This window comes from Pseudomonas paraeruginosa (genome assembly GCF_003025345.2).
GTDB classification, from domain to species: Bacteria; Pseudomonadota; Gammaproteobacteria; order Pseudomonadales; family Pseudomonadaceae; genus Pseudomonas; species Pseudomonas paraeruginosa.
In genome coordinates this window covers 3984756-4040916 of sequence record NZ_CP020560.1, presented here as the reverse complement: position 1 = coordinate 4040916, position 56161 = coordinate 3984756, and the positions used below count along the sequence as shown (strand labels likewise).

Annotated in this window: 51 protein-coding genes and 1 pseudogene (2 of these 52 only partly in view); 31 read left to right on the top strand and 21 right to left on the bottom strand. The window is 68.5% G+C overall.

The features are described from left to right. The 5 genes from B7D75_RS19105 to B7D75_RS19085 all read left to right on the top strand — a co-directional run. A protein-coding gene (locus tag B7D75_RS19105; RefSeq protein WP_058175159.1) for a sigma-54 interaction domain-containing protein crosses the window boundary here: on the top strand, positions 1–543 show its 3' end. It extends 858 nt beyond the left edge of the window; the window shows 543 of its 1401 coding nt (coding positions 859–1401); its start codon lies beyond the left edge, outside the window; the stop codon is at positions 541–543. A gap of 12 nt (positions 544–555) precedes the next feature. Next, positions 556–1326: an NAD-dependent deacylase gene (locus B7D75_RS19100; RefSeq protein ID WP_053817515.1), complete on the top strand. Its 771-nt coding sequence runs from the start codon at positions 556–558 to the stop codon at positions 1324–1326. 65 nt (positions 1327–1391) lie between these two features. Beyond that, the gene (locus B7D75_RS19095) at positions 1392–2009 is read left to right on the top strand and encodes a C40 family peptidase (RefSeq protein ID WP_023443045.1); all 618 of its coding nucleotides are present in this window, start codon (positions 1392–1394) and stop codon (positions 2007–2009) included. Between the two features lie 82 nt (positions 2010–2091). Continuing rightward, positions 2092–2625, top strand: a complete 534-nt coding sequence (locus tag B7D75_RS19090) for a C40 family peptidase (protein WP_034079568.1) — start codon at positions 2092–2094, stop codon at positions 2623–2625. Positions 2626–2639: 14 nt separating this feature from the next. Then, positions 2640–3302, top strand: coding sequence for an O-methyltransferase (locus tag B7D75_RS19085; protein ID WP_058175158.1), 663 nt, complete (start codon positions 2640–2642; stop codon positions 3300–3302). Positions 3303–3309: 7 nt separating this feature from the next. Here the strand turns inward: B7D75_RS19085 and B7D75_RS19080 are convergent, their stop codons facing one another. Then, entirely contained in the window at positions 3310–4224 is a 915-nt protein-coding gene (locus B7D75_RS19080) for a LysR family transcriptional regulator (RefSeq protein ID WP_058175157.1), read from the bottom strand. 300 nt (positions 4225–4524) lie between these two features. Here B7D75_RS19080 and ycaC point away from each other — a divergent pair, with 300 nt between their 5' ends. From ycaC to B7D75_RS19045, 7 genes are all read left to right on the top strand, one after another. Further along, positions 4525–5142, top strand: coding sequence for an isochorismate family cysteine hydrolase YcaC (gene ycaC, locus B7D75_RS19075; RefSeq protein ID WP_034079571.1), 618 nt, complete (start codon positions 4525–4527; stop codon positions 5140–5142). 142 nt (positions 5143–5284) lie between these two features. Next, positions 5285–5692 (top strand): OsmC family protein, encoded by a 408-nt coding sequence (locus tag B7D75_RS19070; RefSeq protein ID WP_034079572.1) that lies wholly within the window; start codon positions 5285–5287, stop codon positions 5690–5692. 27 nt (positions 5693–5719) lie between these two features. Next, entirely contained in the window at positions 5720–6280 is a 561-nt protein-coding gene (locus tag B7D75_RS19065) for an NAD(P)H-dependent FMN reductase (protein WP_034079574.1), read from the top strand. Positions 6281–6306: 26 nt separating this feature from the next. After that, entirely contained in the window at positions 6307–7254 is a 948-nt protein-coding gene (locus tag B7D75_RS19060; RefSeq protein ID WP_043101925.1) for a pirin family protein, read from the top strand. A gap of 157 nt (positions 7255–7411) precedes the next feature. After that, a complete protein-coding gene (locus B7D75_RS19055) occupies positions 7412–7885 on the top strand; it encodes an SRPBCC family protein (protein WP_033998814.1) in 474 nt (157 codons plus the stop codon). 2 nt (positions 7886–7887) lie between these two features. Beyond that, positions 7888–9729 (top strand): glutathione-regulated potassium-efflux system protein KefB, encoded by a 1842-nt coding sequence (gene kefB / locus B7D75_RS19050; RefSeq protein ID WP_003152168.1) that lies wholly within the window; start codon positions 7888–7890, stop codon positions 9727–9729. Positions 9730–9896: 167 nt separating this feature from the next. Next, a complete protein-coding gene (locus B7D75_RS19045; RefSeq protein WP_107114330.1) occupies positions 9897–11396 on the top strand; it encodes a flavin-containing monooxygenase in 1500 nt (499 codons plus the stop codon). A gap of 15 nt (positions 11397–11411) precedes the next feature. Here B7D75_RS19045 and B7D75_RS19040 read toward each other — a convergent pair whose 3' ends face one another. From B7D75_RS19040 to B7D75_RS19025, 4 genes are all read right to left on the bottom strand, one after another. Beyond that, positions 11412–12347 (bottom strand): DedA family protein/thiosulfate sulfurtransferase GlpE, encoded by a 936-nt coding sequence (locus tag B7D75_RS19040; protein ID WP_003152166.1) that lies wholly within the window; start codon positions 12345–12347, stop codon positions 11412–11414. Between the two features lie 142 nt (positions 12348–12489). After that, positions 12490–13188: a pirin family protein gene (locus tag B7D75_RS19035; RefSeq protein ID WP_033998817.1), complete on the bottom strand. Its 699-nt coding sequence runs from the start codon at positions 13186–13188 to the stop codon at positions 12490–12492. Between the two features lie 224 nt (positions 13189–13412). Continuing rightward, complete coding sequence (gene mltA, locus B7D75_RS19030; protein ID WP_034079577.1) at positions 13413–14573, bottom strand: murein transglycosylase A; 1161 nt, start codon at positions 14571–14573, stop codon at positions 13413–13415. A 95-nt stretch (positions 14574–14668) separates the two neighbouring features. Then, on the bottom strand, positions 14669–15562 hold the full coding sequence (locus tag B7D75_RS19025) for a LysR family transcriptional regulator (protein ID WP_043101929.1): 894 nt from the start codon (positions 15560–15562) through the stop codon (positions 14669–14671). 86 nt (positions 15563–15648) lie between these two features. On the opposite strand from B7D75_RS19025, the gene B7D75_RS19020 reads away from it, so the two are divergent. Both B7D75_RS19020 and B7D75_RS19015 read left to right on the top strand, forming a co-directional pair. Further along, on the top strand, positions 15649–16428 hold the full coding sequence (locus tag B7D75_RS19020; protein ID WP_107114329.1) for an NAD(P)H-dependent oxidoreductase: 780 nt from the start codon (positions 15649–15651) through the stop codon (positions 16426–16428). Positions 16429–16524: 96 nt separating this feature from the next. Then, a complete protein-coding gene (locus B7D75_RS19015; RefSeq protein ID WP_012076638.1) occupies positions 16525–17355 on the top strand; it encodes a hypothetical protein in 831 nt (276 codons plus the stop codon). 34 nt (positions 17356–17389) lie between these two features. Here the strand turns inward: B7D75_RS19015 and B7D75_RS19010 are convergent, their stop codons facing one another. Then, positions 17390–18001 carry an NAD(P)H-dependent oxidoreductase gene (locus tag B7D75_RS19010; protein ID WP_053814280.1) on the bottom strand — a complete coding sequence of 204 codons (612 nt, stop codon included), beginning with the start codon at positions 17999–18001 and terminating at the stop codon, positions 17390–17392. A gap of 94 nt (positions 18002–18095) precedes the next feature. Between B7D75_RS19010 and B7D75_RS19005 the strand changes: the two genes are divergently transcribed. Both B7D75_RS19005 and B7D75_RS19000 read left to right on the top strand, forming a co-directional pair. Further along, positions 18096–18704, top strand: coding sequence for a TetR/AcrR family transcriptional regulator (locus B7D75_RS19005; protein ID WP_034079580.1), 609 nt, complete (start codon positions 18096–18098; stop codon positions 18702–18704). Between the two features lie 38 nt (positions 18705–18742). Further along, positions 18743–19591 (top strand): aminoglycoside phosphotransferase family protein, encoded by an 849-nt coding sequence (locus tag B7D75_RS19000; RefSeq protein ID WP_079385032.1) that lies wholly within the window; start codon positions 18743–18745, stop codon positions 19589–19591. A 52-nt stretch (positions 19592–19643) separates the two neighbouring features. On the opposite strand, the gene B7D75_RS18995 is transcribed toward B7D75_RS19000, so the two are convergent. Together B7D75_RS18995 and B7D75_RS18990 are read right to left on the bottom strand one after the other, a co-directional pair. Further along, a complete protein-coding gene (locus B7D75_RS18995) occupies positions 19644–19976 on the bottom strand; it encodes a hypothetical protein (RefSeq protein ID WP_012076635.1) in 333 nt (110 codons plus the stop codon). A 114-nt stretch (positions 19977–20090) separates the two neighbouring features. Continuing rightward, positions 20091–20897: an AraC family transcriptional regulator gene (locus tag B7D75_RS18990; protein WP_058136169.1), complete on the bottom strand. Its 807-nt coding sequence runs from the start codon at positions 20895–20897 to the stop codon at positions 20091–20093. Between the two features lie 143 nt (positions 20898–21040). Here B7D75_RS18990 and B7D75_RS18985 point away from each other — a divergent pair, with 143 nt between their 5' ends. From B7D75_RS18985 to B7D75_RS18970, 4 genes are read left to right on the top strand one after another with little or no spacing between them, the layout of a single operon-like run. Continuing rightward, positions 21041–21229 carry a DUF1656 domain-containing protein gene (locus B7D75_RS18985; RefSeq protein ID WP_012076633.1) on the top strand — a complete coding sequence of 63 codons (189 nt, stop codon included), beginning with the start codon at positions 21041–21043 and terminating at the stop codon, positions 21227–21229. A 13-nt stretch (positions 21230–21242) separates the two neighbouring features. Continuing rightward, complete coding sequence (locus B7D75_RS18980; RefSeq protein WP_058129198.1) at positions 21243–22151, top strand: efflux RND transporter periplasmic adaptor subunit; 909 nt, start codon at positions 21243–21245, stop codon at positions 22149–22151. Continuing rightward, positions 22151–24169 (top strand): FUSC family protein, encoded by a 2019-nt coding sequence (locus B7D75_RS18975; RefSeq protein WP_107114328.1) that lies wholly within the window; start codon positions 22151–22153, stop codon positions 24167–24169. Before B7D75_RS18980 ends, B7D75_RS18975 begins: the two co-directional genes overlap by 1 nt. Next, entirely contained in the window at positions 24166–24414 is a 249-nt protein-coding gene (locus tag B7D75_RS18970) for a DUF2790 domain-containing protein (RefSeq protein WP_012076630.1), read from the top strand. The genes B7D75_RS18975 and B7D75_RS18970 overlap by 4 nt, the downstream gene beginning before the upstream one ends. A gap of 10 nt (positions 24415–24424) precedes the next feature. On the opposite strand, the gene B7D75_RS18965 is transcribed toward B7D75_RS18970, so the two are convergent. Beyond that, the gene (locus B7D75_RS18965; RefSeq protein ID WP_033998838.1) at positions 24425–24934 is read right to left on the bottom strand and encodes a thioredoxin family protein; all 510 of its coding nucleotides are present in this window, start codon (positions 24932–24934) and stop codon (positions 24425–24427) included. 366 nt (positions 24935–25300) lie between these two features. Between B7D75_RS18965 and B7D75_RS18960 the strand changes: the two genes are divergently transcribed. Continuing rightward, on the top strand, positions 25301–27073 hold the full coding sequence (locus B7D75_RS18960) for a S8/S53 family peptidase (RefSeq protein ID WP_043101948.1): 1773 nt from the start codon (positions 25301–25303) through the stop codon (positions 27071–27073). A gap of 15 nt (positions 27074–27088) precedes the next feature. Here the strand turns inward: B7D75_RS18960 and B7D75_RS18955 are convergent, their stop codons facing one another. After that, positions 27089–28804, bottom strand: coding sequence for an ATP-binding protein (locus tag B7D75_RS18955; RefSeq protein WP_107114327.1), 1716 nt, complete (start codon positions 28802–28804; stop codon positions 27089–27091). Between the two features lie 760 nt (positions 28805–29564). On the opposite strand from B7D75_RS18955, the gene B7D75_RS18950 reads away from it, so the two are divergent. From B7D75_RS18950 to B7D75_RS18915, 8 genes and pseudogenes are all read left to right on the top strand, one after another. Beyond that, a complete protein-coding gene (locus tag B7D75_RS18950; RefSeq protein ID WP_058136158.1) occupies positions 29565–30866 on the top strand; it encodes an MFS transporter in 1302 nt (433 codons plus the stop codon). A 49-nt stretch (positions 30867–30915) separates the two neighbouring features. Beyond that, positions 30916–32220: an OprD family outer membrane porin gene (locus B7D75_RS18945; RefSeq protein WP_034080026.1), complete on the top strand. Its 1305-nt coding sequence runs from the start codon at positions 30916–30918 to the stop codon at positions 32218–32220. Between the two features lie 874 nt (positions 32221–33094). Then, the gene (locus tag B7D75_RS18940) at positions 33095–34339 is read left to right on the top strand and encodes a hypothetical protein (RefSeq protein WP_033998848.1); all 1245 of its coding nucleotides are present in this window, start codon (positions 33095–33097) and stop codon (positions 34337–34339) included. An 86-nt stretch (positions 34340–34425) separates the two neighbouring features. Continuing rightward, complete coding sequence (gene aprD / locus B7D75_RS18935) at positions 34426–36207, top strand: alkaline protease secretion ATP-binding protein AprD (protein WP_053817504.1); 1782 nt, start codon at positions 34426–34428, stop codon at positions 36205–36207. Beyond that, a complete protein-coding gene (locus tag B7D75_RS18930; RefSeq protein WP_053814269.1) occupies positions 36204–37502 on the top strand; it encodes an HlyD family type I secretion periplasmic adaptor subunit in 1299 nt (432 codons plus the stop codon). The genes aprD and B7D75_RS18930 overlap by 4 nt, the downstream gene beginning before the upstream one ends. A 3-nt stretch (positions 37503–37505) precedes the next feature. Continuing rightward, positions 37506–38942, top strand: coding sequence for a TolC family outer membrane protein (locus B7D75_RS18925; protein ID WP_053814268.1), 1437 nt, complete (start codon positions 37506–37508; stop codon positions 38940–38942). A gap of 337 nt (positions 38943–39279) precedes the next feature. Beyond that, a pseudogene (gene aprA, locus B7D75_RS18920) lies at positions 39280–40718 on the top strand (serralysin family metalloprotease AprA). 252 nt (positions 40719–40970) lie between these two features. Next, positions 40971–41366: a protease inhibitor Inh/omp19 family protein gene (locus tag B7D75_RS18915; RefSeq protein ID WP_003150970.1), complete on the top strand. Its 396-nt coding sequence runs from the start codon at positions 40971–40973 to the stop codon at positions 41364–41366. Positions 41367–41542: 176 nt separating this feature from the next. Here B7D75_RS18915 and B7D75_RS18910 read toward each other — a convergent pair whose 3' ends face one another. Beyond that, entirely contained in the window at positions 41543–43168 is a 1626-nt protein-coding gene (locus B7D75_RS18910; protein WP_043101959.1) for a methyl-accepting chemotaxis protein, read from the bottom strand. A 248-nt stretch (positions 43169–43416) separates the two neighbouring features. Between B7D75_RS18910 and lhpD the strand changes: the two genes are divergently transcribed. Beyond that, positions 43417–44421 carry a bifunctional delta(1)-pyrroline-2-carboxylate/delta(1)-piperideine-2-carboxylate reductase gene (lhpD, locus tag B7D75_RS18905; protein WP_107114326.1) on the top strand — a complete coding sequence of 335 codons (1005 nt, stop codon included), beginning with the start codon at positions 43417–43419 and terminating at the stop codon, positions 44419–44421. Between the two features lie 113 nt (positions 44422–44534). Here lhpD and B7D75_RS18900 read toward each other — a convergent pair whose 3' ends face one another. The 10 genes from B7D75_RS18900 to B7D75_RS18855 form a co-directional block, all read right to left on the bottom strand. After that, a complete protein-coding gene (locus B7D75_RS18900) occupies positions 44535–46115 on the bottom strand; it encodes an aldehyde dehydrogenase (NADP(+)) (protein ID WP_107114325.1) in 1581 nt (526 codons plus the stop codon). A 66-nt stretch (positions 46116–46181) separates the two neighbouring features. After that, positions 46182–47099: a dihydrodipicolinate synthase family protein gene (locus B7D75_RS18895; protein WP_012076614.1), complete on the bottom strand. Its 918-nt coding sequence runs from the start codon at positions 47097–47099 to the stop codon at positions 46182–46184. Positions 47100–47249: 150 nt separating this feature from the next. Then, complete coding sequence (locus B7D75_RS18890; RefSeq protein WP_003157813.1) at positions 47250–48284, bottom strand: trans-3-hydroxy-L-proline dehydratase; 1035 nt, start codon at positions 48282–48284, stop codon at positions 47250–47252. Between the two features lie 24 nt (positions 48285–48308). Then, complete coding sequence (locus B7D75_RS18885) at positions 48309–49031, bottom strand: amino acid ABC transporter ATP-binding protein (protein ID WP_107114324.1); 723 nt, start codon at positions 49029–49031, stop codon at positions 48309–48311. After that, positions 49028–49672: an amino acid ABC transporter permease gene (locus B7D75_RS18880; RefSeq protein ID WP_058161939.1), complete on the bottom strand. Its 645-nt coding sequence runs from the start codon at positions 49670–49672 to the stop codon at positions 49028–49030. Before B7D75_RS18880 ends, B7D75_RS18885 begins: the two co-directional genes overlap by 4 nt. A 10-nt stretch (positions 49673–49682) precedes the next feature. Further along, the gene (locus tag B7D75_RS18875; protein WP_043101969.1) at positions 49683–50348 is read right to left on the bottom strand and encodes an amino acid ABC transporter permease; all 666 of its coding nucleotides are present in this window, start codon (positions 50346–50348) and stop codon (positions 49683–49685) included. After that, positions 50348–52090 (bottom strand): cis-3-hydroxy-L-proline dehydratase, encoded by a 1743-nt coding sequence (lhpI, locus tag B7D75_RS18870; RefSeq protein WP_107114323.1) that lies wholly within the window; start codon positions 52088–52090, stop codon positions 50348–50350. Before lhpI ends, B7D75_RS18875 begins: the two co-directional genes overlap by 1 nt. 58 nt (positions 52091–52148) lie before the next feature. Continuing rightward, positions 52149–52970, bottom strand: coding sequence for an ABC transporter substrate-binding protein (locus B7D75_RS18865; RefSeq protein WP_012076610.1), 822 nt, complete (start codon positions 52968–52970; stop codon positions 52149–52151). A gap of 256 nt (positions 52971–53226) precedes the next feature. Next, positions 53227–54024, bottom strand: coding sequence for an AraC family transcriptional regulator (locus B7D75_RS18860; protein WP_043101973.1), 798 nt, complete (start codon positions 54022–54024; stop codon positions 53227–53229). A gap of 42 nt (positions 54025–54066) precedes the next feature. Beyond that, entirely contained in the window at positions 54067–55509 is a 1443-nt protein-coding gene (locus B7D75_RS18855) for an MFS transporter (protein WP_043101976.1), read from the bottom strand. Positions 55510–55547: 38 nt separating this feature from the next. Between B7D75_RS18855 and B7D75_RS18850 the strand changes: the two genes are divergently transcribed. Further along, positions 55548–56161 carry the 5' portion of a helix-turn-helix transcriptional regulator gene (locus B7D75_RS18850; RefSeq protein WP_079262193.1) on the top strand. 331 nt of this gene lie beyond the right edge of the window, so the window shows 614 of its 945 coding nt (coding positions 1–614); the start codon lies at positions 55548–55550; its stop codon lies off the right edge, out of view.

The following is a 56161-nucleotide window of genomic DNA, read 5'->3' as shown; positions in this document are numbered from 1 at the left end:
CAGCCGCCGCGCCAGGCGATCGCCGAGGGACGCCTGCGCGAGGACCTCTATTACCGGCTGGACGTGGGCAGCCTGTGCATCCCGCCGCTGCGCGAGCGTCCCGGCGATGTCGAACTGCTGGCGCGGGCCTTCGTCCGGCGCGATGCGCGCAGCCTCAACCCGCGCGTCACCGCCCTTGGCGAGCGGGCATTGGCGCAATTGCTGGCCTGCGACTGGCCGGGCAACGTCCGGCAACTGGAAAACGTGATCCGCCGCAGCCTGCTGCTGCACGGGGAGGGCGGCGCACTGCTGGATGAGGTGGCGTTCGCCGACGACGGCGCCGAGGCCGTGGTCGCCGAGGCCGCGCGCGCGCTGAAGACCGCGGCGGTCGGAGGCCTGCGCGAGGCGCTGGCGCAACAGGAGCGCAACCTGATAGAAGACGCCATGCGCCAGGCACGCGGCAATCTCTCCCGGGCCGCCGCGCGGTTGCGGATACCGCGCACGACCCTGCTCGGCCGCATGCGCCGACTGGGTTTGTCGCCAGCCGCCAGCTCGCCAGCCTGACAGGAGCCGCCCATGGACAGCCACAACCCGATCGCCATCGTCGCCCGCGCCCTGCGGCATGCCGAGCGCATCCTGGTCATCACCGGCGCCGGCCTTTCCGCCGACTCGGGGATGCCGACCTACCGTGGCCTCGGCGGCCTCTACAACGGGCGCACGGAGGAGGGCCTGCCGATCGAGGCGGCACTCTCCGGGCCGATGCTGCGGCGTGATCCGGCGCTGTGCTGGAAGTACCTCGCGGAACTCGGCAAGGCTTGCCTGGCGGCGCGGCCCAACGCCGGCCACGAAGCCATCGCCGAGTTGCAGAAGCGCAAGCCGGAATGCTGGGTGCTGACCCAGAACATCGATGGCTTCCATCGCCAGGCCGGCTCGCCGGTCGAACGCCTGATCGAGATCCATGGCGAACTGGCGCCGCTCTACTGCCAGTCCTGCGGCGCCGAGAGCGGCGGCCTGGAAGAACATCTGCACGGCCGGCTGCCGCCGCGCTGCGCGGCCTGCGGTGGCGTGCTGCGGCCGCCGGTGGTGCTGTTCGAGGAAATGCTGCCGGAGGCGGCGATCGACGCCCTGTACCGCGAACTGCGCAAGGGCTTCGAGGCGGTGCTGGTGGTGGGGACCACCGCGAGCTTCCCCTACATCGTCGAGCCGGTGCTGCGCACGCGCCAGGCGGGAGGCTTCACCGCGGAGGTGAATCCCGGCACCACCGACCTCAGCGGGCGGGTCGATGTGAAAATGACAGGACGAGCCTTAGACATCATGCCGCAGGTGCTGAGTCACATTTATCGATAAAAAACTTGCATAGGTTTGATCGAGAGGGCAAATTAGCCCGCTAGTAAAACTAATGAGACACGGTCGTGCCCATGCTTAAACGCTTAGCACCCCTCGTGCCCATGAGTTTCGTTCTGTTGCTGGCCGCATGCGCCAGCCATTCGCCGGAGCCGCAGGTCGCCAAAGAGCCGGCCGCAGCCAAGAGCAGCATCGACGTCGAACGCGACGTGATCGCTTGGCAGAATGTTGAGGACGAAGGGGCGGACAATTCATCGGCTGGTACGCCTGCGCTGGCGTCCAGCATCCTCGAGCGCGCTTTCGAGCTGATCGGTACGCCGTACCGCTTCGGCGGCACGACGGCGAAAGGCTTCGATTGCAGCGGCTTCGTCGGCTACCTGTTCCGCGAGGAGGCCGGCATCAAGCTGCCGCGCTCCACCCGCGAACTCATCGATATGGACGTGCCGCTGGTCTCCAAGGACGAGTTGCAGCCCGGCGACCTGCTGTTCTTCAACAACCGTGGCCGTGGCCGCGTCAGCCACGCCGGCATCTACATCGGCGACGGCCAGTTCATCCATTCCGCCAGCCGTCGCAGCGGCGGGGTGCGGGTGGACAGCCTGGACTCCAGCTACTGGAGCCTGAGCTACATGGAAGCCAAGCGGGTGCTCGAGCCTGGCTACAAGGACACCCTGACCAGCAAGCGCTAAACTTAAAGTTTTACTTTAAGTATTGCGTTTAACTCTTTGTCGTAGCAAAGTGAAGGCATTCCGTACCAGGAAGGCTTTCACTATGCACGCACTGGCTCGATTCTCGCTCCTCGCCTTTGCTGCGCTGCTTACCGCCTGCGCCAGCAAAGCGCCGCCTCCCGCGCCCGCCAAACAGGTCGTGTTCCGTCCGGCGACGAATTTCTCCCCCGCCGCCGACGATGTATTGTTCCGCGCCCTCGGCCTGGTGGGTACGCCCTACCGCTGGGGCGGCAACACGCCCGATTCGGGCTTCGATTGCAGCGGCCTGATCAACTTCGTCTACCGCGACATGACCGGCATCCAGCTGCCGCGCTCGACCCGCGAGATGATCTCCATGCGCGCTCCCAGCGTGCCGGTGCAGGCCCTGCAGACCGGCGACCTGGTGTTCTTCGCCACCTCCGGCGGACGCACGGTCAGCCATGCCGGGATCTACGTCGGCGAGGGCCGCTTCGTGCACGCGCCACGCACCGGCGGCACGGTACGCCTGGACAGCCTGCAGAACAGCTACTGGCAGCGCGCCTACCTGGACGCCAAGCGCGTGCTGGTCGGCCCTTCGCCGCTGGCGCGGATGCCCTGAGGCGAGGAGGGCGCATGACCACCCGCACCCTCAACCTCGACGACAACCTGTACCGCTACCTGCTCGACGTCTCGCTGCGGGAAACCCCGCTGATGACCCGTCTGCGCGAGGAGACCGCGAGACTGCCCAACGCGCGTTGGCAGATCGCTCCCGAGCAAGGCCAGTTCATCGCCCTGCTGCTCACCCTGATCGGCGCTCGGCGGGCGCTGGAGGTCGGCACCTTCACCGGCTACAGCGCGCTGTGCATGGCCACCGCCCTGGGCGAACAGGGGCGCCTGACCTGCTGCGACCTGCCCGGCGACTACCATCTCACCGCGCGCCGCTACTGGCGCGAGGCCGCTGTCGAGGAGCGCATCGAACTGCGCCTCGGGCCCGCCCTGGAAACCCTGCGCGCGCTGCTCGACGAGGGCCAGGCCGGGCAATTCGACCTGGCCTTCATCGACGCCGACAAGGCCAACTATCCCGAATACCTGGAGGCCGCGCTGGCGCTGGTGCGCCCGGGTGGGCTGGTGCTCTTCGACAACGTCCTGTGGAGCGGCCGGGTGCTCGAAGCGCAACCCAGGAGCGCCGATACCCGCGGCATCCAGCGACTCAACCTGGCGCTGAAGAACGACGCGCGGGTGGACTACTCGCTGCTGCCGATCGGCGACGGGCTGAGCGTCTGCCGCAAGCGCTGAGCGACGCTCAGCGCACGCCCCACGGCGGCGTGTTGAGCGTCTGCTGGAGAAACTGGACGAACAGCCTGACCTTCGGCGACAGGGTCGCCGCTCGCGAATACATGGCGTAGATCAGGTCGTCCAGCGGCCGCTCCTCGGGCAGGGCCTCCACCAGGCGGCCGGCGGCGAGGTCCTCGGCGACGATGAACAGCGGCAGGATCGCCAGGCCCAGGCCGCGCACCGCGGCGTCGCGCATGGTCTGGCCGTTGTTGGTGTTGAAGCGTCCGCGCGGGGTGATCATCCGCGCCGGTTCGCCGGCCACCCGCGGTTCGAAGCTCCACAGCTGCGACGGGGTATTGTGGCTGTAGCCGATGCAGGGATGGCAGAGGATGTCCTCGAGGCGCTGCAGCGCGCCGTGCCGCTCCAGGTACTCCGGACTGCAGCACACCACCCGGCGGCTGGTGCCGAGCTGGCGGGCGATCAGCGAGCTGTCCTGCAGGCGGGTGATGCGGATCGCCAGGTCGTAGCCTTCCTTCTCGAAGTCGATGATCCGGTCGTCCAGCTGCAGCACCACCTCCAGGCGCGGGTTGCGTGCCATGAACTCCATCACCAGCGGGCCCAGCCAGAGCGTGCCGAAACTCATCGGCGCCATCACCCGCAGTTCCCCGCACAGGTCGTTCTCGCGCAGGGCCACGCTTTCCGCTGCGTTGTTCAGGTCCTGCACCGAAGCCTTGGCCGACTTGTAGAAGAAGCCGCCGGCCTCGGTCGGCTCGACGTTGCGCGTCGAGCGGTAGAGCAGGCGCACGCCCAGGTGGCGCTCGAGGTCGCTGACGCGTTTGCTGATCACGGACTTGGACAGGCTCATGCGTTCGGCGGCGGCGCTGATGCTGCCCAGCTCGACCACGTTGAGGAAGGCCTGTATGTCTTCAAGGCGCAGACTCATGGCTAATCTCGAAACAATCGGGAGGCAGACTGTCGCATGCGGGCGAACTCCTGGTAAGGGGCTGGCTGTGCCGGGCGCGCTGTGTCGAGAGCGGCAGGGCAAGCGTAGCGCGCCGGCAGGGGAGGATCGTTCGCCTTTGGAGAACACCGTTTTCTCGTTTTGCCGGGCGGTAAAACACCGCCGCCGCCACTACTCTTGATGGGCGGTCGGCACTGCCGAGGCCGCCCAAGCCTGCCTCGCCAGAGGCGCTTCGATTCATACCGCGCGGCGACGGACGCCGCCCGAGACCGGAGAAAAACCATGTCCTTCACCTACAAGCGACTCGACAAGAACGATGCAGCGGTCCTGTTCGTCGACCATCAGGCAGGCCTGCTCTCCCTGGTCCGCGACTTCAGCCCGGACGAATTCAAGAACAACGTCCTGGCGCTGGCCGACATCGCCAGGTTCTTCAACCTGCCGACCATCCTCACCACCAGTTTCGAAGACGGCCCCAACGGCCCTCTGGTGCCGGAACTCAAGGAAATGTTCCCGCAGGCGCCCTACATCGCCCGGCCGGGCAATATCAATGCCTGGGACAACGAGGACTTCGTCAAGGCGGTCAAGGCCACCGGCAAGAAGCAACTGATCATCGCCGGCGTGGTGACCGATGTCTGCGTGGCCTTCCCGACCCTGTCGGCGCTGGAAGAGGGCTACGACGTGTTCGTCGTCACCGACGCCTCGGGCACCTTCAACCCGGTGGTGCGCGATGCCGCCTGGGCACGCATGTCCGCCGCCGGCGCGCAACTGATGAACTGGTTCAGCGTCGGCTGCGAACTGCACCGTGACTGGCGCAACGATATCGAGGGCTTCGGCGCGATCCTCGGCGGCCATCTGCCGGCCTACGCCAACCTGATCCAGAGCTTCAGCGTGAAGAAGTAAGCCGACCGCGCCGGACCCGGACACAAGGCACTCCGAGCATCGGGTGCCTTGTGTCGTTTTCGCCGCGGGTGTTTTCATTCAGACGCCGCCTTTCGCCGGAACACGAGGTTTCGGCGCGCCTTGCCTCCACAGGAGAGAACCCATGGCAACCCAGGTCATCCACGCCTCCCTCGGCACCACCCCCTACCGCGTCAGCCTCAGCGACGACAGCCATCAGTGGCTCAGCGACGTGCCCGCCGCGCTGGGTGGCGGCGACAGCGGCCCCTCGCCGCACGAGATCCTGCTCTCGGCGCTCGGCGCCTGCACCGCGATCACCGTGGCAATGTACGCGCAGCGCAAGCAGTGGCCGCTGGAAGGCATCGACGTGCAGTTGAACATCGTCGAGGAGCGCACCAAGCCGGAACCGTTCACTCACATTCGCCGCGAGATCCGCCTGGACGGCGCGCTGGACGCGGAACAGCGCCAGCGCCTGCTGGAGATCGCCAATGCCTGTCCGATTCATCGTGTACTCTCCGGAGAGGTCAGCATCAGCAGCCAGCTGCGCGACTGAACCCGCACACACAGGAAGGAACAGCACATGAGCGACGACAGCATCAAGGTATTGGGCATTTCCGGCAGCCTGCGCAGCGGCTCCTACAACAGCGCCGCGTTGCAGGCGGCGATCGGTCTGGTCCCGGCGGGGATGAGCATCGAGCTGGCGGATATCTCCGCTATCCCGCTGTACAACGAGGACGTCTACGCGCTGGGCTTCCCGCCCGCGGTGGAGCGGTTCCGCGAGCAGATCCGCGAGGCGGACGCGCTGCTGTTCGCCACCCCCGAGTACAACTACTCGATGGCCGGGGTGCTGAAGAACGCCATCGACTGGGCCTCGCGGCCGCCGGAGCAGCCGTTCTCCGGCAAGCCTGCGGCGATCCTCGGCGCCAGCGCCGGGCGCTTCGGCACCGCGCGGGCGCAGTACCACCTGCGGCAGACCCTGGTGTTCCTCGACGTGCATCCGCTGAACAAGCCGGAGGTGATGATCTCGAGCGCGCAGAACGCCTTCGATGCCCAGGGCCGGCTGCTCGACGACAAGGCGCGTGAGCTGATTCAGCAGCAGTTGCAGGCCCTGCAGCTATGGGTACGGCGTCTGCGCGGTTGAATGCCTCGTCACCGGAGAGCCTGATCATGAGCAATACCGAAGAGCGTTGCGACCTGTCCTCCTCGCGGGACTGTCCGGAACGCCGCGAACACCTGCTGCAACGCGTCACCGCCCGCGCGGCGGAAATCGGCGGCGGGCTCACCGTCAGCCGGCTGATGCCGTCGCGCCAGCGGCGGATGATCGGCGCCTGGTGCTTCCTCGACCACGCCGGCCCCGCCGAATTCGAGCCCGGCGGCGGCCTGGCGGTGGGCCCGCATCCGCACATCGGCCTGCAGACCTTCACCTGGATGATCCAGGGCGAGGCGCTGCACCGCGACAGCCTGGGCAACGTCCAGGTGATCCGCCCGGGCCAGGTCAACCTGATGACCGCCGGCCACGGCATCGCCCATACCGAGGAGTCGCTGCCCGACGAGCGGCATGCCCACGCCGCGCAACTGTGGATCGCGCTGCCCTACGAACAGCGCGACATCGCCCCGGCCTTCGACCATCATCCCGACCTGCCGCGCTGGCAGGAGCAGGGCGTGACCCTCACCCTGCTGGCCGGCGCGCTGGCCGGCCGGCAGGCGCCGTGCCGGCTTTACTCGCCGCTGCTCGGCGCCGACCTGGCCTGCCACGACGCCTCGACCCTGCAACTGGCGCTCGACCCGCACTTCGAGTACGGCCTGTTGCCGCTGGAGGGGGGCCTGGAGGTGGGCGGCGAGCATTTCGCGGTGAACGAACTGGCCTACCTGGGCGATGGCCGCGATGGCCTGCGGCTGCAGCTCGATCCCGGCGCGCGGGTCCTGTTGCTGGGCGGAGCGCCGTTCGGCGCGGAAATCTTCATGTGGTGGAATTTCGTCGGCCACAGCAAGGCCGAGATCGCCCGCGCGCAGAAGGCCTGGGAGGAGGGGGATGCCCGCTTCGGCCGGCTCGATGCCCTGGAAGGCGCACGCTTGAGCGCTCCGCCGATTCCCTGGAAGATCGACGCCGAATGAGGACGATGTGCCGCCGGGCACTCCGGCGGCGTCCTCGAATGCCTGTCGGCGATGGTGCGGACCTGAGGTCTGGCGATTTGCCGGCAGCGGGAAAACTTTCTGCCCCCATCGCCGGTCAGAACTCGCCTATCGCATGCACGAACAGGAAGTGAGCCACATGCAATTCGAACACCTGGTCCAGGTCAATGACCGGACGCTTGTCGACCTGCCGGTCCTCGACCGGCTGCAACTCTGGGAAGGCCTGGTCTGCCGTGCGCGCGAGCCGCAGCATTTCGTCGTCGGCCTGGAGCGCTTCGAGATCCTCGCCGATGACGGCGACCGCCTGCACCGGCGCCTGTACCTGCCGGGCCTGGTGGTCGAGGACGAGGTGGTGCTGAAGGCGCCGGACACTGCCCACTACACCATCAAGCCGAGCGCCGAGGTGGCCGGCGGCAGCCTCGACATGACCATCGAGGAGCCGGAGCCCGGCTCGCTGTTCGTGCGTTTCGCCTACTGCACCCGCTACCTGCAGCCGCTGGGCGACGAACTGCCCTACGACGCCTTCGTCAGGCAGGCCTATATCGCCATGGATGTGGAAACCATCGCCACCATCCGCGACCGGTTCGGCGCCAGCGCCGCCAGCGGGAGTTGAGCGTGGAACACGGAAGCAGTTTTCTCCAGTCCGGCGTGGTCTTCCTGATCGCGGCGGTGTTCATGGTGCCGCTGGCCAAGCGCCTGCAACTGGGTGCGGTGCTCGGCTACCTGCTGGCCGGCGTGCTGATCGGTCCCAGCGTGCTGGGGCTGGTGGACAACCCGGAAAGCGTCGCGCAGATCTCGGAGATGGGCGTGGTGCTGCTGCTCTTCATCATCGGCCTGGAGCTGTCGCCGCGGCGCCTGTGGGTGATGCGCAAGTCGGTGTTCGGCGTCGGCCTGCTGCAGGTGCTGCTCACCGGCCTGGTGATCGGCACGGTGGCCCTGGTCGGCTTCGGCCAGCCGGTGAACAGCGCGGTGGTGCTCGGCCTGGGCCTGGCGCTGTCGTCCACCGCGTTCGGCCTGCAGATCCTCGCCGAGCGCAAGGAACTGACCCAACCTCATGGCCGCCTGGCGTTCGCCATCCTGCTGTTCCAGGACATCGCGGCGATCCCGCTGATCGCCATGATCCCGCTGCTCAGCGGCGCGCACAGCGACGCCGGCGGCAGCGAACTGACCCAGACCCTGAAGGTGGTCGGCAGCATCGCCGCGGTGGTGGTCGGCGGTCGCTACCTGCTGCGCCCGGTGTTCCGTATCGTCGCCCAGACCAAGCTGCAGGACATGTCCACCGCCACCGCGCTGCTGGTGGTGATGGGCACCGCGCTGCTGATGGAACTGGCCGGCGTGTCCATGGCCCTCGGCGCCTTCCTCGCCGGCCTGCTGCTGGCAGACTCGGAATACCGGCATGAGCTGGAAGCGCAGATCGAGCCGTTCAAGGGCCTGCTGCTCGGGCTGTTCTTCATCAGCGTCGGGATGAGCGCGGATGTCAGCCTGCTGCTCAAGTCGCCGTGGATGGTGCTCGGCCTGACCGTGCTGCTGATCGCCCTGAAGGCGCCGGTGCTGTATTTCGTCGGACGCATTTCCGGCGGCCTCGACAAGGCCTCGGCGCTGCGCCTGGGCGTGGTCCTGGCGGCCGGCGGCGAGTTCGCCTTCGTGGTGTTCAAGATGGCCCGCGACCAGGGCCTGTTCGAGAACGACCTGCACAACCTGCTGGTGCTCTCCATCACCCTGTCGATGGCCCTGACCCCGCTGCTGGTGCTCGGTCTCGCGCGGCTGCTGGCGAAGCAGCCGGAGGCGGTCAAGCCGCCGCCGGAAATGGAGCGCATCGACAACGACGACACCCCGCGCGTGGTGATCGCCGGGGTCGGCCGCATGGGCCAGATCGTCGCCCGGGTGCTGCGCGCCCAGCGCGTGCCGTTCATCGCCCTGGACACCTCGGTGGAGACCATCGAGCTGACCCGTACCCTGGGCGCCATCCCGATCTTCTACGGCGATCCGATGCGCCCGGAGATCCTCCGCGCCGCCCAGGTGGAGAAGGCCGAGTTCTTCGTCATCGCCACCGACGATCCGGAGACCAACATCGAGACCGCCAAGCGCGTGCGCAAGCTGTATCCGCACCTGAAGATCATCGCCCGCGCGCGCAACCGCCAGCACGTCCACCTGCTGCTGGACGCCGGGGTCGAGCCGGTGCGCGAGACCTTCTTCTCCAGCCTGGAGATGAGCCGCATGGTGCTCTGCGGCCTGGGCCTGAGCGAGGAGCAGGCCGACGCGCGGATCCGCCGCTTCCGTCGCCACGACGAAGAAGTGCTGGCCTCCCAGCACCTGTTCTACAACGATCGCGACGCGCTGATCAAAAGCGCCCGCGAGGCGCGGGTGGAACTGGAGACGCTGTTCCAGACCGACCAGCTGGAGGATCGCGGCGCGGTGCCGGCGGAGACGCCGGAGGGCGCCTCCCGCGCCTCCTAGCCGATCGCCCATGCCGGCGCGCCGGCATGGGTAATTCCCGCGCCAGGGTCCATACTTGCCGGGCAACGCAGTACGAAGGTTGGGATACCCCCGTGGCATCCCCTCTGTAGGGTGGAGGGCAGCAGCCCAGCAGAACGGCTGGACGCATCCGCCGATCGAGGAACCTTATGCCTGTCGAACACCTGGACGTACTCATCGTCGGCGCCGGCCTGTCCGGCATCGGCGCCGCCTGCCACCTGACGAAGCACTGCCCCGGCAAGCGCTTCGCCCTGCTCGAAGGGCGCGCGGCGATGGGCGGTACCTGGGACCTGTTCCGCTACCCCGGCATCCGCTCCGACTCGGACATGTTCACCCTCGGCTACAACTTCAAGCCGTGGAGCGATCCGAAGGCCATCGCCGACGGCCCGTCGATCCGCCGCTACATCGAGGACACCGCGCGCGAGAACGGCATCGACCGGAAGATCCGCTACCGCCATCGGCTGCTCAAGGCCGACTGGGATTCCGCCGCCGCGCGCTGGAACCTCGACGTGCAGCGCGACGACGAGCCCGAGCCGCTGCGCATGACCGCGCAGTTCCTGCTGATGTGCACCGGCTACTATCGCTACGAGGCCGGCTATACGCCGGAGTTCGCCGGTCGCGAGGACTTCGCCGGACGGATCGTCCATCCGCAGTTGTGGCCGGAAGACCTCGACTACAGCGGCAAGAAGGTGGTGGTGATCGGCAGCGGCGCGACCGCCGTCACCCTGGTGCCATCGATGACCGACAAGGCCGCCCATGTCACCATGCTGCAACGCTCGCCGTCCTATGTGATCACCCTGCCGCAGAAGGACGCGATCTCCAATTTCCTTCGCCGCTTCCTCCCGGAAACCTGGGTCTATCGCCAGGCGCGGGCGCGCAACGTGGCGATGCAGATGATCTTCTTCATGCTCGCCAAGGGCTTCCCCGGCCTGGTCCGCAAGGCCCTGCTCAAGCTGGCCAGCCTGCAACTGGGCAAGCAGTTCGACATGCGCCACTTCAGTCCCCGCTACAAGCCGTGGGACGAGCGGGTCTGCGCGGTGCCGGACGGCGACCTGTTCAAGGTGCTGCGCAAGGGCAAGGCCTCGGTGGTCACCGAGCACATCGACCGCTTCGTCGACAGGGGTATCCGCCTGAAGACCGGCGAAGTGCTGGAGGCGGACATCATCGTCACCGCCACCGGTCTCGACCTGGTGATGTTCGGCGGCGCCGAGATCGCGGTGGACGGCAAGCCGTTCCAGGTCAACCAGAGCATGGGCTACCGTGGCATCATGCTGCGCGACCTGCCGAACCTGGCGGCGGTGCTCGGCTACACCAACGCCAGCTGGACCCTCAAGGCCGACCTTTCCAGCGAGTACTTCTGCCGCCTGATCAACCACATGGACGCCATCGGCATGCGCCAGGTGACCGCCCGCGACACCAGCGGCGACGTGCGCGAGGAGCCGTTCCTCAACCTCAACTCCGGCTACATCCAGCGCGCCGCCGATCGCATGCCCAAGCAGGGCGACCGGATGCCCTGGAAGCTCTACCAGAACTATGTCCTCGACCTGGCGCTGCTGCGCTATGGCAAGGTCGAGGACGGCTACCTGGTGTTCTCCTCGCCGGCCTCGCAACGCCAGGGCGACGGCGCGGCGGTGCAGGCGCTGGGTTGAGTCCGGCGCCTCCGCTCAAGCCTCCGCCAGGGCCTGCCCGTGGGCCTTGTGCCAGGCGTCGAGGCCGCCGGCCAGCGCCCAGGTGCGCTTGAAGCCGGAGGCATTGAGACGCTCGGCGAGGATGGCGGCGGAGAGTTCGTGGGGACAGGCGCAGTAGATGACGATGCTGGCGTCCCTGAGGTCGCCGGGCAGTTCCTTCAGCGACACGTTGAGTTCCACCGGTATCGCGCCCGGTATGCCGCTCGGCTCGTCGTCGTGATGGGCGCGGACGTCGAGAATCACCGGCACCTGCCCCTGTTCGCGCAGGCTTTCCAGTTCCTCCACGCTGATTCGCGGAATCCGCCGGCTGCGCGACAGCAGGCGCTGGCGCTGCCAGAGCTTCCAGGCGATGAAGGCGGCGAAGGCGCCGGCGATCAGCAGCGCGCCGATGGCCGCGTAGTCGCTGAGCAAGGCCAGCAGGTGGTCCAGCGCATCGCTGAAGATCACTCCCAGCAGCAGCGCGGAACCGGCCCACAGCGCCGAACCGGCGGCGTCGTAGGCGAGGAAGCGGCGCAGGCGGGTGCGGGTCATGCCGGCCAGGGTGGTGGACAGTGCGCTGGCGCCGGGCAGGAACTTGGACATCAGCAGCGCCCGCGGGCCGACCCGCAGGTACATGTTCTGGCTCTGGCGGATGCAACTGTCCTGGGACAGCGAGACCTTGCAGATGCTGCGCAGGAGGAAGCCGCCGTAGCGGCGCCCGGCCAGGTACCAGGCGATGTCCGCCAGCAGGCAGGCGAGCACCACCACCAGCAGGACGACGCCCAGCGGCGCGCCGACACCCTGCATGGCCAGCGCGCCGGCGACGATCAGCGCCGGGTAGGCGGGAATCGGCAGGCCGGCCTGTTCGCAGAGCACATTGAGGAACAGCAGGAGCAGCCCGTGGTTCTCCAGCAGGGGTTGCAGTTCACGCATGGCGGAGCCTCTCGGATTCTTCTGCGGGTAGTGTGGGCGCGAAGCGTGAAGCTGGGAAGAACGAACGTGGCGGGGCCGCTGCTCCGTGGCCTCTGGCGAGACGAAAAAAGCCCCTCGCCCGCGAGGGCGAGGGGCTGGCGCGTCAGGCCACTTCCACCAGCAATACTTCGCTGTCTTCCAGGGCCGTCACCTTCAGCATCGGTTCGTCGCGTACCGCGAGACCATCGCGGGCCTCGGCGCGCACGCCGTTGACTTCGATGCTGCCGGAGGCCGGCACCAGGTAGGCGCGGCGGCCGTTCTCCAGGGCGTACTCGGCGCTCTGCCCGGCCTTCAGGGTCACCGCGGCGACCTCGGCGTCGGCGCGGATGTGCAGCGCCTCGGCGTCATTCGCATCGCCGCTGGCGAGAGTGACGAAGCGTCCATCGCGCTCGGCCTTCGGGAACGGCTTGGACCCCCAGCGTGGCTGGTCGCCACGGCGATCGGGGATGATCCAGATCTGGAAGATCCGGGTGGTCTCGGCCTCGAGGTTGTACTCCGAGTGGACGATGCCGGTGCCGGCGCTCATCACCTGCACGTCGCCGGCCTCGGTGCGACCCTTGTTGCCCAGGCTGTCCTGGTGGGTGATCGCGCCTTCGCGGACGTAAGTGATGATTTCCATGTCGCGGTGCGGGTGCGGGGGGAAACCGCTGCCGGCGGCGATCTCGTCATCGTTCCAGACCCGCAGGCGACCCCAGTCCTCGCGCTCCGGGTCGTAGTAGTCGGCGAAGGAAAAATGATGGCGCGCGTTCAGCCAGCCGTGGTTGGCATGGCCCAGACGGTCGAAGGGGCGACGTTCGATCATGATCGGATCTCCATTGGGCCCGGCGCCGCGCGTTTGGGGCGAGGGGCGGGCGGTTGATGGAAAAATGATCCGCTTTATTTATTTGATTAAAAAGCGCGAATATTTGCTTTTACTTATCTTGTTTGTTGATGATTTGGCAATGGATTCGCTCGCCTGGCTTGTCATGCCGGCCGCATCGACGCGACGCTGGCCGGCGGCGCGCTGGCGCCCCGGCCGCGCGTTCTTCAGGTGGCGGGCAGCGGCACGCCCCTGGGCCACAGCAGCCAGAGGCGACCGGGCTGCTTCATGTGGCCGGCGAGTTCGCCGGCGGCGTCGCCGGTACCCCAGAACAGATCGGCGCGGACCTCGCCGACGATCGCCCCGCCGGTATCCTGCGCCGCCACCGGACGGACTACCGGGCTGCCGTCATCGGGGCGGGTGGTGGACAGCCACATCAGGCTGCCCAGCGGGATCACCTTGCGGTCGATGGCCACGCTGTAGCCGTCGGTCAGCGGTACGTTCAGCGAGCCGCGCGGACCTTCGTCGCTGTCCGGGCGCTGGCTGAAGAACACGAAGCTGGGATTGCTCGCCAGCAACTCGGAAACCCGCTGCGGATTGGCCTCGGCCCAGTCGCGGATACGCTTCATGCTGATCTCCTCCTTCGGCACCAGGCCCTGCTCGACCAGCCAGCGGCCGACCGGCTTGTACGGGTGGCCGTTCTGGTCGCCGTAGCCGATGCGCAGTTGCCGGCCGTCTTCCAGCTGGATCCGTCCGGAGCCCTGGATCTGCAGGAACTGCAGGTCCATCGGGTCGCCCAGCCAGGCCAGCACCGGCGCACTGGAACCGTTGTCGCGGATCGTCGCGGCATCGTCGTAGGGTTTCAGCACCCGGCCTTCCAGACGCCCGCGCAGGCGCTTGCCCTTGAGCTCCGGGTAGACGCTTTCCAGCGAAACCACGATCAGGTCGTCCGGTACGCCGTAGACCGGTACCGGGGTCTTCTCGCCCTGGCTCAGGCTGCCGTGGTAGACCGGTTCGTAGTAGCCGGTGATCAGGCCCTGGTCGCCGTTGCCGGAGGACCTCAGGCTATAGACCTGCATCTGCTCGCGGAGGAACGCACGTACCGCCGCCGGATCATCGGCGACCGTCGTGGCGCTGGCACAGGGCGCGCCCCACACAGGGTCCCTGGCCAGCCGCGCGCAGGCCGAGCGCCAGGCGTTGAAGCCGGCGAGCAGGTCGGCGTCGCTGGTGGCCGGCAGGGCATCCCAGGGGACACTGTTGTAGGTGGTGGTTTCGGCGGGTTCGGGGGGCGGCTCTTTCTGGCTGCCGTCGTCGCATGCCGTCAGCAGGGCGGCGAAGGGGAGCGCGCAGAGCAGCAGGCGGCGCCAGGGATGGGACGGAAACTTCACGCCAAGGATTTCCCGGTGGTGGATCGAAGCCCGCTAGCTTGGGCAAAGCGCGACGGTGCGTCAAACCGCGGCGACGATCGAAGCGTATCGTTGCGTTACACCGATGCGGCGACCAGTTCGCGCAGCCAGCGATGGGCGGGATCACGATGCGAGCGTTCGTGCCAGAGCATGGCCAGGTCGTAGCCGGGCACCTCCAGTGGCGCCTCCACCACCCGTAGCGTGTCGCGGCCGCGTGCCAGCCGCGACGGCAGCATCGCCACCAGGTCGGTGCTCTCCAGCACCGCGCGGAGGAACAGGAAGTGCGGCACCGACAACGCTACCCGACGCTCCGCGCCGAGTTCGGCGAGCGCCTGGTCGGTGGGACCGAGGAAGCCGCCGCCGTCGGGCGAGACGATCACCTGGTCGAGGCGGCAGAACTGCTTCAGCGTCGGTCGCCGGCGCAGGCCCGGATGCCCGGCGCGCCCGGCCAGCACGTAGCGCTCGCTGAACAGCCGGCGACAGCGCAGCCCCGGCGGCGCCTCGTCGAGGGTGTGGAAGGCGAGGTCGATCTCGCCGCGCTCCGCCTGCCGGCTGACCTGCGCCGGCGCCAGTTCCAGCACCGCCAGCCGGCTGTCCGGCGCCTGCCCGCGCAGCGCGGCGAGGATCGGCAGGAGGACCGCCGACTCGGCGTAGTCGGTGGCCGCGACCCGCCAGGTATGCCGCGACTGCGCCGGATCGAACGGCGCGGCTGGCGCCACCGCCTGTTCCAGCGCCTCCAGGGCCAGGCGCAGCGGTTCGCGCAGCTCTTCCGCCCGCGCCGTCGGGCGCATCCCGCGCGGGCCGGGAAGCAGCAGCGGATCGTCGAAGATCGCCCGCAGCTTGGCCAGGTGCACGCTCACCGACGGCTGGGAGAAATTCAGGCGCTCCGCCGCGCGCGTCACGTTGTGTTCGGTGAGCAGCACGTCGAGGGTTACCAGCAGGTTCAGGTCCAGACGTCTGAGATTATTCATGGCTATACCTGGGATTTCGGATATTCATTTCAACTATATGCGGGGCTGGCCGATCCTGCGCTCACCTTTTTTTGCGGAGAGCCGCCATGAACGTACTGATCGTCTATGCCCATCCCGAACCACGCTCGCTCAACGGCGCGCTCAAGGATTTCGCGGTCGCCCGCCTCGAGGCGGCCGGTCATGCGGTGCAGGTCTCGGATCTCTACGCGATGGGCTGGAAGGCCGCGCTCGACGCCGCGGACAGCCTCGAACCCGCGACCGGCGAGCGCTTCGATCCGTCCCGCGACTCACTGCGTGCCTTCCAGAACGGCCGGCAGAGCGCCGATATCGCCGCCGAGCAGGACAAGCTGCGCCGGGCCGATGCGCTGATCCTGCAATTCCCGCTCTGGTGGTTCGGCATGCCGGCGATCCTCAAGGGCTGGATCGACCGCGTCTATGCCTGCGGTTTCGCCTACGGGGTCGGCGAGCACTCCGACAGCCACTGGGGCGACCGCTACGGCGAGGGACGGATGCAGGGCAAGCGGGCGATGCTGGTGGTCAGCGCCGGCGGCTGGGAGTCGCACTACGCCGCGCGCGGCATCAACGGGCCGATCGACGACCTGTTGTTCCCCATCCACCATGGCATCCTGCATTACCCCGGCTTCAACGTGTTGCCGCCGTTCGTCGTCTACCGCACCGGCCGGCTCGACGCCGGGCGCTTCGCCGCGCTCGGCGAGCAACTGGGGCAGCGCCTGGACGAACTGTGGCGGACCGCGCCGATTCCGTTCCGCCGGCAGAACGGTGGCGACTACGCGATTCCCGCGCTGACCCTGCGCGACGAGATCGCCCCGGGGCGGGTCGGCTTCGCCGCGCACCTGGCGGAGTAGTTCGCCCACCAACGGCCCTTCGCATATATGATGTCGCGCCGCCAGGAGCAGACGCTTCCGGGGGAGTGCATCGGACGCCGTTTCACAGGGAGACTCATGTCGATTCGTACATTTCTGCTGCTGGGCATGGTCGGCGCTTTGCTGGGGGGATGCCAGGCGGTTTCCCGGCCGCCGGCGCCGGAGTTCGTCCTTCTGGGCTCCGAGGAGGAGGTCAGGAGCGCCTGCGCAGCCATGGCCTGGCGGGGGATCACCTGCCGCGTCGATGGTGTGCTGCTGGAGGAGACCCAGTATCGAAAACTGATGATGCCGGTGGCGTCGCAGCTGTGGGACCAGAGCATGAAGGTGGTCGGCGTGCTCGACCTCACTACCCACGTAGCGTCCAGCGGGTTCCGCTACTTCAGCGCGACGGGCCACCAGGAGATCTACCGGCGCGACGAGCCGGATGCGGTGAGGCGGACCCAGGAGTTCGACCAGGCATTCTGGGGATACCTCGCCCAGTCGTTCCGGGTCGCCCGCGTACCGCCCGATGATCCGAGGGTCGCGCAGTTCATCGCGGCGTCCGAGCAGCGTGTTCGCCAGGAGCAGGAGCGTCTTCGCGAGCAACAGCGCCTGGAAGCCAGGAAGGCCATCGAGGAGGCCGAGCGGGCCCGCCTCGAGGCGGCGCGCCGGGCCTATGAGAAGACCGATGCCTACAAGGCCGAACGGGCCAGGGAGGCGATCCTGGATTGCCGGGCGACCATGGCCGCCGCCCGTGAGAGCATCGCCTGGGACAACCGGGTCGCTGACATCTCCGGCTACGAGAATCGCTGGATACGTCGCCGTGCCGCGGTGGATATCGTCCAGTGCCAGGACCTCATTCCGCAATACTGGCGGGAATACAAGCAGTACGGCGGCAAGGCCCGCTCGATCGGCGAGCTGGGGTACTGAGAGCGGGCGGTTGCCGCTGGTGGCCGAGCGGGTGCTAGGCGGAGACCGGGGTCTTACCGGACGTGGTGACGAACAGCGCCCGCCCGATCTCCCGGGCGTGCGCCAGGTGGCGTGCCGGATCGGAGGTTTCCGATTCCAGCAGCAGCTCGGAACGGACCACCCGGGCGCCGCAGTAATCGAAGATGCCATGGTCGATCTGCGTCCGCATCGCCGCCGCGTAACCGTGGCGCTCGAAGGTACCGGGGTCGGCGCCGCCGACCCCCACCAGCACCACGCGCAGGCGCTGCAGCTTCTTCCGCAGGTCGCCGCCGATGCTGTAGTCGAAGGCCCAGCCATTGGAGAACACCCGGTCGATCCAGCCCTTGAGCAGCGCCGGCATCGACCACCAGTAGACCGGATAGACCAGTACCAGGATATCTGCGCGGTCGAGGCGCGCCTGTTCGGCGAGGACGTCGGCCGGCGCCGCCGCCTGTCCGCGGTGCACGGCGTGGTCGGCCAGGCCGAAGCGCGGCTCGAAGCCTTCCGCGGCGAGATCGGCGATTTCCGCCGAATGGCCGCTCTGGAGGATGCCCTCGGCGATGCGCGCGGCGAGGGCGTGGGTGAGCGAACGGCGATCGTGATGGGCGACGACGACGAGGGCATGCATGGGACGGGTCTCCTGCGGGGAATTGCGGGAATGGGAGGGGATCGATATGCTGGAAACAAGTTACCTTTAGTAAGTTACTTTTAGTAGGTTGTGTATGTCAACGCATTCTCCCGAAGAACCGGCGCCGCGTCGGCGGCTGTCTCGCGACGAGCGCCAGCGCCAGCTCCTCGACGTGGCCTGGAAGCTGGTGCGCGAAGAAGGCACCGAGGCCCTGACTTTGGGCCGCCTTGCCGAGCAGGCCGGAGTGACCAAGCCGGTGGTCTACGATCACTTCGGCACCCGCGCCGGACTGCTCGCGGCGCTCTACCAGGACTACGACCTGCGCCAGACGGCGCTGATGGACGCCGCCCTGGAGGCCGGCGAGGCGACCTTGCGCGGCCGCGCCAAGGTCATCGCCTCGGCCTACGTCGACTGCGTGTTGCAACAGGGGCGGGAGATTCCCGGGGTGGTCGCGGCGCTCGCCAGTTCGCCGGAGCTGGAGCGGATCAAGCGCGACTACGAGGCGCTGTTCATGGACAAGTGCCGCGCCGTGCTGGAGCCCTTCGCCGGCGGCGGGCGGCTCTCGATCGCCGGCCTGCGGGCGATGATCGGCGCCGCCGAGGCGCTGTCGCACGCCGCCGCCACCGAGGAGATCAGCCCCGAGGAGGCGCGCCGGGAACTGCTCGTCGCCATCGTCGCGATGGTCGAGAGAAGTCGCCCATGAGCGAGCCGCCGGCCCTGGAGGAATACCGTCGCGCAATCCTGGCGCAGTGCCCGGAACTGACGGGCGCTTCCTTCGCCATCCTGGCTTCGGGCTGGCATTCCACGGCGGTGGAAGTGGATGGCCGCTGGGTCTTCAAGTTTCCCCGCGGCGCGGAGGCCGAGGCGGCGTTGCTGCGCGAAGCCGCGCTGCTGCGCCTGGTGCGGCCGGCGGTGCGCCTGCCGGTGCCGGCGCTGCGGGTATACGCCGGGCCGCCACGGTTTTCCCGGCACGCGAAGCTGCCGGGCGGCTTTCTTCTCGGCGAGCACTATCGGCGCCTGGATGAGCCCGCGCGGCAGGCCGTGGCCGAGGCGCTGGCTGGTTTCTACGCCGAGCTGCACCGCTTGGAGCCGGCCCGCATGCTGGCGGCCGGCGCCTTGCCGGTGGCGCCCTGGCAGGCCCCCGCGGCGATTCGCCAGCGGGCGCTGGTGGCGCTGCCTCGCGCCTGGCGCGAACGTGCCGGGGGGTTGCTGAGGGAGTACGCCGGGCTACCTGCCGACCCGCTGGGTTCCACCTACGGTTTCTTCGACGGGCACGGCTGGAACATGGCCTTCGATGCCGAGGCCGGGCGACTGAACGGGGTATACGACTTCGCCGATTCGGGGATCGGCCCGCTCCACCAGGAGTTCATCTACTCGAACTTCATCGATGCCGACCTGACCGAGCGCATCGTCGCGGCCTACGAAGCGGCCAGCGGGCGGCGCCTGGAGCGGCGGCGGATCGCGCTGCTGACGGTGGTGCACCGCCTGTCGGAGCTGGCCGAGCTGGCGGACGATCCGCGCCACCTGCCGGCGATGCGCGCCAGCGCCCTCGACGGTCTGGCGCTGGCGGAGCGGCAGGGACTGCTCTGAGGCCTTCCCGTCATAACCGCCGGGCGCGCGCGGTCGGCCACCGTGGGCCGGTTCAGAGATAGGCTTGCGCGCGGCGGCGGGAGCGCGGCATACGATTCTTCCCGGACAGTTCGTTGAGGCGCGTCTGCCAGGCGTCGCGCGCGGCGTCGCCGCCCTGCCGGCGGGCGGCGTGCTTGATCCTGGCATTGGCCCGGGGCGCCGCCGCAGCGGCGGTGGGAGCAACGGCGGCACTGGCCGGAGCGGCGTGTTCCTGGGCCTGGGTGAAGGCGTTGGTGCGCCGGCAGGTCTTGCAGGTGACCTGCCCGACCGCGCTCGAGCCGTTCACGTTGCTGTCGCCGCGACCGCAAGCTGCCTGGCCGGATTCGCTCAAGAAGTGCGTAACCATCTGATCCTCCTGGACAAAAAAGGGCGGCATTATTCCCAGAAGTGCTCCCGAGTGCCAGCCTTGGGAGAAGTGTCCTGACGAACAGCAAGGCGATCTGCCACGGCGCGCTGACGCTCAGTCCGGTGGCCGGCGCATGCTCTCGCGCACATAGCGGGCAGGGGAGTTGCCGAGGGCCTTGCGGAACATGCCGATGAACGAACTGACCGACTCGTAGCCCAGGGTTTCGGCGGTGCGCTGCACCGAGGCGCCGGCGGAGAGCTGCTGCAGGGCGATGATGATCTGCAGCTGCTGGCGCCATTGGCCGAAGGTCATGCCGGTTTCGCGGCGGACCAAGCGTGCCAGGGAGCGCTCGCTCATCGCCACCCGCACGGCCCAGTCGGCCATGCTGGCGCGGGCGTTCGGCCGCCGGGTCAGTTCGTCGGCGATCCGGCGCAGCCCGGGATGGTCCGGCAATGGCAGGTAGAGCTGTTCGGTGGGCGCCTGTTCCAGCAGTTCCAGGAGCACGCCGGCCAGGCGCGCGAGCGGGCCGGTGGGCGGGTAGTCCTGCGGCTGCTCGCTCAGGTGCAGGATCAGTTCGAGGATCAGCGGCGACAGGGCGAGGGTGCAGCAGTCGTCCGGCAGCCGCGCCGCGCCAGGCTCGACGAAGAGAAAGCAGACCTTGCCGTTGGCCGTGACCCGGTTGCTGTGCGCGATGCCGCCGGGGATCCACACGCCGAAACCGGACGGCACCATCCATAGCCCATCGGGCACGCTGCAGGTGATGCCGCCGCGGCAGGCCACCACCAGCTGGCCCTTGCGGTGGCGGTGCACCGGCACCTCGGTGTCGTTGTGCCGGGCTTCCAGTTGCAGGGCCAGCGCCGACTGGACGAGGGCGTCGGGATCGAAGCGCTCGGCGAGGTAAGTCTGCGATTCGCGGTTCACGGCGGTTTCCGGGGGGTTGTCCGAATTCGATTATTTTCTGGCTGAATGCTCGATATCTGCAAGTCGCCGCGCTTCGTAGCATGCGTCCATCAACCCGACAGGAGCGGCCGACCGCTCCGCGCCCTCGATGCCCTGGTGCCCGCATGCTCAGCGAAGTCTCGGTTTCCGGCCTCTACGTGCCGCCCCTGTTCATCTACCTGTGCCTGGCCATGCCGCTCTACCTGCTGCTGGAGCGCCTGGCGGCGCGCTGGTTGGAGCGTGCCTGGCATCCCGGCCTGCTGCGCTTTTTCCTGTCGTTCATCGTGCTCGCCGTGCTGGTGCTGAAGTTCTGACCCCGAGGTGCCCATGTTCATCGTTCGAATCTGCAAGGTCGCCGCGACCCTGGGTTGCGGCCTGGTCGCCCTGAGCCTGGCGTCGCTGCTGTGGAAAGCCTATGTGCTGGCGCCCTGGACCCGCGACGGGCGGGTCAGCGCCCAGGTGATCCGCATCGCCCCGGAGGTCTCCGGCACCCTCGACGCACTGTTCGTCGGCGACAACCAGCAGGTGTCGCGCGGCGATCCGCTGTATCGCATCGACCCGAGCAGCTATCGCCTCGCCGTGCGCCAGCGCCGGGCGGAGCTGGCCCAGGCGCGGGAAACCCTGCGCCAGCGCGACGAGGAATGGCGCCGCCGCGCGCAACTGGCCGGAGCGATGTCACGAGAGGCGATCGCCAACGCCGGACGCGCCTTGCGCATCGCCCGCGCCCAGGCCGACGCCGCCGGCGCCGCGCTCGACCAGGCGCTGCTCGACCTGCGCCGCAGCGACCTGCGCGCGCCGGTCGACGGCTACGTCACCCAGCTGCGCGTGCAGCCCGGCGACTACGCGACGGCGGGCGAGACCAATCTCTTCATCGTCGACCGCCACAGCTTCTGGGTCACCGGCTACTTCGAGGAAACCAAGCTGCGCAACGTGCGCCTCGGCGCGCCGGCGAGAATCCGGCTGATGGGCTTCGACCCGCTGCTGGAAGGGCATGTCGCGAGCATCGGCCGCGGTATCGCCGACCTCAACGAAAACCGTGCCGACAGCGGCCTGCCCCAGGTCAGCCCGACCTTCAGCTGGATTCGCCTGGCGCAGCGCGTGCCGGTGCGCATCGAGCTTGACCGGGTGCCGCCGGAAGTGGTCCTGGCCGCCGGCATGACCGGCAGCGTCGAGGTGCTGCAGCCGGGCAGCGAAGGGCGCTGGCGGCTGACCCGCTGGCTGCAGGAGTACCTCTGATGGCGGCGTCGGTCCTGCGCGCCCGTGGCTGGCACGCGGCGCTGCCGTTGCCCTGGGACGCGCACAGCCTGGGCTATGTGCTGCGCAGCATTGGCGCCGCGGCGCTGGCCCTCGGCCTGGGTCTCTACCTGCAGCTGGATGCGCCGTTCTCCGCGGCCTCCACCGTGCTCCTGCTGGTCAACCCGGTGCAGGGGGCGGTGGTCGGCAAGGGCTGGTGGCGAGCCGTGGGCACCCTGGCCGGCGCGCTGGCCGCCTTCGTCCTCAGCGCGCTGTTCGCGCAGAAGATGTTGCTGTTCGTCATCGCCCTGGGTTTCTGGCTCGGCCTCTGCGTCGGCGTCATGAGCCTGGTCCGGCACTTCTACGCCACCGCCGCGGTGGTGGCCGGCTATACCGTCTGCCTGGCGCTGGGGCCGGCGATGGTCGAGCCCGGGCTGGCCTTCGGGCATATCGTCACCCGCGCTTCGGCGGTGATCGTCGGGGTCTGCAGCCTGAGCCTGGTGACCGTGCTGTTCAGCCGCCGGACCATGCTCCAGCGCCTGCGCGACCGGCTCGGCAGGCTGTGCGCGGCGGCCCTGGAGCTCCTCGCCGCGCGTTGCGTCGGCGCTCTCGACGAGGCGCAGGAGAGCCGTTGGCGTGGCCTGGTCGGCGAGGTGTATGCGCTGGACGACCTGCTCGGCGTCGGGCGCGCCGAGTCACGCAGGTTGAACGCCGCGGTCGCGGCGATCCGGGGCGGCCTGGCGGCGCTGTTCGCCACGCTGATGGAGTTCCGCCTTGCCGGCGAGGCGGAGCGGGACCTGGCTCGGCCGCTGGCCGGCGAGCTGCGGGTCCTGGGCGCCGGGCTGGAGCGCGGCGAGGCGGATTTCGCCGGCGCCGCGCTGCGTATCGAGGCGTTGCGCGAGCGACTGGCGGCGAGCGCTCGGCGCCTGCCGGCGGAGGACTTGCGGGCCTGCCGCGAGGCGTTGCAGCTGGAGCGCCTGGGCGATCAACTGGCGGACCTGGGCGTGGCCCTGCGCGGTTTCGCCCGGCTCGATGGCCATCCCCCCGCCCACGAGCGCCCGGTGGCGTTCCATCGCCACTACCGCGAGGCCCTGCGCAACGGCACGCGGGCCTGGCTGGCGATGCTGATCGGCGCCGCCGCGTGGTTCCTCAGCGGCTGGGACCAGGGCCCGACCCTGCTCGCCGTGCTCGGCCCGTACTGCACGCTGCTGGCGGCTTCGGCGTTCCCCGCCGAGGGGACGCGCAACTTCATCCGCGGCACGCTCTACGCGATTCCCGCCGCGCTGTTCTGCAAGTTCCTGCTGCTACCGCTGGTCAACGGGTTCCCCTTGCTGGTGCTGTGCCTGGGCTTCTTCTGGTCGTTCGGCATCCAGGCCACCACCGTGCCCCGCCGGGCGCTGCAGGGGATTGCCTACCTGATCGCCTTCAATACGCTGGTCGCCACCGACAATGTCGCCCGGTTCGACTTCATCGACTTCGCCAACCAGTCCTGCGCCTGGGTGCTGGCGCTGTGCATCAGCCTGCTCGTGTACCGTCTGCTGCCGAAGGACCTGGCGCGGCATTCCACCGTGCTGCTCGATTACCTGCACCGCGAGACCCTGGCGCTGCTACGCGGTCGCCGGCGTTTCGACGCGCAGGCCTGGCAGTCCCGCCAGCAGCACCGTATCGCCCAGTTGGGCGCGTTGCACGGGGCGGACCACCCGCAGGCGCGCCAGGCGCTGCGCCAGGGCTTCCTGTCCCTGCAGCTAGGCCGCGAACTGCAGCGCCTGCGTGGCGCACGCTCGACCGCCGCGCCCGGCAGCGCCGAGGCGCTCGCCATCGCCGGCGGGCTCGCCGGCATCGCCGCCGCCCACCGCTTACCGGCCCGCGCCGCCCGTCACGCCCGGCGCGCGGCGAGGCGCCTGGCGAGCCTGGGAGCGCAACGTGACAGCTTGCTTTTCACCGACCTCGCCTGGTTGCTCCAGGCCTATGCGCAAGCCGCCTCGGCCGGCGGCGCGCCTTGCGAAGGAGAAACGCCATGAAGGCATCGTCCATCCTGGCAGCGCTGCTGCTGCTCGCCAGCCTGCCGGCGCCGGCCGCGGAACGCTTGCCGCCGGTCGAGCGCTACGCTTACCGGATGAGCCTGGACATCGCGCGGGTGCTCGCCGTCACGCCCCTGCCGGCGACCTGCGGGGTGGTCGCCCGGGTGATGCTCTACCGGGATCGCCAGGGGCGCCTGCATCGCCTGCAGTACCGGGCGCTCGGCGCGGGCTGTTCGCGGCACTGAGAAGGCCGCGTCAGTCGCCCGCGGCGGGGTTCTCGATGATCGCCAGGATCTCGTCGACGGTGCTGTCCAGGTAGTCGCCGGCCTTGTACGCCGGCAGCGCCTCGGGGCCGCCGGCGAGCACCGCCTGCGGTCGCTCGACGAAGCGGCCGAGCGGGTGGAACTCCTCGTCCAGTACCAGCACCAGCGGAATCGATACCCGCTCCAGGCCAAGGCGCTCGCGCAGGGCGTCCTCGGCGCGGCCCCTGGAGATGATCGCCAGTTCGAGATTCGGTTGCAGGCGCTGCATGAAGTCCAGCGCGGCGAGGTTGATCTGGCAGTCCGGGCACCACATCTCGCCGGCGGCCAGCAGGCGGTAGCGCTTGTCGATGCGCCGCAGGCGCTCGCGGCTGGCGTCCGACAGGGCGTCGGCTTCCAGTTTCTGGCGGATCCGCGCGACCGCGCCCTGTTCCGCGGCCAGGCCACGGCCGACGAAGGCGCTGAAGTCTTCTCCGATGTCGAACAGTTCCGCGTAAGAGACCATGGTCGTTTCACTCCAGTGGATCGGGACGGCCGGCGCGGCAGGCGCCGCCGCGTCGGGGGAGCCAGGGTAGCGCGTGCGCCGCGTTTCGGCGATAGCCCCGGCTGCCCGGGAGGGCCTGGCGCGGGCGTGGTCCCGGAGCGCTTCGCTCAGGCAGGCTTGTGACATGGCGTCCGTGGCCCCGATCGAGAGCGGGACGCTCCGTGCGCCGGGCGAAGAATCCCCGCGACGCGCCGCTCGACCGCCACGGCGCCACCATGGCACGCCATCCAGCGCCCGCGGGCTGGCCAAGGCCCGCTCGCTTCCAGCTGAACGAAGCGTTTCGCCAGGTGGTCGGAACAACAGTCCCCCGCTACGGAAGCCGAGCCCATGCCGCTGCATCGCGCCGTTTTCGCCGTCCTCCTCGCGTCTCTCGCCGGCCCTGCCGGCGCCGCCGAAACACCCTTGCGCCTGGAGCGTCTGGAACGCTGCGGCGACCTCCTGGCCAGCGAGTACCAGGACTGGTGCCTGCGGGTACGCGGCCTGGGCGCCGGCCTGCCGCGCCTGCTGCTGGACGGCCGCGAGCTGCCGGCGAGCGCCCTGCGCCGCGAGGGCGCCGGCCTGCGGCTGCGCCTGGAGCGCCAGGGACACGCCAGCGGCCCGCTCTGGCTGGAGGAGGGCGGCCGCGCCAGCAATCCGGTGTGGCTGACCCTGAACGGCAGCCATGTGCTCGCCGCAGGCCCCGACGAGGTGGCGAAGAACATGGATGGCCTGACCACCTACGTCGACCTGGTCAGCCTGCTGATCGAGGAAGACCGCGACGGTCGCCGCGAGGCCGAACGCCTGGCGGACAAGTACGGCGCGCGGGTGGTCGGCGCCATCCCGCCGCTGAACCTCTACCAGTTGCGCCTGCCGGCGCGCGACCTGGTCCAGCGCGACGCCCTGGTCCTGCGCATCGGCAGCGAAACCAGCGTGGACGCCGTGGTGGTGGAGGAGTCCGCGCCGGAAAAGGGCGAGGGGGCCGAGGCGGCGAGGCGCCCGGCGGACAAGCCGGACAGCGACTCCGACGAGTGGGCGGCGAACCGCTTCATGGATGCGGTGAACTACTACCAGCGTCGTGTCCGCGCGCGCCAGGTGCCGCTGGAAGTCCGCCCGGTGCGCATCGGGGTGATCGAGCGCGATGTCGACTTCGATGCCTCCGACTTCGCCGACTACCTCGGCGCCTGCAAGACGGGCGCGCCGCGCACCTGCCTCTACGCGCGTGACGCCGAGCGCCCCGACAACCACGGCTCGACGGTCGCCGGCATCCTCGCCGCGCGTTGGGAGCAGGGCGGCAACAGTGGCTTCCTGCGTGGGCTGGACCGCGCCAGCCAGGGCTTCGAAGTGATCGTCGAGCGCAATTCGGACGCTGGCATCACGGCCAGCATCGCCGCTTCGGTGAACCTGGTGGAGGACGGCGTGCGGGTGCTCAACTGGAGCTGGGGCATCCATCGCGTGGGCGCCCGCAACGTGGAGGGCGACGAAGTGGATTCGCTGGTGCGCTCGGGTATCGCCATGAGCGGCTACGAGGAGTTGCTGGAGGAGTTCTTCCTCTGGCTGCGCCAGGAGCACCCGGATGTGCTGGTGGTCAATTCCGCCGGCAACGGCTCGTCGTTTTCCGGCGCCGATGAATACCGCCTGCCATCCTCCTTCATCACCGAGCAATTGCTGGTGGTCGGCGGTCACCAGCGTGGCGAGCGCCCGGGCCTGGCGGTCGACGACCCGGCCTACGCGGTGAAGCGCAGCACCTCGAATGTCGACATGCGGGTAGACGTCACCGCCGCCGCCTGCACCCACGCCTCGACCCTGGAGGATGGCGCGCGCGGGGCGGTGCATTGCGGCACGTCCTATGCCACGCCGATGGTCGCCGGGACGGTCGCGGCCATGCTTTCCCTCAACCCGCGCCTGCGGCCCGAGGAGATCCGCATGCTGCTGCGGCGCAGCGCCATGACCATCGGTGGCGACCACGACTTCGAGCCGGCCGACGCCGAAGACCTCACCGCGCCGATCCTGCCTTCGGAGCGCGGCTACCGGCTGGACCACCGCGACGTCGGTCGTTCCGCGCGGCTGGACATGCAGAAGGCCCTCGACCTGGCGGTGCGCAGTCGCGAACGGGTGCGTTGAGGCGATGCCCCGGACTCAGCCGGAGGCCTCCAGCAAGCGGAGCAGGCGCTCGGCGAGCTGGTTGTGGCGGAACGGCTTGGTCAGCACCTCGAAGCCGTCGAGTTGCTCGGGAGTGAGGTTGGCGTAGCCGGTGACGATCAGCACCGGTAGTTGCGCGAAGCGCCGGCGCAGTTCGTGGGCCAGCTGGGCGCCGGTCTGGTCGGCCATCAGGTGGTCGGTGACCAGGATATCCGGCGCCAGGCCGTTGTCGACCTGCTCCAGGGCCTCCGCCGCCGAGGCCGCCTCGCTGACCTGGTAGCCGAGGTCGCCGAGCAGCAGGGCCGTGGTGTAGCGCACCATCCTGTCGTCGTCGACCAGCAGGACCCGGGTCGGCCGCGAGGCCTGCGGGGCGTCCGCAGCGGTTTCGACAGCGTCCTGCGCGCGCTCCGTGGTGATCGGCAGCCAGATACTCACCCGGGTACCCTTGCCGATCTCCGAGGCGATGCCCAGCCCGCCGCCGGACTGGGCCGCCAGGCCTTGCACCATCGACAGGCCGAGCCCGGTACCCTTGCCCACGTCCTTGGTCGAGAAGAACGGTTCCATGCAGCGCGCCAGCACCTCGCCGGGCATGCCGGCGCCGTTGTCGGCGACGTCCAGGCGCACATAGCGGCCGGCGGCCAGGCCATCGACCGTGCCCCCGACCACCTGGTCCGTCCGCGCGCCGATTTCCAGGCGGCCGCCTTCGCCCAGGGCGTCGCGCGCATTGACCGCGAGGTTGAGGATGGCCAGTTCGAGCTGCTGCGGGTCGACCACCACCGCCGGGAGACTCGCGGATACCTCGATGCGCACCGCGATGGACGGGCCGAGCGAACGCTCGATGAGGTCGCGCATGCCCTCGACCAGTTCGTGCAGGGCGGTGGCCTGTGGCTTGAGGGTCTGCCGGCGGGCGAAGGTGAGCAGCCGCCCGACCAGGTTGCGCGCGCGCTCGGCGGCCTGCAGGGCGCCGTCGATGAGTTCCCCGGAGCGATCGTCGTCGAGCCGGCGGCGAATCAGTTCCAGCGAGGCCATGATCGGCGTCAGCAGGTTGTTGAAGTCATGGGCGATGCCGCCGGTGAGCTGGCCGACCATCTCCATCTTGCGCGCTTCGTGGAGCTGCGCCAGGGCGCTCTCGCGCTGGGCGAGCATGCTTGCGACGCGCTCCTCCAGGCTTTCGTTGAGCTCGCGCATCCCGGCTTCGGCGCGGACCCGCTCGGTGGTCTCGGTGACGATACACAGCACGCCGCCGACCGAGCCGTCGGCTTCGCGCACCGCCGAGTAGGACACATCGAAATACACCGTCTCGCCACCCCCGTGGCGCTCGATGTAGAAGGCCCGGTCCCGCGCCGCGTAGGTCTCGCCGGTCTCGTACACCCCGCGCAGCAGCGGTTCGAGGTCGTCCCACAGCTCACGCCAGCTCTCGATCGCCGGCCGGCCGAGGGCGCGCGGATGCTTGTCGCCGATGCTCGGCGCATAGGCGTCGTTGTACAGCGCGATGAATTCTGCGCCCCAGAACAGCACGATCTGCGCCTTCGCCGGCAACAGCATGGCCAGCGCCGCCCGCAGGCTCGCCGGCCAGCCGTCCGGCGGACCCAGGGGCGAGGCGGCCGCGTCGAGCCTGCCCAGCAACTCGCCGACCGCGCCTCCGTGAGCCAGGAAGCGCGGGGCTTGGCGGTCGCTGTTCGGGGCTGGTTCGATCAGGAAAGGCTGGGTCATGTCGTCGGCGTCGTGTCCGTTGCTGGATGAAAAGGGCAGGGGCGGAACCCTTGACCATAGGAGGGCCACGGCTGCGCTTGCGTTCAATCCGCTTGGGGGACTGCGTTGCTCCGACGCGGGACAGGCTTCGGCTGGTCGCCAGGGTTGCACTGGATCGGACCGCGGTGTGGCGTGGCTTTCATTGCCGAGGGCGGCTTGGCTCGGTGGCATTTGGGCCGCTGTTTTTCTTTTTTTGAAAACAGTGGGATACGGAACGGGTGTTCCCCTCGTACTGAGGAAGAACCGGAACAGGACGGTTTGTTCGTGGGCATCTGCCGTGTTCTCCACGGAGGTAGGGATGAACCGTTCCCGCCAGCGGAAGCTGGCTTCTCCGCGTTCGGTCAGCCGACGTCGCGGTAAAACCCGCTGATCGCCAGCGTACCGGTGCCGGAGCACGCCCTCGCTCGACTCCGCTGTGACCCGGCTGGCATCGGCCGGGCGGTGGAAAAATGCAGCGAACCGCCAAACGATTCCACCCTGCGGAACCGCGAGCCGTTGTGTCGTTGCCGGCGATGCCGTTAGCTGGTGCACGGCCGTATCACTCGACGGCCACAGTCCAAAAAGAGCGGGAACAGCCGCCATGCGAGGTGTCCGAATGCGACCTATCTCTCCAGTCCCCGTATCCCGAAGCATCGGGGCGCTCAACTGCCGCTCCTGAGCCGTTCCATCCGTTATTTCCTCCTCATCCGCATGACGGTCTTTGCCGTCCTGGAGTTCGTCCATGAACGCCTCCGCTCACAGTGCGCCGAAGCCACGCCAGATCCTGGCCGCGGTAGTCGGCAACGCACTCGAATGGTATGACTTCATCGTCTACGGCTTTCTTTCCGGCATCATTGCCCGGCTGTTCTTCCCCGCCGGGGACGAATACGCCTCCTTGCTGATGGCCTTGGCCACCTTCGGCGTGGGGTTCTTCATGCGCCCGGTCGGCGGCATCCTGTTGGGCATGTATGCCGACCGACAGGGCCGCAAGGCGGCGATGCAACTGATCATCCGCCTGATGACGCTGGCTATCGCCCTGATTGCCTTCGCACCGGACTACGCGGCAATCGGCCTCGCGGCGCCAATGCTGATCGTGGCCGCACGCATGCTCCAGGGATTCGCCACGGGCGGGGAATACGCCAGCGCTACGGCTTTCCTGGTCGAATCCGCGCCAGCGGGCAAGCGCGGCCTCTATGGCGCCTGGCAACTGTTCGGCCAGTGCCTGGCGGTGTTCGCCGGTGCGGGAATGGGCGCACTGGTCACCCACCTGTTCGCGCCGGAGGCGCTCGACAGCTGGGGTTGGCGACTCCCTTTCATTCTGGGCCTGTTGATCGGTCCGCTGGGCCTGTGGATGCGTCGGCACCTGCAGGAGACCGACGAATTCCGCGCCACCCGCCAGGATCCGCGGGCTGTGCGGGAACCGCTGCTGAAAGTCATCGGCAGACACCGCCGCGCGGTGTTGGTCAGCATGGGCATGACCATCTTCGGTACAGCCTCGTTCTACGTGATCCTGGTACACATGCCGACCTTCGCCAGCAAGGAGCTTGGCCTGCCATTGGAACAAGTATTCCTGATCCAGATGCTGGCAGTGCTGGTGATGACGCTCATCATCCCCCTGGCTGGCGCATTGTCTGACCGGATCGGTCGACGCCCGCTGCTGTTCGGCTCGACGCTGGCGTTCTTCCTGCTGACCTACCCGCTGTTCGCTTGGCTCACGGCGGCCCCCAGCCTGAGCCGGCTGCTGCTCATGCAACTGCTGCTGTGCGCCAACCTCGGGGTCTGCTTCGGGCCCGCCCCCACCGCCCTGGCCGAGCAGTTCCCCACCCGGGTGCGTTCGACGGGGATCTCGGTGGCCTACAACATCGCGGTCATGCTGTTCGGCGGTTTCGGCCCCTTCATCGTCACCTGGCTGGTGCATGCCGCTGGCACCCCGGTGGCACCTGCCTGGTACGTGCTGTTCGCCACACTGCTGAGTCTCATCGCCACCGCTTGCCTGCGCGAAAGCGAGCCTCCAGGGGAAATCCAGCACGCCTTGCCGGGCTGATCCAGGTCACACGCGTCAGCCCGCCATCACACCAACAACAGGTGACTCGATGAATGCCTTCTCTCTGCTCCGGCTCGGGGTGGCCGGCCTGCTGTGCGTATCCGGCGCGCAGGCAGGCTCGCTGATCGACGACGGCAAGACTACGTTGAAATACAGTCAGTATTACTGGAAGGAAAACGACGGTGGCGCGGTCGGCCCCAATCGCGACGAATGGGTGCAGGCCCTGCAACTGGGGTTCAGCTCTGGATGGTTCCGCGACGTGCTGGGCTTCGACTACACCCATGCGTTGGCCGATGGACTGCGTATCGGCGACGACGCCAGCAGCGTCACCAACCTGTCCGCCGGGCGCTCCCCACGCGATGCACATAGCATCAACAAGCCACTGGAGGCCTACCTGCGCCTGCAATGGCGAGACGACGCGCGAACCTGGAGCGGCGGGTACGGCAAGAAATCCCGCCGCTACCTCATCTACACCGACGACGCCACCCGGATTCTGCCCGCGGCGACCATGGGCTGGGACCTGGGCTACGCAACCGATGCGGCCGAGCTGCGCTACAGTCGCGTGCATGCCTTCAGCCCCCGCAATGAAACCGGCTGGGGCGAAAGACTGGAAAACTTCCGTGGACAACAGATCGACAATCTGCAGATCTACTCGGCCAGTTATCGCTTGCCGCTCGGAACCCGGTTGGCGGGCGAATATGCCGAGGCACAAGACTACCTGCGCAGCGCCTTCATCCAGGCCGAACAGCGCGTTGACCTCGGTGCCTCGCAATCGCTGGTCGCCAGCCTGACCCACGGGCGGCAGCAGGATGCCGGTGAACTCTTCGAGTACACAGGCGTGCCCCGGCTGTACCAGGCCGAGAACAGCCACGATGCGCGCTATCTGGACATGACGCTACGCTACAACATCGATGGGCACTCGGTGGCCCTGAGTTGGAACCAGGTACGCGGCGATGACTTCGACCGGTTGTTCTTCGCCCAGGACCACGGCACCTGGAACAGCAGTGGCAAGCTCTATTTCTTCTTTGGCCTGCGCGACGAAGACATGTACAAGGCCAGTTCGAGCCTCGACCTCGGCAAGTTCGGCCTGCCCGGCCTGAAGATGTCCTCCTACTACGCCTTCTCGAACCGTGCCTACGGCTACGACGGTTTCTCCCGCAAGGAATTCCAGAATGTCTTCCAGTACAGCTTCGACGGGCCGCTGCGAGGACTGAGCCTGGCCTGGCTGCACGACCGCTTCCGTACGACCGGCACGCCGGACGGAATCCATCGCCAGGTCGCCTCGCGCGGACCGGCGGGGATCATCACCGAGCATTCGGAACGCTTCTACCTGACCTGGCAGAGAGCCTGGTAGCAGACCGGGTAGTCGATGGTCGGTATCGGCGCTGGCGGCAGCAACGGGGCCCCGTGGTGTTCGCCACATGCCTGGGGATGAACCGCTTCCTGTTCCGCCACCGGTGCGGTCGCTGGCGCGTCGGACGAAGTGCCGAGGGCACGACGGCGGAAACCGTCGGCAGGCACTTCTCGTGCTGGAATGACGCATACAACTTCCCGATATCCCGAGGCGGATATTGCGCGGCTGTGGTCTTATCGTTCGCGGGGGAGAAACACCATGGCTGGAATGTTCGGCTCAATAATATGTGACGCACTTCACGTAATAAGTTTATGTCAGCCGGATTACGAAAAACCGTGGATGCCTGTTCATGGTGCACGTTTTACCGGTATGGCCCGATAGTTGTGCGCAGGTATCGCCCGGAGTATGCAGCGGGCCGAACAAGGTTATATCCGCTACAACATTCCCGGCCGCGTCAAAGTTCGTGCCGGGCCGACCGTCGGTCATTCGTTATTGATAGAAACCGTCAGGAATCCGCTTGAAAATCATGGAGTTGGAAAAATACCTGTTAAAACTGACAGGTCGGTATGCCCAACCAAAGTATTGAACTTAATTAAGTGGTGGTACAAATTCGTCGTTCCCATGTTAGTCCTACTTAACAGGCGAAATGGTGGTAGAGAGCGCTCTGTTCCGGGCTGCTCGGGATAAATGGGCTCGCCCTCTGGACTCCGTCTTCCAATAACAACAAGTTGTCGCCAGGCCTGATGTTACTTCAGGTACCCGCGTTCCGTTTTCGGAACTCACTGACTGCGCTTCACCGCGTGACCGGTTCATTCCGTGACAGCGGCCTGCGCCGGATACGCGATAACCGAGACAACTAATCGAGGAACAGAAGATGGGACTATTCGATGCAGCCGCGAACCTGTTCGGCCAGGTCTACGAGCGCGCTACGCAGGTGGCCGCCACTGCCGTCACGGCGCTAGCGGACGTGGCCGGGACGCTGGTGGGCTCCACCGTGGACGCGGTGGGACAGCAGGCGCAGGAAGCGGTGGACGCGGTGCATGACGCTGTCGTCACCGTGGAGCAGGCGGTGGGTGGAGCGGTCGGGTCGGTGCTCGGTACGGCCGGCGAGATCGCCGGCGACGCGCTGGATACGCTGGGCTCCGCGGTCGGCACGGCGAGCGGGCTGGTCGGCAATTCGCTGGCGATCGCCGATGACCTGCTGCACGGGCGTGTCGAGCCGGCGGACTACCTGAAGCTGGTCGGCGACCTGGGCCAGGGCGTGGCGGCCACCGTCGGCCATGCCTGGGAATTCGGCAGCGACAGCGCGAGGGCCGCCAACGACCTCTACGCCGCCGCCTACCAGGGGGGCTCGCTGAGCTTCGGCAACAGCGACGGCCTGCTCGGGGTCAACGTGATCGGCTCGTTGCTCGGCGGCAACCACGAGCAGGGCGCGATCCCGGACAGCCGCGGGATCCTCGGGCCGCTGCCGATCAACGTCTCCTTCACCGAACAGGGCCTGACCTTCGGCGGCGAGACGCCGCTGACTCCGCTGGTCACCGCCGCCCTGGCGCTGAACCCGATCACCGCGCCGCTGGTGCCGATGCTGGCGCCGCTCAACCTCGGCGGCCTCGGCGTGGTCGGCGCGGTCGACAAGGAGGGCTTCAGCGCCAAGTTCTACGGCATCGCCGGCCCCAGCTACAACCTGGGCGTGGCCAACGTCGGCGGTACCCTGGAGCTGGGCAGCTACAACGAAGTCAAGCTGCTGAGCTGGAACGAGGTGACCCTCAAGGACCTGCCCATCGTCGGCGGCATCCTCGGCTATGTGCCGGTGGTCAAGGACATCGGCATCTCGCTGCCGACGCTGGACCTGCACTTCGACAGCAAGTTGTATGCGCAAACGATTGCCGGCGCCGACCTGGCCGGGGTCGGGCCGAAGGGGCAGATCGAGCTGGTGCACGACCTCGACAACGACCTGTCGATCGTCGCCGGCATCGCCGGGGACACTGCGCACAGCGCCCTGGACGGCGCCGGCAGGGTGTTCGCGGCGCTGCTCGGCCAGGCTGTCGAGCCGGCGGCCCCGGCGATTCAGCTGATCGGCGCCGACCCGGCGCCGGAGCACCAGGCCCTGGCTGCCTGACGGCGAGGGAACGCCCGGCACAGGGAGGTGCCATCCGGGCTCATTCGGGATTCCAGCGGCAGTCGTGGCAGAAGTGAGCGCGCTCGATGGCAAGGCTCGGTTCCAGCGTTACCAACGAAATCAAACAGGCCCTCGCCGCCAGCCGCGGCGCGGTGCGCAGCGTGGCGGCATTCTCCGGGGTGATCAACCTGCTGATGCTGGTGCCGTCTCTGTATATGTTGCAGGTGTACGACCGCGTGTTGTCCTCGGCCAACGAAGTCACCCTGTTGATGCTGACGCTGATGGCGCTCGGCGTGTTCGTCTTCATGGGCGTGCTGGAGGCGCTGCGCAGCTTCGTCCTGGTGCGGGTCAGCGAGCGTTTCGACGGCCAGTTGCACGGTCGGGTCTACGCCGCCGCCTTCGAACGCAACCTGCGCGGTGGCGGCCAGGAGGCCAGCCAGGCGCTGCACGACCTGACCACCCTGCGCCAGTTCATCACCGGGCAGGCGCTGTTCGCCTTCTTCGACGCGCCCTGGTTCCCGGTCTACCTGCTGGTGATCTTCCTCTTCGACCCATGGCTCGGCCTGCTCTCGCTGGTCGGCGCGCTGGCGCTGATGGCCCTGGCCTGGTTCAACGAGCGCGCCACCCGCGCGCCGCTGGCCAGGGCCGGCGAGCTGTCGATCAAGTCCGGGCAGGTGGCCAGCAATACCCTGCGCAACGCCGAGGTGATCGAGGCGATGGGCATGCTCGGCAGCCTGCGCGGGCGCTGGGAGCAATTGCACCAGGCGTTCCTCGACCAGCAGAGCCTGGCCAGCGAGCGCGCGGCGCGGATCAACGCGCTGAGCAAGTACCTGCGCATCGCCCTGCAATCGCTGGTGCTCGGCCTCGGCGCCTGGCTGGCGGTGGAGGGGCGGATCACCCCGGGGATGATGATCGCCGGCTCGATCCTGATGGGCCGTGCGCTGGGGCCGATCGACCAGTTGATCGGCGTGTGGAAGCAATGGGGTTCGGCGCGCGACGCCTACCGTCGGCTGGACGGCCTGCTCGGCGAGTTTCCCGCCCGCGAGGCGCGCATGGAGCTGCCCGAACCGCGCGGCCAGTTGCTGCTGGAGTCGGTGGACGTGGCGCCGCCCGGCAGCGAAGCGCGCACCCTGCGCGGGCTGACCCTGGCGATTCCGGCCGGCGCGGTGGTCGGCGTGATCGGCCCGTCCGGCTCCGGCAAGTCGAGCCTGGCGCGGGTCCTGTTGGGCATCTGGCCGACCCTGCACGGCAGCGTGCGCCTGGACGGCGCCGAGATCCGCCAGTACCGGCGCGAGACCCTCGGTCCGCGCATCGGCTACCTGCCGCAGGATATCGAGCTGTTCGCCGGCACGGTGGCGGAGAACATCGCCCGCTTCGGCGCGGCGGACCCGGAGAAGGTGGTCGAGGCGGCGCGCCTGGCTGGCGTCCACGAGCTGGTACTGCGCCTGCCGCAAGGCTACGACACCGCGCTCGGCGTCGGCGGTGCCGGGCTGTCCGGTGGCCAGCGCCAGCGCATCGCCCTGGCCCGCGCGCTGTACGGCGCGCCGAACCTGGTGGTGCTCGACGAACCCAACTCGAACCTCGACGACAGCGGCGAACAGGCGCTGCTGGCAGCGATCCAGGCGCTCAAGGCGCGCGGCTGCACGGTGCTGCTGATCACCCACCGGGCCGGCGTGCTGAGCTGCGCCGACCGCCTGCTGGCGCTGAACGCCGGGCAGTTGCACCTGTACGGCGAGCGCGACCAGGTGCTCGGTGCCTTGAACAGCCAGCGCGCCGCGCCGGCGCCGCAGCAGCGCGCGGACTACCGGGTGGGCGGCTATGGCACGCCGCAGGTGGTGGCCGCGCCGCGCCAGGGAGGAGTGGAATGACCCGCATGGCGAAACGCGACGAGAATGCCTATGCGCGCATGGGCTGGCTGCTGGTGCTGTTCGGCTTCGGCGGCGCGCTGCTGTGGGCGGCCTTCGCGCCGCTCGATCAGGGCGTGGCGGTGCCGGCCACGGTGATCATTTCCGGCCAGCGCAAGTCGGTACAGCACCCGGTCGGCGGGGTGGTCAAGCACATCCTGGTGCGCGACGGCCAGCACGTCGAGGCGGGCGAGCCGCTGATCCGCCTGGAGCCGACCCAGGCCCAGGCCAACGTCGACTCGCTGGTCAACCAGTACGTCAACGCCCGGCTCAACCAGGCGCGCCTGCAGGCCGAATACGACGGCCTGCATACCCTGGAGATGCCCACGGGGCTGGCCGGTCAGGCGCCGGTGGCGAGCCTCGGCGAGCGCCTTGAGCTGCAACGGCAGTTGTTGCGCAGCCGCCAGACCGCGCTGGGCAACGAACTCTCCGCGCTGCGCGCGAACATCGAGGGCCTGCGCGCGCAACTCGAGGGTCTGCGCCAGACCGAGCAGAACCAGCGCCTGCAGCAACGCCTGCTGAACAGCCAGTTGAGCGGCGCGCGCGATCTCGCCGAGGAAGGCTACATGCCGCGCAACCAGTTGCTCGAACAGGAACGCCAACTGGCCGAGGTGAACGCCCGGTTGTCGGAGAGCAGCGGCCGCTTCGGGCAGATCCGCCAGAGCATCGCCGAGGCGCAGATGCGCATCGGCCAGCGCCAGGAGGAATACCGCAAGGAGGTCAGCGGGCAACTGGCGGAAACCCAGGTCAACGCGCGGACCCTCTGGGAGGAACTGTCCTCGGCGCGCTATGAATTGCAGCACGCCGAGATCCGCGCGCCGGTCGGCGGCTACGTCGCCGGCCTCAAGGTATTCACCGAGGGCGGGGTGATCGGCCCCGGCGAACTGCTGATGTACATCGTGCCCAACAGCGACAGCCTGGAAGTGGAGGGCCAGCTCGCGGTGAACCTGGTCGACCGGATCCACAGCGGGCTGCCGGTGGAGATGCTGTTCACCGCCTTCAACCAGAGCAAGACCCCGCGGGTCACCGGCGAGGTGACCATGGTCAGCGCCGACCGCCTGCTCGACGAGCAGAACAAGCAGCCCTACTACGCGTTGCGCGCGCAGGTCGACGCGGCCGGGATGGGCAAGCTGCAGGGCCTGCAGATCCGCCCGGGGATGGCGGTGCAGGTGTTCGTCCGCACCGGCGAGCGCTCGCTGCTCAACTACCTGTTCAAGCCCCTGCTGGACCGCGCCCACGTGGCGCTGGCGGAGAACTGACCGATGCCCATGCGCCGCCTGATTCCCTGGCTGTTGGGGGCCTTCCTGTTGTTGCTGCGCGAGGACGCCTTCGCCCTCGGGCTGCTGGACGGCTACCACCTGGCGCTGGAGAACGACCCGCAGTTCCAGGGCGCGATCCAGGAGCACGAGGCCGGCAAGCAGTACCGCGCGCTCGGCCGCGCGGCCCTGCTGCCGCGCCTGGTGTACAGCTACAACCGCGGGCGCAGCTGGTCCGACGTGACCCAGGCCACCACCCGCGGCGATTTCAAGGAGGAGCGCGACTACGACAGCTACGTCTCCACCCTCAGCCTGCAGCAGCCGCTGTTCGACTACGAGGCCTTCAGCCGCTACCGCAAGGGCGTGGCCCAGGCGCTGCTGTCCGACGAGCGCTTCCGCAGCCAGAGCCAGGAACTGCTGGTCCGGGTCCTGGAAGCCTATACCGGCGCGCTGCTGGCCCAGGACCAGATCGACCTGGCGCGGGCGCAGAAGCGTTCCTACCGCGAGCAGTTCCAGCTCAACCAGCGCCAGTTCGAGCGCGGCAACGGCACGCGCACCGACACCCTGGAGACCCAGGCCCGCTTCAACCTGGCCCAGGCGCAGGAGATCGAGGCGCGCGACAGCCAGGATGCCGCCCTGCGCGAGCTGGAGCGGCTGGTCGGGGTGCCGCTGGAGATTGCCGACCTGGCGCCGCTCGGCGAACGCTTCCAGGTGCGACCGCTGAGTCCCGCCAGCTACACCGCCTGGCGTGACCTGGCGCTGGCCGAGAATGCCGAACTGGCCTCGCTGCGCCACGCGGTGGACGTGGCCCGCCACGAGGTCGAGCAGAACCGCGCCGACTTCCTGCCGCGCCTGGGCCTGTACGCCAGCACCGGCAAGTCCAAGTCCGGTTCGGAGAACACCTACAACCAGCGCTACGAGACCGACAGCGTCGGCATCCAGCTGAGCATCCCGCTGTACTCCGGCGGCGAGAGCCTGGCGGCGACGCGCCAGGCCACGCACCGCATGGAGAAGAGCCACTACGACCTGGACGACAAGGTCCGCGAGACCCTCAACCAGGTGCGCAAGATGTACAACCAGAGCAGCAGCAGCGCGGCGAAGATCCGCGCCTACGAGATGACCGTGGATTCGGCGCGGACGCTGGTGATGGCCACGCGCAAGAGCATCGCCGCCGGAGTGCGGGTCAACCTCGACCTGCTGAACGCCGAGCAGGCGCTGTACAGCGCGATGAACGAGCTGTCCAGGGCCAAGTATGACTACCTGACCGCCTGGGCGCGCCTGCGCTTCTACGCCGGGGTGCTCAGCGAACAGGACCTGGAGCAGGTGGCGGCGAACTTCGTCGCCGGCCAGGCGCCGCCCGCTCGCGACTGCGCGACGCGGGATTGTCCGGCGCCGCTGCATGCCCTGTCGCGGGCGGATGCGCAGCGGAGCCCGCTCAATTGAGGTACGCAGGGTATTTCCAGGAAGAGAGGACGTCGATGTTCAGGACTGTCGAACAGTACGCTTGAAGTTGTTCCTTCACATAAGGGAGGTTTTATAGGGAAGCGTCATGGTTATATGTTGAAGTTGAAGATTCCCATCCGTTCTGCATGATTTCTATATGTGCGGAATAGGCCTGTTCATCTACTTTAAGTGCGACTTAATTTTTTTCGTAAAAGCTGTGGACATTGGAAAATAAGATGTGTCAGTTTTAATTCCGGCCTGATCGGGCCGATAACTGCAATTATCCATCCGATAATTGTATCCGAGTTATTTCCTTTACACTTAAAGGGATATGACAATGTCCAGCAATTCTCTTGCATTGAAAGGTCGTAGCGATGCGTATACCCAGGTAGACACCTTCCTGCATGCCTATGCGCGGGGGGCGACGAACTGGTCAACGGTCATCCGTCCTATACCGTCGACCAGGCGGCGGACCAGATCCTCCGCGAAAACGCGGCATGGCAGAAAGCGCCGGGCGACTCGGTGCTGACCCTGTCCTATTCGTTCCTGACCAAGCCGAACGACTTCTTCAATTCACCCTGGAAGTATGTCAGCGATATCTATTCGCTGGGCAAGTTCAGCGCCTTTTCCGCGCAGCAGCAGGCCCAGACCAAGTTGTCGCTGCAATCCTGGTCGGACGTCGCCAAGATCAACTTCGTCGACGCCGGCCAGGGCGAGCAGGGCGACCTCGTCTTCGGTAACTTCAGCAGCAGCGTCGGCGGCGCGGCGTTCGCTTTCCTGCCGGATGTTCAGGATGCGCTCAAGGGCCAGTCCTGGTACCTGATCAACAGCAGCTACAGCGCCAACGTCAACCCGGCCAATGGCAACTACGGGCGCCAGACGCTGACCCACGAGATCGGCCATACCCTGGGTCTCAGCCACCCCGGCGACTACAACGCCGGCGAGGGCGACCCGACCTACGCCGACGCCACCTACGCCGAGGACACCCGCGCCTATTCGGTGATGAGCTACTGGGAAGAGCAGAACACCGGCCAGGACTTCAAGGGTGCCTATTCCTCGGCGCCGCTGCTGGACGACATCGCGGCGATCCAGCAACTCTACGGGGCCAACCTGACCACCCGCACCGGCGATACGGTGTACGGTTTCAATTCCAACACCGAGCGCGACTTCTACAGCGCCACTTCCTCCACTTCCAAGCTGGTGTTCTCGGTGTGGGACGCCGGTGGCAACGATACCCTGGACTTCTCCGGCTTCAGCCAGAACCAGAAGATCAACCTCAACGAGAAGGCGCTGTCCGACGTCGGCGGCTTGAAAGGCAACGTCTCTATCGCCGCCGGGGCCACCGTGGAGAACGCCATCGGTGGTTCGGGCAGCGACCTGCTGGTCGGCAACCAGGTGGCCAACGTGCTCAAGGGCGGCGCCGGCAACGACATCCTCTATGGCGGCCTGGGCGCCGACCAGCTGTGGGGCGGCTCGGGTGCCGACACCTTCGTCTACGGCGCGATCGACGAGTCCTCGGCGGCGGCGCCGGACACCCTGCGCGACTTCGTCAGCGGCCAGGACAAGATCGACCTGTCCGGGCTGGACGCCTTCGTCAACGGTGACCTGGTGCTGCAGTACGTCGACGCCTTCGCCGGCCAGGCCGGCCAGGCGATTCTGTCCTACGACGCGGCGAGCAAGGCTGGCAGCCTGGCGATCGACTTCAGCGGCGACGCCCATGCCGACTTCGCGATCAACCTGATCGGCCAGGCGACCCAGGCCGACATCGTCGTCTGACGGGCTGAAGCGGACGTGGTTCGGTGCGGCGGTACGAACCGCGTTCCCTGGCGAAGAGGGACGCACGACGGTGGGGCACTGTTCGAATGGATAGGTGTCTTCGCCGCGGGCGACGTTGTGAACTGTGGCGCGCCAGCGCGACGGGCCGGAAAACCGGCGGACGAACGGAGGTTCGCGACGGCTGGCTTGGAGCGACGTTCTTGGCGACGATGGTCGCCGGCGTGCGCCGCGCTTCTTGAAGGAGAACTCTCGATGTCGGCAAGCGCGAAGCTCTCCAGGATGGTTTGCTTGCTCACCGGTTTTTTCAGCACAGGTATCAGTATGGCCAGCAGTCTGATTCTTCCCAGCGCCACCGATCTCGCCGGACGCTGGACCCTGCAGCAGGACGAGGCGCCCGCCATCTGCCAGCTGGAGCTGCGCGCCAGCGAAGTGGCGGAGGCCAGCGGCTATGCCCTGGGCGGCGACACCGCCTGCCTGAAGCGCTGGCTGCCCAGCGAGCCGAGCGCCTGGCGGCCGACGCCGGCCGGCATCGCCCTGCTCGAGCGTGACGGCCTGACCCTGATGCTGCTCGGTCGCCAGGGCGAGGGTGACTACCGGGTGCAGAAGGGCGACGGCGGGCAGCTGGTGCTGCGCCGCGTGGCGCCCTAGGCCCTGTACGAAAAGTGCCTGCGCGCTACGCGCCTAATGCTTCGTTAAAAATCGATTCGGAATGCTCATTGACCGCTCGTAAACTCGTGTGCGAGCCCAATCCGCTTCCTCACCGATTCTCGCCTGGCCTTACCTTCGCTCGGCTGCTTTTCGTACAGAGGCCAGGCGGCTGAGAGTCAGATCACGAAGCGACCGATCATGCCCTTGAGGTCGTTGGCCAGGCGCGACAGCTCGTGGCTGGCACCGCGGGTCTGCTCGGCGCCCTGGGTGGTCTGCACGGAGACGTCGCGGATGTTCACCAGGTTGCGATCCACCTCGCGTGCCACATGGGCCTGTTCCTCCGCCGCGCTGGCGATCACCAGGGTGCGTTCGTTGATCCGCGAGGCGTGCTCGGCGATCTCGCTCAGGGCGTGATCGGCGGCCTCGGCCTCGTCGAGCATCTGCCGGGCACGCTGGTCGTTCTCCTTCATCGCGCTGACCGCGGTATCGGTGCCTTCCTGCACGCTGGCGATCATGCCCTCGATCTCGTGGGTCGACTGCTGGGTGCGGTGAGCGAGGGCGCGCACCTCGTCGGCGACCACCGCGAAGCCGCGTCCCTGTTCGCCGGCGCGGGCGGCCTCGATGGCGGCGTTGAGCGCCAGCAGGTTGGTCTGTTCGGCGATCGCGCGGATCACGTCGAGCACCTTACCGATGTCCTGCGCCTGGCTGGCCAGGCCTTCCACCAGGCGTGCGGTCTGGCCGATTTCCTGGTTCATCTGGCGGATCGAGCGGACGGTCTGTTCGACCCGGGCGCGGCCGGTGCCGGCCGCCTGTTCCGAGAGGGTCGAGGCTTCGGCGGTGGAGCTGGCGTTGCGCGCGACTTCCTCGACCGCCGCGCTCATTTCGTTGACCGCGGTGGCGGCCATCTCGATCTCGTCGTTCTGCCGCGTCAGCGAGCGGTTGCCTTCCTCGGTCACCGCATTCAGCTGTTCCGCCGCGGAGGCGAGCAGGGTGGCGGAATCGCCGAGCTGTTCGATGGTGTCATGCAGGCTGGCCTGCATGCTGCGCATGGCGTTCATCAACTGGGCCGGCTCGTCGCGACCCTCGCTGGTGATCTCGCCGGTCAGGTCCTGCGCCGCGATGCGGTCGGCGCAGGCCACCGCCTGGCGGATCGGCACGACGATGCTGCGGGTCAGCAGCCAGGCGATCGCCACGCTGGCCGCCAGCGCCACCAGCAGCACCAGGAGAATCGCGCGGGTTGCCCGGGCGTAGACGTCGGCGGCGTCTGCCACGGAAGCGCGGGCAGCCTCGCGATTGACCACGATCAGTTGCTTGAGGGTCTGCTGTACCTGCTCGTAGCGCTGCAATTGCGCTCCGCCCATCAACACGCTGGCTTCATCGGTGCGGTTCTGCCGAGACAGGGCGAGCAGGGCAGCGTGTCCTTCGAGGTATTCCTGCTGGCGCTGGACGAACTGGTCGAGCAACTGTCGTTCCTCGTCCAGGGCCAGCAGAGGGCGGTAGTCGTGTTCCACCTTGGCAAGCGCGGCTACGATCCTGTCCATTTGCTGTTCCTGCTGCTCCATGCGTCCCGCATCGTGCAGCAATACGTGGTTCATCTCGCCCAGGCGCAGTTCGCTCATCAGGCTGCTGAGCTGGGCGGAAGCCTCGACGCTGGGTAGCCAGACCTCGCCGATGTCCTTGGCGGCTCGGTTCAGCGAGCCCATGCGGGTGTGGGCGAACAGGCCGAGCGCCACCAGCAGCAGGGCGAGGATGGCGAAGCCGATGATGGCGCGTGGGGCGATGGCGATGCGACGAAGAATCATGTTGGGTCTCCGACCAGGCTTGGGAAGATGCTCGGTCCCTATAGCGGAGAGGGGGAGGGGTTTCTTGATGGCTTGCGGGTTAATTGGAATTCTCCTACTGGTTTTGTAGGTTTTATCTGTAGGTTTATTGCCGGTATCGAAACTCCGGGAGGTGGTGTGCCGTTTTCGGCATCCTCCCGGTCGATTGAAATCAAGAGAACACCGCCGCGACGGGCGACCCTACGGGATCAACGAAGAAGGAGAAGCGCGTGATTCGAATGACTCTGGATGAGGTGCGCGAACTGGCTGTGCGCATCCTGCGCCGGCATGGCTTCGGCGAGGCCCATGTGCAGGCGATGGCCGACACCCTGGTGGCGGGAGAGCGCGATGAATGCGCTTCCCATGGCATCTGGAGGTTGCTCGGTTGCATCGCCACCCTGAAGGCCGGCAAGGTGTCCGCCGACGCCGAGCCGGAACTGCACGATGTCGCCCCGGGCCTGGTACGGGTCGACGCCCATGGCGGGTTTTCCCAGTGCGCCTTCCGCCTGGGTCTGCCGCACCTGGTGGAAAAGGCGCGCAGCCAGGGCATCGCGGCGATGGCGGTGAACCGTTGTGTACACTTCTCCGCGCTGTGGGTGGAGATCGAGGCGCTGACCGACGCTGGCCTGGTGGCCCTGGCGACCACCCCGAGCCACGCCTGGGTGGCCCCGGCGGGAGGGCACAAGCCGATCTTCGGCACCAATCCGATCGCCTTCGGCTGGCCGCGCCCGGATGGTCCGCCATTCGTCTTCGACTTCGCCACCAGCGCCGTGGCGCGCGGCGAGATCCAGCTGCACGAACGCGCCGGCAAGCCAATCCCGCTGGGCTGGGGCGTGGACGAGCAGGGCCAGCCGACCACCGACGCCAGCGCCGCGCTGCGTAGCGCCATGCTTACCTTCGGCGGACACAAGGGCTCGGCCCTGGCGGCGATGGTCGAACTGCTCGCCGGACCGCTGATCGGCGACCTGACCAGCGCCGAGTCGCTGGCCTACGACGGGGGCAGCGGTTCCTCGCCTTATGGCGGCGAACTGCTGGTCGCCATCGATCCGCGACGCATGCTCGGCGCCTCGGCACAGGAGCACCTGGCCCGCGCCGAGACGCTGTTCGAAGGCATCGTCGGGCAGGGGGCGCGGCTGCCCTCGCAGCGACGCTTCGAAGCGCGCGCACGCAGCGCCAGGGATGGCGTGGCGATTCCCGAAGCGTTGCACCGGGAGTTGCTGGCGTTGCTGGAGTGAGCGTAAGGCGAGGGGCATGCCGGGGCTGACCGGGCAGCGTGGCGTAGCGAGAACGACTGCGCAGGGCGGATAACGCCAACGGCGTTATCCGCCATCCAGGCTTCCAGGCGTGCTCAATCCAGGGCCTCGCGCGTGCTCCGGCCATCGACCAGGCGCAGCAGGCCTAGCGGGTTAGCGTTCTTCAGCGCGTCCGGGAGCAGGTTGTCGGGGTAGTCCTGGTAGCACAGCGGGCGCAGGAAGCGTTCGATGGCCAGGGTTCCCACCGAGGTGCCGCGGGCGTCGGAGGTGGCCGGGTAGGGACCGCCGTGGACCATGGCTTCGCACACCTCGACGCCGGTCGGATAGCCGTTGAGCAGCAGGCGCCCAGCCTTGTGCTCGAGCAGCGGGACCAGCCCGGCGAATGCCGCGAGGTCGTCCTCGTCGCCGACCAGGGTCGCCGTCAGTTGCCCGTGCAGGCCGTCGAGCGCGCGGGCCAACTGGTCGGCGTCGACGGCCTCGACCACCACGGTGGTCGGGCCGAACACCTCTTCCTGGAGCAGCGCGTCGCCTTCCAGCAACAGCCGCACGTCGGCCTTGAACAACTGCGGGTGGGCCTGGCGACCCGTCTGCGCCGCGCCGGCCAGATGCGCGATGCCGGGGTGCCCGGCGAGGCGCTGCAACCCCTCTTCGTAGCTGCGCAGGGTGCCGGCGTTGAGCATGGTCTGTGGCGGCCGGGCGACCAGTTCCTCGCCGAGGGCGCCGACGAAGGCGTCGAAGGCGGGGCCGCGCAGACCGAGCACCAGGCCCGGCTTGGTGCAGAACTGGCCGCAGCCCAGCGTCACCGAGGCGGCCAGCTCCTCCGCCACTTTCCGGCCGCGCCGGCGCAGGGCTCCGGGGAGCACCAGCAGCGGATTGATGCTGCTCATCTCGGCGAACACCGGGATCGGCTGTGGCCGCGCCGCGGCCAGGTCGCACAGTGCGCGCCCGCCCTTGAGCGAACCGGTGAAGCCGACCGCGCGGATGGCTGGATGGCGCACCAGCGCCTCGCCGACGCCGTTGCCGTAGACCATGTTGAATACCCCGGCCGGCATGCCGCTGTCGGCCGCCGCCTGGAGGATCGCGTCGGCCACGCATTCGGCGGTGGCCATGTGCCCGCTGTGGGCCTTGACCACCACCGGGCAGCCGGCGGCCAGGGCGGCGGCGCTGTCGCCGCCGGCGGTGGAGAAGGCCAGCGGGAAGTTGCTGGCGCCGAACACCGCCACCGGGCCGAGGCCGATCCGCCACTGGCGCAGGTCGGGGCGCGGCGGGGTGCGCCCGGGTTGCCCGCGATCGATGCGCGCGCCGTGGAAGTCGCCACGTCGCAGGACGTCGGCGAACAGCCGTAACTGGTTGGCGGTACGTGTCCGTTCGCCCTGGATGCGTGCGGCGGGCAGCGCGGTCTCGCGATGGACCAGGGCGACGAAGTCGTCGCCCAGGGCGTCGAGGCGCGCGGCGATCGCCTCGAGGAATCCGGCGCGGCGCGCGGCGGACAGCTGCCGGTAGTGTGGATAGGCGCGTTCGGCGGCGCGGGCGGCGGCGTCGACCTCCGCCGCGGTGGCCTGGACGAAGGTGTAGGGCAGCGCTTCGCCGCTGTCGGCGGCGAAGCTGCGCAGGATGACATCGCCGGCGGCGCTGCGGGCGCCACCGATGTAGTTGTGACCGAGGATGCTGGGCATGGGGCCTCCCTGGAAAATGGACGGCGGAATTCCCGCCGCCCCTGGGAACGCGGCGGCGGGTGCGGGCTACAGTCCCACGTCCGGCAGCGCCGGGCGGCTGGCCAGGGCCCTGGCCATGATCCGCTCGACGTGCTCGCGATCGGCGCCGCGCAGGGCCAGGCGCGGCGGGCGGGTGAGGGCGCTGCCGCGACCAGCGAGCTCCTCGCAGAGCTTGATGCACTGCACCAGGTCGGGACGGGCGTCGAGATGGAGGATCGGCATCAGCCACTCGTAGATCGGCATCGCCTCGGCGAAGCGCCCGGCCCTGGCCAGGCGGAAGATGGTCTCGCCTTCCTTCGGGAACACGTTGGACATTCCCGAGATCCAGCCCTGGGCGCCCACCGCCACGCTTTCCAGGACCACGTCGTCGAGCCCGGCGAAGAGGATGAAGCGTTCGCCCACCTGGTTGCGCACGTCGATGAAGCGGCGGGTGTCGCCGGAGCTGTCCTTGAAGCAGACGATGTTCTCGCAGTCGGCCAGGGAAACCAGGATGTCCGGGGTGACGTCGTTCCGGTAGATCGGCGGGTTGTTGTAGACCATCACCGGCAGGTCGGTGCCGCTGGCCACGCTGCGGAAATGCTCGGCGGTCTCGTGCGGCTTGGAGGAATAGACCAGCGCCGGCATCACCATGATGCCGTCGACGCCGACCCGCTCCACCGCCTTGGCCACCTTCGCCGCGCCGGCGCTGGTGAACTCGGCGATCCCGCAGATCACCGGCACGCGGCCGCCGGAGGCATCCTTGGCGACCTCCGTGACGGCCATCTTCTCCTCGATGGTCAGCGAGGTGTTCTCGCCGACGCTGCCGCATACCACCAGCCCGGACACGCCGTCGCGCACCAGGTTGGAAATGACCGTGTGGGTTTCCTCCAGGTTCACCGAGAAATCGGCGTTGAATTGGGTGGTGACCGCGGGGAATACGCCGCTCCAGTTGACGTGCTTGCTCATGCTTTCTCCTTTCTTCGTATTTCGTATACGAATTCAGTCGGACCGCTGCGGTCCGAGTCACAGGGCGACGGCAGCGTTCGCCGTCGTGGGCGATCCGGTACGCGCCGGATCGGTTTCCGCCCGGCCGCTGCCTGCGGTCGGGCGGGGTGGTCAGCAGTGGCCGGCGGGCCAGGTGTCGGACAGCCGATAGCCTTGCGGCCAGGGATCGTCCGGGTCGAGCAGGTGCTGGTGGATACCGGTGATCCAGGCGCGCCCGGACAGGCACGGAAGGATCGCCGGACGGCCGCCGAGCTCGGTCAGCGACTCGATGTGGCACTGGAACTCCGAACCGATGATCGAGCGCCCGACGAAGCGTTCGCCGACCCGCAGCTGGCCTTTCGCCTGGAGCACCGCCATCCGCGCCGAGCAGCCGGTGCCGCAGGGCGAGCGGTCGATTTTGCCGGGGCGGATGACCACCGCGTTGCTCGCGCCGAGGACACCGTCGCGGCGCTCCGGCGGCGCGGCCAGCTGGCAGAAGGACAGGTGGTCCCAGTCCGGGTTGGTCGGGTGGACGAAGCCCAGTTGTTCGTTGGCCGCGCGGGTGATCTTCAAGCCGGTGGCGACCAGCTCGGCGGCTTCGTCGGGGCGCAGGGCGAAGCCCAGGCGCCGGGCGTCGGCGATGACGAAGCTGTCGCCGCCATAGGCGGTGTCGACCTGTAGCGAGCCGAGGCCCTCGACTTCGATCCAGGCGTCGAGGCGGTCGGCGAACGACGGTACGTTGCGGATTTCCACCCGCTCGGCCTTGCCGTCGCGGCATTCCGCGCGGGCCTCGATCAGTCCGCCCGGCGCTTCCAGCAGCAGCCGGGTCAGCGGTTCGTTCATCGGCAGGATGCCGCTGTCGAGCAGCACGGTGGCCACGCACAGCGAGTTGGAACCGGACATCGGCGGGGTGTCGGCCGGCTCCATGATGATCCAGCCCATCTGCGCGCGCGGGTCCCTGGCCGGCACCAGCAGGTTGACGTGGCGGAACACCCCGCCGCGTGGTTCGTTGAGGACGAAGTTGCGCAGGTCCTGGTCTCTGGCGATCCAGCGCGACTGCTCCCAGAGGCTGGCGCCGGGCGGCGCGGCGACGCCACCGACGATCACGTCGCCGACCTCGCCTTCGGCATGGCAACTGACGATGTGGACGATCCGCTTCGAACGCATGGTTGTCTCCTGTCCAGGGCGGGCTCAGAGCACCGAGCGGAGGAATTCCGCCGTCTCCGGCCGCTGCGGGTTGCCGATCACCTGGTCGGGGGTGCCGATCTCGTGGACCAGGCCATTGCGGAAGAACGCCACCCGGTCGGACACGTCGCGGGCGAAGCGGATCTCGTGGGTGACCAGGACCATGGTCATGCCTTCCTCGGCGAGCAGGCGCATGGTGTCGAGCACCTCGCCGACCAGTTGCGGGTCGAGCGCCGAGGTGGCTTCGTCGAACAGCATGTAGTCCGGCGACATCGCCAGCGCCCGGGCGATCGCCATGCGCTGTTGCTGGCCGCCGGAAAGGCGCTGGGGGAAGACCTTGAGCTTGTCGCCGAGACCGACGTGGGTGAGCTGCTTCAGCGCCATCGCCTCGGCTTCGGCGCGGCTCCTGCCGAGCACCTTGCGCGGCGCGAGCATGACGTTTTCCAGCACGGTCAGGTGGGGGAAGGCGTTCCACTGCTGGAAGACGATGCCGATCTTCCGCCGCAGGCGGTTGAGGTCGGTACCGCGGGCATGCACGTCGATGCCGTCGACGCGGATGCTGCCGCGCTGGATCGGCTCCAGGCCGTTGATGCACATCAGCAGGGTCGACTTGCCGGAACCGGAGCCGCCGATGATCGACAGCACCTCGCCCTTGTCCACCCTCAGGTCGACGCCCTTGACCACCTCGAACTGGCCGTAGGCCTTGTGCACGTCGCTGATCTCGATCATTGCTGCCATCTCCGTTCCAGCCGGGCGCCGAGTCGCGCGACCACCCAGCTCATGAGGTAATAGACGAGCCCTGCGATGCAGAGCACGAACAGCGGTTCCTGGATGCGCGTGACGATGGTCTGCGAGGCGCGCAGCAGTTCGACGATGCCGATCCAGAGCACCAGCGAGGTGTCCTTCATCACCGACAGGGTCAGGTTGACCCAACCGGGGAAGGCCACCCGGGCGGCCATCGGCAGGACGATGTGGAACAGGTCCTGGCGATAGCTCAGGCCCAGCGAACGCGCCGCCCGGCGCACGCTCGGCGGTACCGAGAGGACGCCGCCGCGGACCACCTCGGTGCAGTAGGCGGCGGCGTACACGCCGAGCACCAGGCAGGCCACGGCGAAGGCGCTGCAGTCGAGGCCGAGGATGCTCTTGAAGGAATTGAGCAGGACGAACTGGATCAGCAGCGGCACGCTGCGGCATACGTCGAGCAGCGCCGCCAGCGGCAGGCTGGCGCGTGGCAGCAGGGCGCGGAGCAGGCCGAAGACCACGCCCAGCAGGGTGCCGACCAGCATCGCCAGGGCGGTGATGGCGAGGGTGGTCCAGGCGCCTTGCAGGAGGAACAGCAGGTCGTTGGCGGTGAGGCTGGTGGTGAACACGGCATTCCCCTCAGTAACGGAACAGGCGCCAGCCCAGCAGGCGGGCGGCCAGCACCAGCAGCTTGGCCATGGCGAAGTAGAGGACGGCGGCCAGGGCGAAGTACTCGAAGGTGCGGAAGGTCTTGACGTTGAGCGCCTGGGTGACGCCGGTGAGGTCGTCGGTCAGGCCCACCACCACGCCGAGGGAGGTCATCAGCATGGCCCAGACCAACTGGTTGGTCAGTGGGTAGAACACCACCCGCAGCAGCTGCGGGATCACCACCAGGCGATAGGCCTGTGGCGCGCTCATGCCCAGCGAGCGGGCTGCCCGCAACTGGGTCTCGGGCACCGCCTGGAGGCCGCCGCGGAAGGTCTCGGCGAGGTAGCCGGCGTTGTTGAAGGTGATCCCGGCGAGCAGGGCGAACCAGGAACCGACGTGCAGGCCGAAGGAGCCCAGGCCGAAGTAGAGGATGTAGATCTGGAACAGCGCCGGGGTATTCCGCGCGATGGAGATCCAGGCTCCGGCGGCGGCGCGCAGCGGGCGGTTGCCGCCGAGCCGGGCGAAGGCCAGGAGCAGGGCGATGAGGATGCCGAAGAGCATCGACAGCGCGGTGACCTGGAGCGTCACCAGGCTGCCGGCGAGCATCTCCGGCAGGGCGTTGAACGCCGAGCGCCAGTGGAAGGTGTAGTCGAACATCAGCGATCCTCGCTCAGCCAGGCGGGCAGCCCGGCGCGGGCCCGCCCGTCGATGGCGGCCTCGACGCAGCCGGCGAGGCCGGCGAAGCGTACCTGGCGGCCGATCAGCCCGGGGGCGTAGTGGGCATACTTGGCGGAGTTGGTCATCAGGGTGCGCGCGCCCGGCGGCACCAGCGGTTCGTCGAGCATGCACCAGCAGGTGTCGGTGACCAGCCGCGCGCCGAACGCCCGCAGCGTCGCCAGGTGCCCGGCCGCTTCGGCCTGGGCGACGACCTGGCGGCTGCTGGTGATCACCAGCGCTACCTCCGGGTGTCTGCGGCGGCCGTGGCAGAGCGCGGCGAGCTGGGCGAATTCGCTGGCGGAGAAGTGCGGGTTGCCCAGCGCCACCAGGTCGATCCGCGCCTCGCCGGCGCTGTCCAGCTCGCGCCAGGCGTCGCGCAGGCGCTCGCGACCGACCAGCAGGGTCCGCCGCGGCGCGCGGCCGCCGAAGGCGCTGGCCAGGTCGGGGGCTTCCGGGGTGACGCCGATGACGTGGAACATCGGCACCGAGGAACTGGTGCCTAGCGCCGCGCCGAACGCCTTGAGCGCGTCGCGGTCCGGCTGCCGCTGCCGCAGGCCGTCGATCGCCGGGATCTGTCCGTCGCAGAGCAGGCCGCAGAGGTAGCCGAGGGTCGGGAAGAAGGCATCGTCGACGCAGCCGAGGTCTTCCACTTCGATCAGCACCCGTGCCTGGCGCTGCTCGTCGAGGTGGCAGCCGGCCAGCGGCGCGCGACCGGTGAGGGCGCAGCAGAGGTCCATGAAGTCGGCGTACTTGTTGGTGCGCGCGCCGAGCACGCTGTTGGCGAAGAGCACCGCGTTGGACTCGGCCCAGGCGATCTGCTCGCCGGCCCGCGCGCTGTCGTCGAGCAGGTAGGGCGCGCAGGTGAAGCTGGGCTGCGCGCCCATGTCGAGATAGGCCTGGGCCAGGGCAGCGGCCGGCTCGCCCAGGGCGGCGGGTACGCCCTGTTCGCGCCAGCGGCGCTGGTCCACGGAGATGGCGTTGAGGGTGGTCGGTACCCGCACCCGGGCACCGAGGTCGCGCAGGGTCTCGGCGAAGCGCAGGCCGGCCGGGCCGGTGTAGATGCAAGCGTCGATGTGCGCGCGCTGGATGTCGACCAGCCGTTGCGCGCCCTGCAACGCCGCCATGCGCAGGACGATGCGCATCGCCAGGCGCGCGGCTTCGCCGTGTTCGCCGGCGAGCAGCGCCTGGTCGAAGGCATCCAGTTGTGGGCCGGCATCGGTCGCTGGTGTTTCGGCGGGCTGTGCCGGCAGCGGCGGCGGGGCATCGTGGTGGAGTTCCAGGCGACCGTCGGCCAGGCGCGCCCAGGGATAACCGGCGAGTTCGTCGAAGCGCTCGCCGAGGCAGGCGATGGGTAGCGAACGGCCGAACAGTTCCTCGGCGACGATCGCGCCGAGGGCGAGGATATCGTCCGGTTCGCGCAGGAGGATCGCCGCCGGCGCACGTCCGCCGAGGATCAGTTCCAGCAGTACGCTGCTGCCGGTACAGGAGCCGCGCCCACCGGGAATCGCCAGCAGCCTGCCGTGTAGATGGCGGCCGCTGAGCGGGTGGTGACGGTCGATCACTTCCGCGCTGCGCGGGTCGACGCCGCCCCAGAAGCTCAGGCCGGTCGGGGCGTACAGCAGTTCGCCGGACGCGCTGCCGGCGACCAGGGTACGGGGAACGATGAGGTGAGCGTGCTTCATCGGCGCATCCAGGGCGTGGGGAAACGGCGCGGCCCGACGACGGACCGCGCTCTCGGTTTCAGCGATAGACCGCGCTGGTGGTCAGCTCCGGCGCCTTGCCACCGACCCATTTCTGCGCCAGTTCGGCGTAGCGGCCGGTGCGCACCTGCTGGTTGATGAACAGGTTCAGGTAGTTGAGCAGGCCGTACTCGTTGCGCTTGGCGCCGAGGGCCACGTAGTCGATGTCGTAGGGCGCGTCGCCGGCGATCTTCAGGCCCTTGTACTTGCCCGACTTGATCCACGAGGCGGCGACGGTGGAAGAGACGACCGTGGCGTCGATATGCCCCTGGCTGATCGCCAGGGCGGTGTCGGCCTCGGACTGGTAGGCGCGGAAGCTGCCCTTGGCATCGCCCCAGGCCTTGCTGTCCTTCTCCAGGGCCAGCGCCTCGAAGGTGCCGGCGGTACCGCCGACCGGGCGGCCCTTGAGGTCCGCGTAGCTGGCGATGCCGGTGTCCTCGCGGGTCAGCACCACCTTGACGAAGGCGAAGTAGGGGATGCTCATGCCGATGGTCCTGGCCCGCTCCAGGGTGTCCGAGGTGGATGCGACGATCACGTCGGCGCGACCTGACACCAGCGCCGGGATGCGGTCAGGAAAGGGCGTCTCGACGATCTCCGCCTTGACGTCCAGGGCCTTCGCCAGGTCGTTGCAATAATCGACGTCGAAGCCCACCGGGTTGTTCTGCGCATCGCGCGAGCCCATCGGCGGAAAGTCCAGGGTAACGGCGCAGCGCAACTTGCCGGACTCGATGATGTCGTCGAGCTTGTCGGCCTGGGCGAGACCGGCGAGGGAACAGCCCAGGGCGGCGGTGAGGGCTAGGGCAAGGGTCTTCTTGGTATTCATTGGGGGCCTCGGCGATGCGGTTGAGCAGAAAGATGGCGAATCGCGTATTTGTGATTTCGTATACGATATTTTCAATGAGCAATGGCTGTGCCAGGACCTCGTCCGACGCCGATAAAAACCTTTCGCTGGAGCGCGACCGCTTTGCCTGGCGCGTCGCTGCGCCGTAGCGGGTCGGACCGCGCCCCGATCGGGCGCGGCCGGCGGTGTTACAAAAGGGAGCAGGATTGCTACCGCCGCCCCGGGGCGGGGCGAGGCGTTACGCTTTTCGGGGCTGGCGATGGGTCTCGCGGTACTGGCTCGGCGAGAGTCCGGTGAGCGCCTTGAACTGGCGGCTGAAGGCGCTGTGGTCGGTGTAGCCGCAGCGCAGGGCGATCTCGGTGATCGGCGCGTCGCCGGCGAGCAGTTGCGAGGCGGCGCCGAGGCGCGCCTTGTGGATCATCTGCCGTGGGGTGAGCTGGAAGATGCGCTTGCAGTGACGCTCCAGTTGCGCCACCGAGAGCCCGGCGATGGCGGTGAGGTCGGCGAGGCTGAGCGGCTGGTCGTAGTGCTCGCGGATGTACGCATCCACCGCCGCCAGCCGGCCGTAGGCCGGGTGCGCCGACTGCGCCGCCGGCAGGTCGTGGGAGATGCCGGCCATACCGATGATCGCCCCGTCGGCGTCGCGCAGCGCCTGCTTGTGGGTCAGGCACCAGCCCGGCTGGCGACCGGGATAGAGGTGCAGCTCCAGCTGGTTCTCCAGCGCCGCGCCGCCGCGCAGCACGCGCCGGTCCTGTTCGGCATAGAGCGGACCGAGGCTGGAAGGGAAGACCTCGTCGGCGCTGCGGCCGAGCAGCTCGGCCTTGTCCTTCACGCCGCAGCGGCGCGCCAGGGTGCGGTTGACCAGTACATAGCGGGCGCGCTCGTCCTTGACGAAGAACACCACGCCGGGCATGGCGTCGAGCAGCGCTTCGACCTGGCGCAGGCTGGCCAGCAGGCTGGCGAGGTCGGCGGGGGGCGGGGCGGCGAGCAGATCGTGCATGGTGACGGACGCCTGGCTGGAGGGCCGCGCCAGCATACGGCGCGCCGGCGGCCGGGAACAGGGGCCTGGCCGCGCGCCTCAGTTGCCCGGCGAATCGCAGCGCAACGTCGTCGTGCGCACGTGGCGCAGGTAGAAGAGGACGGTGGCGCCGAGCAGTACCGACATCAGCGCGAACTCGCTGGCGAGGGTGGCCTGCGTCGCCTCCAGGTAGTCGCCGTGGCGTTCCAGGCTATGCGCGAACACCGCGCCGAGCAGCGCCGAGCCGAGGCCGAGGGAGGCCTGCTGGACGGTGGCGAGCATGGCGCTGCCGGCGCCGGCCTGGGCGGCCGGCACTTCCGAGAGGCCGATGCGGAAGAAGCTGCTGACGATGAACGCCTGGCCGAAGCCGATCACCAGGGTCGCCGGCGCCAGGTTGAGGATGCCCGGCTGCGGCCAGACCCGCTGCAGGGTCAGCATCAGGCCGAGCAGGCCGCACATCTGGATGACGCAGCCGAGCAGCAGCAGGCGTACCGGGCCGACCCGCGCCGCCACCCGGGCAGTGAGCAGCGCCGAGACGAAGTAGGAGGCGCCGAGGACGATGAAGGCGTTGCCGGCTTGCGCCGGCGAGAGACCGGCGCCGGCCTGCAGGGCCAGGGCGAGGGCGAACATGAAGCCGCTCCAGCAGGCGAAGAACAGGATCGCCAGCAACAGGCCGAAGCGGATGCTCGGCAGGCGCAGCAGCGACGGCGGCAGCAACGGCCAGGCCTGGCGGCGTTCCTGGCGCAGCTCGGTGCGCCACAGCCAGGCCAGCAGCGGCACCACCGCTGCCAGTAGCAGGGCGCAGGGCCAGGACCAGTGCAGCGATGGGCCGAGCGCCAGCGGCAGCAACAGGCAGAGGATCAGCGCGGCGAGCAGCAGGGTGCCCGGCGCATCGACGCGGGCGGCGTGCCCGGCGCGGGTCTCCGGGACCCAGCGGCGACTGCAGAGGAGGATGCCGAGGCAGATCGGCAGGTTGATCAGGAATACGCTGCGCCAGCCGAGGCCGCCGATGTCGGCGGTGACCAGCAAGCCGCCGAGCACCTGGCCGACGACGAAAGCCAGGCCGCCGATGGCGCCGTAGGCGGCCAGCGCGCGGGAATGCGCGTGGCCGCTGAGGCTGACATGCAGGGTGGCGAGGATCTGCGGCACGATCAGCGCCGCGCCGACGCCCTGCAGGGCGCGCGCCACCAGCAGCAGCCAGACCGAGCCGGCCAGCCCGCAGAGCAACGAGGCGACGGCGAACAGAGCGACGCCGAGATCGAACAGGCGCCGGCGGCCGAAGTTGTCGCCAAGCCGGCCGCCCATCGCCAGGCACACGGCGAAGGCCACGCCGTAGACGGCGACGATCAGTTCCAGTTCGGTTGCGCTGGCGCCGAGGGAGTGGGCGAGGGCGTCGAGGGCGACGTTGACGATGGAGAAATCGATCATCGGCAACAGTTGCCCCGCCAGCAGGATGCAGAGCCCGGCGAGGCCGAGCCGCGACGACGAGACGGCGCTGGGCATGGGCGGAGTCCTTGTGCGGAGGGGAGTGGGCTGGCAGCATGCGCTTCTGGCTAACCCGGTACCAGTTCTTGCTTATCCTGGTATTGGCGCTACCCGTCTGCCCTCCGGAGGACTTCGCCATGCCCCTCGATGCCCCTGCCAGCCACCCTGCGGAAAGCCCCGCGCAGCCGTCCCGCGCCGAACAGCTGGGGGCCTTCCTGCGCCGCCGGCGGGAAAGTATCGAGCCGCAGCGGGTCGGCATTTCCCGCCTCGGCCGCCGGCGCACGCCGGGCCTGCGTCGCGAGGAGGTGGCGCAGCTCGCCGGGGTCGGCGTGACCTGGTACACCTGGCTGGAGCAGGGCCGCGCGGTACGCGCCTCGGAGCAGGTGATCGGCGCCATCGCCCGCGCCCTGCTGTGCAACGAGACGGAAACCCACCACCTGTTCAATCTCGCCGGGCTGGCCGCGCCGACCTCGGCGCGGCGGGCGGTCTGCGAGAAACCCTCGGCCGCCACCCAGGCCATCCTCGACGCCCTCGACCCGTTGCCGGCCATGGTGCAGAACGCCCGTTTCGACATCCGCGGCTACAACCGCGCCTATTGCCGGCTGGTGGGTATCGACCTGGCGGAGATCCCCGAGGAAGACCGCAACTGCATCTACCTGGCGCTGACCCA

What these genes read in the sequence shown, in the direction of transcription:
- B7D75_RS19070 (WP_034079572.1), top strand. Translation starts at nt 5,285, where the DNA reads ATGGCAACCCAGGTCATCCACGCCTCCCTCGGCACCACCCCCTACCGC.
- B7D75_RS19060 (WP_043101925.1), top strand. Translation starts at nt 6,307, where the DNA reads ATGAGCAATACCGAAGAGCGTTGCGACCTGTCCTCCTCGCGGGACTGT.
- B7D75_RS19090 (WP_034079568.1), top strand. Translation starts at nt 2,092, where the DNA reads ATGCACGCACTGGCTCGATTCTCGCTCCTCGCCTTTGCTGCGCTGCTT.
- B7D75_RS19080 (WP_058175157.1), bottom strand. Translation starts at nt 4,224, where the DNA reads ATGAGTCTGCGCCTTGAAGACATACAGGCCTTCCTCAACGTGGTCGAG.
- B7D75_RS18955 (WP_107114327.1), bottom strand. Translation starts at nt 28,804, where the DNA reads ATGACCCAGCCTTTCCTGATCGAACCAGCCCCGAACAGCGACCGCCAA.
- B7D75_RS18950 (WP_058136158.1), top strand. Translation starts at nt 29,565, where the DNA reads ATGAACGCCTCCGCTCACAGTGCGCCGAAGCCACGCCAGATCCTGGCC.
- B7D75_RS18875 (WP_043101969.1), bottom strand. Translation starts at nt 50,348, where the DNA reads ATGTTCGACTACACCTTCCACTGGCGCTCGGCGTTCAACGCCCTGCCG.
- B7D75_RS19020 (WP_107114329.1), top strand. Translation starts at nt 15,649, where the DNA reads ATGAACGTACTGATCGTCTATGCCCATCCCGAACCACGCTCGCTCAAC.
- B7D75_RS18915 (WP_003150970.1), top strand. Translation starts at nt 40,971, where the DNA reads ATGTCGGCAAGCGCGAAGCTCTCCAGGATGGTTTGCTTGCTCACCGGT.
- B7D75_RS18985 (WP_012076633.1), top strand. Translation starts at nt 21,041, where the DNA reads ATGCTCAGCGAAGTCTCGGTTTCCGGCCTCTACGTGCCGCCCCTGTTC.
- B7D75_RS18895 (WP_012076614.1), bottom strand. Translation starts at nt 47,099, where the DNA reads ATGAGCAAGCACGTCAACTGGAGCGGCGTATTCCCCGCGGTCACCACC.
- B7D75_RS18980 (WP_058129198.1), top strand. Translation starts at nt 21,243, where the DNA reads ATGTTCATCGTTCGAATCTGCAAGGTCGCCGCGACCCTGGGTTGCGGC.
- B7D75_RS18995 (WP_012076635.1), bottom strand. Translation starts at nt 19,976, where the DNA reads ATGGTTACGCACTTCTTGAGCGAATCCGGCCAGGCAGCTTGCGGTCGC.
- B7D75_RS18945 (WP_034080026.1), top strand. Translation starts at nt 30,916, where the DNA reads ATGAATGCCTTCTCTCTGCTCCGGCTCGGGGTGGCCGGCCTGCTGTGC.
- ycaC (WP_034079571.1), top strand. Translation starts at nt 4,525, where the DNA reads ATGTCCTTCACCTACAAGCGACTCGACAAGAACGATGCAGCGGTCCTG.
- B7D75_RS19025 (WP_043101929.1), bottom strand. Translation starts at nt 15,562, where the DNA reads ATGAATAATCTCAGACGTCTGGACCTGAACCTGCTGGTAACCCTCGAC.
- B7D75_RS19040 (WP_003152166.1), bottom strand. Translation starts at nt 12,347, where the DNA reads ATGCGTGAACTGCAACCCCTGCTGGAGAACCACGGGCTGCTCCTGCTG.
- B7D75_RS19065 (WP_034079574.1), top strand. Translation starts at nt 5,720, where the DNA reads ATGAGCGACGACAGCATCAAGGTATTGGGCATTTCCGGCAGCCTGCGC.
- B7D75_RS18885 (WP_107114324.1), bottom strand. Translation starts at nt 49,031, where the DNA reads ATGATCGAGATCAGCGACGTGCACAAGGCCTACGGCCAGTTCGAGGTG.
- B7D75_RS19015 (WP_012076638.1), top strand. Translation starts at nt 16,525, where the DNA reads ATGTCGATTCGTACATTTCTGCTGCTGGGCATGGTCGGCGCTTTGCTG.
- B7D75_RS18960 (WP_043101948.1), top strand. Translation starts at nt 25,301, where the DNA reads ATGCCGCTGCATCGCGCCGTTTTCGCCGTCCTCCTCGCGTCTCTCGCC.
- B7D75_RS18975 (WP_107114328.1), top strand. Translation starts at nt 22,151, where the DNA reads ATGGCGGCGTCGGTCCTGCGCGCCCGTGGCTGGCACGCGGCGCTGCCG.
- B7D75_RS18940 (WP_033998848.1), top strand. Translation starts at nt 33,095, where the DNA reads ATGGGACTATTCGATGCAGCCGCGAACCTGTTCGGCCAGGTCTACGAG.
- B7D75_RS18900 (WP_107114325.1), bottom strand. Translation starts at nt 46,115, where the DNA reads ATGCCCAGCATCCTCGGTCACAACTACATCGGTGGCGCCCGCAGCGCC.
- B7D75_RS19055 (WP_033998814.1), top strand. Translation starts at nt 7,412, where the DNA reads ATGCAATTCGAACACCTGGTCCAGGTCAATGACCGGACGCTTGTCGAC.
- B7D75_RS18890 (WP_003157813.1), bottom strand. Translation starts at nt 48,284, where the DNA reads ATGCGTTCGAAGCGGATCGTCCACATCGTCAGTTGCCATGCCGAAGGC.
- aprD (WP_053817504.1), top strand. Translation starts at nt 34,426, where the DNA reads ATGGCAAGGCTCGGTTCCAGCGTTACCAACGAAATCAAACAGGCCCTC.
- B7D75_RS18855 (WP_043101976.1), bottom strand. Translation starts at nt 55,509, where the DNA reads ATGCCCAGCGCCGTCTCGTCGTCGCGGCTCGGCCTCGCCGGGCTCTGC.
- B7D75_RS19100 (WP_053817515.1), top strand. Translation starts at nt 556, where the DNA reads ATGGACAGCCACAACCCGATCGCCATCGTCGCCCGCGCCCTGCGGCAT.
- B7D75_RS19045 (WP_107114330.1), top strand. Translation starts at nt 9,897, where the DNA reads ATGCCTGTCGAACACCTGGACGTACTCATCGTCGGCGCCGGCCTGTCC.
- B7D75_RS18965 (WP_033998838.1), bottom strand. Translation starts at nt 24,934, where the DNA reads ATGGTCTCTTACGCGGAACTGTTCGACATCGGAGAAGACTTCAGCGCC.
- B7D75_RS19005 (WP_034079580.1), top strand. Translation starts at nt 18,096, where the DNA reads ATGTCAACGCATTCTCCCGAAGAACCGGCGCCGCGTCGGCGGCTGTCT.
- B7D75_RS18930 (WP_053814269.1), top strand. Translation starts at nt 36,204, where the DNA reads ATGACCCGCATGGCGAAACGCGACGAGAATGCCTATGCGCGCATGGGC.
- B7D75_RS18925 (WP_053814268.1), top strand. Translation starts at nt 37,506, where the DNA reads ATGCCCATGCGCCGCCTGATTCCCTGGCTGTTGGGGGCCTTCCTGTTG.
- B7D75_RS18865 (WP_012076610.1), bottom strand. Translation starts at nt 52,970, where the DNA reads ATGAATACCAAGAAGACCCTTGCCCTAGCCCTCACCGCCGCCCTGGGC.
- B7D75_RS18910 (WP_043101959.1), bottom strand. Translation starts at nt 43,168, where the DNA reads ATGATTCTTCGTCGCATCGCCATCGCCCCACGCGCCATCATCGGCTTC.
- B7D75_RS19085 (WP_058175158.1), top strand. Translation starts at nt 2,640, where the DNA reads ATGACCACCCGCACCCTCAACCTCGACGACAACCTGTACCGCTACCTG.
- B7D75_RS19010 (WP_053814280.1), bottom strand. Translation starts at nt 18,001, where the DNA reads ATGCATGCCCTCGTCGTCGTCGCCCATCACGATCGCCGTTCGCTCACC.
- B7D75_RS19035 (WP_033998817.1), bottom strand. Translation starts at nt 13,188, where the DNA reads ATGATCGAACGTCGCCCCTTCGACCGTCTGGGCCATGCCAACCACGGC.
- lhpI (WP_107114323.1), bottom strand. Translation starts at nt 52,090, where the DNA reads ATGAAGCACGCTCACCTCATCGTTCCCCGTACCCTGGTCGCCGGCAGC.
- B7D75_RS18860 (WP_043101973.1), bottom strand. Translation starts at nt 54,024, where the DNA reads ATGCTGGCGCGGCCCTCCAGCCAGGCGTCCGTCACCATGCACGATCTG.
- B7D75_RS18970 (WP_012076630.1), top strand. Translation starts at nt 24,166, where the DNA reads ATGAAGGCATCGTCCATCCTGGCAGCGCTGCTGCTGCTCGCCAGCCTG.